Origin of the sequence: Pseudooceanicola aestuariicola, from assembly GCF_045763785.1 — a bacterium.
Classification (GTDB): domain Bacteria; phylum Pseudomonadota; class Alphaproteobacteria; order Rhodobacterales; family Rhodobacteraceae; genus Pseudooceanicola.
The window spans coordinates 1,081,501-1,138,110 of sequence record NZ_JBJGSF010000001.1; the positions used below are offsets into that span (position 1 = coordinate 1,081,501).

Below are 56,610 nucleotides of genomic sequence, written 5' to 3' on the forward strand. Positions count from 1 at the left end.
CACATCCTCAAGCGGTTGCGCCCGGCTTGATTGCGGAGCGGACGCAAGCAGGCTTGCGACGCAGAGGATCCCGAGTAGTTTTGTGAAGACGTTCAGCATTCTTTTCCTGTCAGCGCAGCGGGAATGACATGAGGATTTTTTCGCCGTCCCTCACGACCTCAAGCCGGGCGTGTCCCGAAGCGGCAATTTCGTCGTAGTACTTTTGATCTTGGGCGGGATCGCCGACTGTTTGCCCATTTACCCGGGTCACAACGTCGCCCGTTTTCAGTCCAGCCAGCGTGACCCCAATGTTGGGATTCTCCTTGATGGTATAGCCATTCGATCCCGGCTCCAAACCAATCGTCGCTAATACGTTGTTCGGGTTTTCAATGATGCGTTGCCGCCACAACGCAATGTATTCCTGTGTCGATTCCGGCGGTGGTCCTTCGCGCAGGTCCAGTGATCCACGACCGGGAACAACGGAAGATGCGAACCGATCCGCGGCAGACCCGGTTTGCTTGGCTTCGGGCACCTCCGCGGTTGCAACGTTCTGCGGGTCATCTGTCATCAGACCTTCGAACCCGTAGTATTGAACCTCAGCATTTATCTCGACCCCGACCTTGTCCGACGTGATCTCGACCAGAACCGCATCCGCTGTCAGCTCGTCCCCGATCCGGTGGAACCCTGCTGCCCCCGACAGTACGATCAAAGCGCGGGAGTCTTGCGGCTTGGGCGCGACCAGCACGCCGCTGAGTGTGAGATCCAAGCGACTGGCGCTTGGGCTTGTCTGGGTCGCTGTGGCAGTCTGCACCGGCAAGCCAAAAGGCGCGAAGGCAAGGATAGGAGCCATGTCTACGCCAGTTTCATCCCGGGCGGCGGTTGCGTCACGACGCAGCCCTTCGACGGGTATCGTGATCTGACCGGCCAGATGGCGCGCCAGCGTGACCGCGGGCGGGATCAAAGTCGCGGTTAATCCGGCCAGCATCAGCAGGACCATAGCCCAAATCAGGCGGCGTTTCATTGCGTCCCCTCCGTTGTCGCGGGTAGGTAGCCGACCAGCCGGACGGTCGTATCCTCCGGGTCGCCACCGGCGCGCGCGACCAGCACGGTGACCTGATCCAGCCCGCTGTTCGGTACGGATTGGCGAAGTTCCGACACTTGCCAATCCTGCCCCAACTGGCGCTGCCACTCTGGCTGCATTCCGATGTTGAGCGTTGCGGCCGCCAGACCATTCTCGGCCACCCAACGCGCCCCGATCCGGTCGACCAGCTTGCCGGTTTGCGCTGCATGCCGTTCCGAGGCTGTCAGCAAGGTCACCCCCGCAACAGCCAGCACGGCCATGGCGACCAGCGTCTCGATCAGGGTGAAACCTGCTTCGGGGTTTTGATGTCTGGCTGTCATTGCGTCACCACCCAAGCCGTCGCACCATCAAAGCGCAAGCTGATTTCCTCGTCAGCCGCCCGCAAGCGGAGTGTTGCGACTGCTTCGCCTGTGCCATCTTCGGCCTGCGTGTCGGGTGGCGAAAGGTCGGCCTTGATCACCATGCGTCCGTCGCGGGCTGCCATGCGATCCGCGTTGAGGCTGGATTGCCCCATGTGGTGATGTGTTCCCAGAAGAGGGTTGCGATGCGTTGTCCATTCCGTCCCCGTCCACTCAAGGAACCGATAACCGCCGTCGCCCCAGTCCAAGGCCGCCGGACGTCCTGACATCAGGCTTTGCTCGGCCGCGACGTCCAGACGGGAGGCCAGCAACTCTGCCTCGTTCGTCAGAGTGGTCGTCCGCGTCGTTGAGGGCAGCGCAAGGGCCGTCACACCGGTCATCACCCCGAGGATCGCCAGAACCACAAGAATTTCGACCAGTGTCACGCCTGCTTCGCCTTGGCGACGAATTGGACGGGGGTAAGGGGCGGTAACTGCCGTCATGCCAGATCAGTTCTGGGCGTTTCGGCGGTCTGCAGCCATGATGTCGGCATCCACTCCGTCGCCACCGGGCCGACCATTGGCGCCAAGGCTGACCAGATCAAACGCACCCGTTTGCCCGGGCGAGCGATAGACATAGTCATTCCCCCAAGGATCCTGCGGGACTGTATCCAGGTACCCGTCAGAGGCCCAATTCGTCGGCACGGGGGCAGAACTGGGCTGTTCGACCAACGCCGATAGGCCCTGCGACGTCGTGGGATAGGTTCGATTGTCCAGCTTGTATAGTTCAAGCGCGCTTGTGATCGTGCGCAGGTCTGTTCCCGCGACCGTGACCCGTGCTTCGTCAGGGCGGCCGATCACGTTCGGTACGATCATGGCGGCAACCACGGCGATAATGACCAGCACGACCATCATCTCGATCAGCGTGACACCTGCCTCGGGATCGCGTTTGCTGCGAACCCGCAGCGCAACGCGCTGTCGATTGGTGAACTTCGGCATGAAACTAATTTCCTTCAGACTACGTTACTTCCTGTTGCACTGAGAAGCACACGGTCTGATTGGAACAACTTACAGCAAATCCAGTCAGAAAAGAAGAGAAAAATCGTGGAAATCTTTAGGGTTAGACGGAAATCTTCACCTGCTTTGGCGGGTGGCTTTCCTGTGCCTGAAGATACTCCGGGGTCTGCGTCTGACGAATTGAATGATGTCGCGACACAGGGACGTCGAACTATTTTTTCTGACATTATTCAAAAGACTTTGCCGTCCCGATTGGCCGGGGCCGTGACTGTCCTGCCGGCAGAAACGCTGAACCTTGTAGCGGTGCCGCTGCCCCTGCGCTCTGATCGACAGCGGCGCGAAGCCTTGCCCTTCGCGGTCGAGGAACACCTGGCCGCGCCGTTGGACCAGACCCACGTGGCGTTCATCCGGCCTTTGCCCGATCAGCGGGCGCTTGCCGTCGCGATTTCCCGCGCCGGTATGGAAGACGCGCTGACATCGCATCCCGGCCAAAGACTAATCCCCGAGGTCTTCGCGCTTCCGGTGCCGGAAGACGACGCCACTTGGTCCACCTTGCGCGACGGCGATCGTGTGCTTGTCCGAGCATCTGATGGAACAGGGTTCGTGGCCAGCGCAGCAATGCTGCCAATGTTATGGGGGCAGGCGGGTCGTCCGGCGGTCCAAAACCATGGCGCAGCATTGCCCGCGGGGATAGAATGCTCCGATCACCCGCCCATCGACCCGGACCCGGCTGAGCTCTCCACCGATTTACGGCAGGGCGCGTACCGTCCTCGTCAAAACCTTGGCCGTCCGCTGGCTGCTCTTTGTGCCGGGGTGGTGCTGATCGGCACGCTTCATATTGCGCTGGCCTATGGGGACCTTCGGGCGATGCGTGGTCTGGTCCTCGAACAGCGTGCGGCGACCACGTCGCTTTTGGCCGATCGTATTCCGCAGGCGACGATTTTCGACGATCCTCAGGTGCTGTACCGTCAACTGACCCGCGCGTCCGCTGGCCCCGTAGACGCCGGACCGCTGCGTTTGTTGGAACGCGCCTCCGTCGCTCTGGTCTCGGCCGATGATCCGGTGGATGTGCAGCGGCTGGTTTGGTCCTCTGACCCTGCGACGCTGACCCTTCAGGTGCAGGCACGCGGGCTGGACCAGCTTCAGCAGGCCGAGGAAGCCCTGCGGCAGGCAGGACTGACCGTATCCACCGGCACGGCAACCGCCGGGGACGGCGCAGCTACGGCCGACATGACACTCAGCGAGGGCGGGGTATGAGCGCGTTGTCATCCCTGAACGCGCGGGAACGCGTCATGATGATCGGTGGCGGTCTATTCCTGATCGCGTTGCTGGGCTGGCAGTTCGCCTGGCGCCTGATCTTGGTGGAACAGGCCGAGCTGAAGCAGGATATGGCGCGCTACCTGATGCTAGCGCAGGTGGCGGACGAAGTCGGCTCGGTCTCGCAAACCACGGGATCCGTGCCGTCCATTCCTTTGGCACAGCGTGTGACCCGTAGCGCGGATGCGGCGGGCGTGACGCTGGCCCGTCTTGATCCAGACGGCACGCGCCTGCGCGTGACGGTGGAACGCGCACCCTTTGCTGATCTGATACTGTGGGTCGAAGCGCTGCAAGCCCGCGAAGGCGCCCGGCCTGTTGCGCTGCAGATCGAGAGACTGACCGAACCGGGAATCGTGACCGCCCGACTGACACTGGAGGCGATGCAATGACACTGACCGACCCGGAGCTGCCCATTGAAGAACCGGAAGCAGTGCCTCATCCCGACCAGACCGGCCTGCCGCGCCTGGGCTACGGCTTTGCCAAATCGCGTGGTGTCCTGCTCGATCGCGGGCCGACCGGAGCGCCGCAGTGCCTGCATCTGGCGGATGCCCCTGTCATGGCCCTGATGGAGGCACAGCGCCTTGCCGGGGTCCTGCTGGATTTCCAGACCATCGACCGGACCACGTTCGAAACCAGACTGGCCACCATCTATCGCGACAGCGCCAGCGAAGCCGCGCAGATGGCGGCGGATGACGATCCCGATTTGTCCGCGCTGGCGGAAACCGCCGCATCGGTCGACGACCTGCTGGACCAGAAAGACGACGCGCCAGTGGTCCGCCTGATCAATGCGCTATTGCTGGAAGCCGTCAAAGAAGGCGCCTCGGACGTCCATATCGAGGTCGAGGAGCGCCGCTTCGTCGTCCGTTTCCGTATTGATGGCCGCCTGCGCGACGTGATCGAACCCCGGCGCGAACTGGCCCCGCTGCTGGCCAGCCGCCTGAAGGTGATGGGCAAGCTCGACATCGCCGAAAAACGCCTGCCGCAGGACGGGCGGGTGTCGCTGCGCGTCGGCGGGTACGAACTGGACGTCCGGATTTCGACCCTGCCGTCGCAGTTTGGCGAACGGGTGGTGCTGCGTCTTCTGGACCGGGGCCAGACGCTGCTGGGCATCGATAACCTGGGTATGTCGGACCGTGACCGCGCAACCTTTGAACACGTGATCGCCGCGCCCGAGGGTCTGGTACTGGTCACCGGCCCGACCGGGTCAGGCAAGACGACCTCGCTTTATGCGGCGCTCAACAACCTCAACGACCGCCAACGCAACATCCTGACGGTCGAGGACCCGATCGAATATTCGATGGACGGCATCGGCCAGACGCAGGTCAACGCCAAGACCGGCCTGACCTTTGCCCGCGGGCTGCGCGCACTTCTGCGGCAGGACCCGGATGTCATCATGGTCGGCGAAATCCGTGACGGCGAAACTGCCCGGATCGCGGTGGAATCCGCCATGACCGGGCACCTCGTCATGTCGACGCTGCACACCAACACGGCCATCGGCGCAGTGTCGCGCCTGATCGACATGGGGGTCGAGAGGTTCCTGCTCGCCCCGATGGTGCGCGGGCTGATCGCGCAGCGCCTTGTCCGCAAGCTGTGCCCCGACTGTCGCGAACCTCATGCCCTGACCGACGCAGAAGCCGGGCTGCTTTCGGGCGCGCTGCCTGCGGGAACCGAGGTCTGGCGCGCCGTGGGCTGTGACGAATGCGGGCAGAAGGGCTATCGCGGCCGCTTGCCGATCTACGAAATCATCGCCGTGGATCGCACGATTGAGAGGATGATCCACGACGGTGCCTCGGAATCCGAACTGACCGCCGCCGCGCGCCGTCAGGCCCCGGGCATCCTGGGGGACGGCATCGAAAAGATGCGCAACGGCCTGACCACGGTCGAAGAGGTCATCCGCGCCGTGCGCGACGAGGGCCGGACGATGGAGGAGCGGTAGGGATGTCAGCGTTCTTCTACCGTGCAGTCGATCCGGGCGGGCGCCGCACCAAGGGCGTGATCGAGGCCTCGTCCGAGGCCGCCGCCCGCACGATCCTGCGCGACCGCAAGCTGCTGCCATTGTCCGTACAGTCGACCCGCCGCAAACCCGGGGCAGAGGGCAGCCTGCTGTCGCGCGACATATCGCTTGGCCCGGCACGAATGGGGCTAAAGCGGCTGACGCTGGTGACGCGGCAGCTGGCCACGCTGATCGCCGCGCAGGTCCGGGTGGAAGAGGCGCTGAGGATTCTGGCCAGCCAGGCGCAAGGATCGCGCGATGCCTCGCTTCTGCTTAACCTGCGCTCCGCCGTGCTGGACGGGCGCAGCTTTGGCGCCGCGCTGGACGAATATCCCGCGACTTTCGGCAGTTATTACCGCGCCTCAGTTCGGGCGGGTGAAACCTCGGGCAAGCTGGCCGAGGTGATGGAGCATCTTGCGCTGCATATCGAGGATCAGCAGAAAAACCGGCAAAGCCTGCAACTTGCCCTGATCTATCCTGCACTTCTGGCCGTCGTGTCGCTGTGCGTCATCATCGCGCTGCTGACCTTCGTCGTGCCGGATATCGTGCGTGTCTTCACTTCGCGCGGGGCGGAATTACCGATGCTGACGCGTGTGCTGATCACGGTGTCGGACGCGGTGTCCCGGTACGGCCTGGCGGTGCTGGCGCTTCTGACCGTCGGGATCGTCACCGGCCTGGCCGCCCTGCGAAGGCCCAAGGTGCGGCACGCGTGGGACCGGTTCCTGAGCCGCGCCCGCCCGACCCGCGGGTTCGTGCTGAAGCTGAACGCGGCACGGTTCACCGGGACCCTCGCCACGCTGGTTCAAAGCGGCGTTCCGCTGGCCGATGCGCTGAAAGCCGCCGCCGATACGGTGCCCAACCTCTTCGTTCGCACCCAAGTGTCCGAGATCACGCGCCGTGTCAGTGACGGCGTCGCCCTGTCCCGCGCGGCCGAGGAATCGCGGATCTTTCCGCCCATGCTGATCGCGATGATCGCCAGCGGAGAGGCGGGCGGAACGCTTGGTTTCAGCCTTGAACGCAGTGCACAGGAACAATCGGCGGACCTGAAGGCCAAGGTCGCCACCGTTGTCGCATTGGTTGAACCGGGGGTCCTGCTTGTGATGGGGGGCATCGTGATGCTGCTGGTCCTGGCAATCCTGATGCCGATCGTTGGCCTGAACAATCTGGCGGGATGATGGGGCTCACCATGACTTGCACCAATAACCTCTGGGGAAGCACCGTTCCGCCTGCTAGGGTCGGACTAGCGCCCGCCCCCCGTGCCCCAAGACCACCAAAGGTAGACCCATGAGTAGCTCTTCGTTGTTCCAGAAACCGACCCTGCTGCGCCCAAGTCGCCGTAATCTGCTGCGGGCGATGGCTGCGACGTCTGTAGCCACTGCGACGACCGGCTGCGGGGCATTAGAAGGCATGTCGGATGCGGTTAGCCGGTCCCCGTCAGGTCCGGCGCGTTCGGCGCTGCTGTTGCCCCTGTCGGGATCGGCAGCGGATTTGGGTCAATTGCTCAAGGCCTCGGCGACGCTTGGCGGGGGGCCGGGGATCGGCATCGACATCTACGACAGCGGCAGCGAACCGCAGTCCGCCGCCGCCGCCGCGCAAACCGCACTGGACGCCGGGGCGCAGGTTTTGGTGGGGCCTGTCTTTTCTGCGCAGGCCGAAGCGGTCGCCAAGGTCGCGCCCCGGTCGGTGCCGGTTGTCACCCTGTCCAACAACGTGGCCCTGGCGGGATCGGGCGTCTTCGTCTTCGGCATTACTGCCGTGCATTCGGCGCGGGCGGTACTAAGCCTCGCGGCGCAGCGCGGATTGCGCGACTTGGCCATCGTGGTGCCGCCGGGCGATTTCGGCTCTCAGGCCATCGCCGCCACTACGGGCGCCGCCCAGGCGCTCGGCATTCAAGTGCGAACACCGCTGGTGCGCAGCTCGGCTTCGGGACTTGTGGACGCGCTGAAGTCCGGCGGCGGGCTGCCGGATGCGGTTTACCTTCCGGCGGCGGATGGCACGCTAAGGCCCTTTGTCGGTGCGCTAAGCGGGCAGGGGATGCAGCTGCTTGGGTCCACGCAATGGTCGGCGCTGGACCTCGACAGCGATCGGGCTTTCCGCGATGCATGGTTTGCAGCGCCCGATCCGCTGCGGTTTGCCCCGTTCAAGGACGCCTTCGCCAAAGAGGCCGGCACCCAAGGCGGCATCATCACCGGACTGGCCTATGACGGCACTGAATTGCTGCGCGTTCTCGGGCAGCGCGGGCAACAATCGCGCCGGGGGCTGTTGGATAAAGACGGCTTCAATGGCGTGCTTGGGCCCTATCGGTTCTTGGATAACGGTCAATGTGAACGCGGTCTGGCGGTTCTGCAGGTCGGCGCGGGCGACTTCAGCCTGATCGGGTCCACATCGGTATGACACAGGCTGTCCGGTCGCGCGAAAGCGGGCTGACGCTGGTGGAAGTGTTGGTCGCCTTGGCGATCTTCGCCATCATTGGTGTCGCCGGGATGAGCATTCTGAACACGACAGTCAGGGTCAAACACAGCACCGAGGGGCGGCTCGAGCGTTTGGCCCGGATCGACCGCGCCTTTCTGGTAGTGGGGCGGGACCTGCTGCAGATGGCCCCAGGCGGCGTTATTCTGAACGACAGCGAATTCCGATTTCTGCGCGCAGGTGCCGATGCGCCGTCGCCTGTGTCTTACGCGCTGACAGACGGGACCCTGCTGCGTCAGCTCGACGCCGGAGGCCGGACCGTCGATCAACGATTGCTGGACGACGTCGACACCCTTGGATGGCGGTTGATGACCTCTGCGCGTCAATGGCAAGACAGCTGGCCAAGGGCAGACGGTGGCGCAAGCGTGCCGGTCGCGGCAGAGCTGACACTGACGTTGCGACTGGACGGAGTTGATGAAGTCTCTGACTTAAAACGTCTTTTCGCTCTTCCCGGGGGCGCGGTTCGATGAATGCCCCCAGACGAGATCCGGAAGGCGGCGTTGTTCTGATCAACGTCTTGGTCATGATCGCCCTGGCGTCCACTGTCGTCTACCTGATGCTATCCGAGCAGGAAACATCCCTGTCGCGCGTGGCCCGTATGTCCGACGCGGTGCAGGCGCAGAACCTGGCCCTTGGGGCCGAGGCATCGGTTCTGGATGCGCTGCGCGCCGATCTGGATACCGCGCCAGACACTGATCATTTTGGCGAACCATGGACCCGCGTCATCCAAGAAGAAGTAACGCTGGGCACGGGACGGTTTTCCGTTGATGTGACTGATCTTCAGGCCAAATACGACATTCACCTGCTGGCCGGGCCGGGGGTCGGTCAGGTCGAACTGATGTCACGACTTCTACAATCCGTGGATCAGCCGCCCGAGCTTGCACCGAGGATGGCGGCCATTGTCCGGCGAGTGTCTGAACTGCAATCGATCAACGACCTTAGGTTCTATGGCATCCCCGATCCCACGATCAAAGCGATTGCTCCCTACGTGGCGGCCCTTCCTCCGTCGGGACAGTTGCCGCGGACGGTGAACCTGAACACCGCGCCGCCGCTCTTGCTTGAGGCGTTGTTCAAAAATCAGTCCTATGCGCTGCGGCTGGAGTCGATCCGCCAGCAGACCGGAGAGATCACCCGCGCAAACCTTGATGGCATCGGCGCCATTCGCCCTGAGAATACCAATTGGACCTCGGGCCTCTACGACGTGGCCATCATGGCAGAGGTGGGCGATGCGCGGGTTCGGCTGGTGTCAAGATTGGTTCGTCAAAACGATCTGGGCGGTAAGTCGGTCAGCGTTCTGACCCGCCGGTTTATGTCCGACGCACCACCACAGGATTAGGCCCAGAGTGTAAAGATTGGCATCCCACGACGACCAAATGAAAACGGCCCCCGAATTTCGGGGGCCGTTTCCGTGTTCATGTGTTCCGTTTAAGGATTGAACGGTGTCGCCGTCGGCGTCAGCGTCAACGGCAGGCTTTGAACATTCTGCACAGGCGCGCTGTTTGGCGCTTGATTGAACGCGTTGACGAAAGCTTGACCAAGGGAGTTGATCCCGCTGACCGGCGTACTTCCGTCACAGGCCGCCAGCACTAAGACCGTTCCGGCCATGGCGAGTAGCAGCTTGCGTCCCTTAATGTCGAAACGCGGTGCGTCAAAGGTCATCGTGGTCTGCATGGATTAGCTCCCATCTGCGCCGGGAAGCGGCGTGTTCAGGTAGGGGAACGTTGCCATGACATCCGTTGCGGAAATCGGTGCACCGTCGGTGAAGGGTTGGTCACCCACCGGGGCGTCTTCGGGATCGCAATAGCCAAGGTTGATGAAGTCGGACGGCGTGTCTTCTTCCGCGCCCTCGACACCAAGTTCAGCTCCAAGCGGCACAGGGTGGCACAGGGCCCCCATTGCGACGCGCAGCGCGATGTCCACCGTGTCATCACCCGGACGGCGACCATTCGGGAATCCGGCAAGGTCTTCTGCAACAACACCCAGATTGTTCTGCGACCCCTGCGGCGTCGCCGGAACGGCCGTATTCAGGCGCATCATTTCGGACCCGGTCACGGTAGCTTGCTGGTTCAGGCCGGGAAAGCCGGTCAAAAACGCGGCAACCAGATCAGTACGCGGCAGGTTCGAGGGTGCGATATTTTCCGACGCTCCAAGGGCATCGCGGAACAGAATGTCCAGCAACGCCGGCAGGGTCGGATTAGTCACATACACGGCAAGTGCACTGTCCTGCGTCGGCTCGGCCGCGTTGAACAGGTCCTTGTCGGGCAGGCCGATGACGACTTCATTGACCAGCGGGGCCGACAGACGCGATTGCTGAACCCATGCACCACCGTACTTGGACGTGGCTTCATAGGTCGGCGACGGATCTTCGATTTCGGCCTGCGGCAGGCTTGCCGTGGTCCATGCCCCGATAACGCCGTTGCCTTCACCGGTCACACAGCTTGTTGGCACTTCGATCGCCAAGGAGGTCACGTTGAATTTGCCGACCAGATCGTCGTTTTCACGCGACTGCGTGATCCCACCTTCAAGCGGGACCAAGTTCACGCTGTCAAACACTTCGCCCAGGTTGACGGCAAAGGCTTCGGCGCGCTGACCCACAAAGACGCGACCCGGCATGTCACAACCGGGTAGGGTGACATCATAGATGTAGTCGTTTGCATAATCTTCGTAGTTCGGGATCGTCTTGGTCCCGATGTTATCGATGGGCTTGGTGAAGGTAGTTGATCCATCCGTCGCCGTGATCAGCTGACCGGGCTGGCCAGAGCGACGATCACCCGTCTTTAAAGTGACCGAGTAGGTCTCTTTTTCGTTGATGAACAACGTGTTGGTTCCATCGCCCGCAGCTTTCAGCGGGATAGCTACGCTTTCATCACCAATATCCAGCGCCACCCCGGCATTGCCTTCGCCGCCAAGTGTGTTGGTGAAATCGAACTGGAAGGAAATGTCTTCGACGGCGTCACCATCGTTGTCGATATGGATTTCGTACAGTGCGTCAGAATCCATGGTGAAGTAGTTCGGACCGCCGTAGGGGGCCTGCAGAGGCTGGTAATTCGCGATGAAGGTTACATAGCCTGCGCGACCAGTCTCATAGCTGGAAAACATGTAAAAGTCGGTAGCGTCGACCTTGGGCTGCTTTGTGATGCCCGGCGCCTCTCGGTGCGACGATGCCATCGCAGTCGTGGCACCTAGCGCCAAGGCACTGACCATCAGGCCCGTAGTTGCGTTTCTTAGTAGAGTCGGCATGAAATGCTCCCTGTTTCATGTACAGCGATTTTGGTCGCTGTCAGTGGCGCAACCGACTGGGGCAGTAAGGCCCAAGTTTCGCGCGCCAACACCGGAGTCACGGAAAGAAGAACATTAAGTTTCAACTTCGGCACAAATTCGCGTGTCAATTTGGTGAAAATGAAGACAGGTTATCCAAATGACCCATGTCGAAATTCTGGCAACCGTGCCGCTTGCTTTGGCGTTGATCCATTTGGCCCGGATCGACATCAAACAGAGAATTTTGCCTGATATCATCACGCTACCTCTGGTTGTGGCCGGGCTGGGGTTAAGCCTATTGGACGGTCCCGAGGCCGTGATCACCTGTGCGATCGGCGCAGCAGCCGGTTTCGCCATTTTTTTCGTGATCGGTGAAGTTTTTTTCCGGCTCCGTGGGTACGAGGGGCTTGGATTAGGCGATGCCAAACTATTTTCCGCGGCCGGAGCATGGCTTGGCTGGGCGGCCCTACCGACCGTCCTTCTGATCGCAAGCCTAGGAGCCCTAGGCTACATAGCTGCAACCGGATGGAAGTCAGGACGAGCCATCGCGTTCGGACCATGGTTGTGCTTCGGGTTTTTCGTGAGCTGGTGCCTCAAGCTGATCTAAGGCGGTCATGGTTCGGCGAGGGCGGTCATGCGATCATGTGGCACGAGTCCGATAACGCGGGCATGCAGGCGCTGACCCGTTCGACATGGGAATTCGGGGGGGCGTTAGGTCCGTCTGCAATGGGTTTTGCAGGCCGGCTTATGTGATGCCTTCGGATGCCCGCAAATTTAAGGAATGGCAGAAAGTAATAAGTTTCCGTTGGCGCGAGGAAAACCGGGCGGGCGTGGCGAAGAAGGTGGTGCAAAATGTCCACGACGAAACAAAGCAACACAGGCCGACTCCGGCAGGGCATTCCTGCCCCTCGCGTCGCACGCGTTGACCGACGGGAGCTTGGTTACCGGCCAAAACCCGATATCCGTGGAAACAACGGAACAGGCGGTGGCCGAGGTGCGCGTCCGGTAGGTCCACGGACCGTATTTCTTGAGACGTTCCAGTAGGCGCTGCAGCGTATAACGGAGGAACCGCCGATGCTGACCGATGCAGTTCGGCCAAGATCCCGTTGTTTCGTTGCTCCAACCATCCGAACCAACCCCACGTGCACGACGTTCAGATCACGCGGGAATCTCCGAACTATCGGATTGGGTAGGGGGCTGGCATTTTGCTTTGTCTATGCCTGACGGCATATCTCACGAGCAGTGGGGTGGTAAACCCGCATCCGGTCAAAGGGGATCATCCGTAGGCGGCGCATCCTTTGAGTGCGGCTGCATCGTCGAGTATCAGTTTGACGCCCGCCATGGCCGGAAGCCGAAGCTCGGTCGGAGCGGAGTAGACCATCGAGAACGGCTCGGCGGCGCGGCTTGACAGCACCGCGCGTGCGACGCTTCCGGCAAAATGGATGCCCGCGTCGGGCATGAATGCCATACGGAGATCGCGGGCGAGGTGGCCGACCAGCCCGGCGTAGAAATCGGAAAAGTCTGCCGAGGCAGAGGTCTTGCGCGAAAGCGCCTCTTCCGGCGGCACGCCGGGGCGGTCGGCGAGAATGCCGAACAATGCCGATACCCCCGCGCCAGAAAAGCAATCCTCGATTGTCGCGAACTGCCCGGCCGCCGGGCCGATCTGGTCGCGCAGGGCGCGACCGACTGAACCGGGGAGCGAGACGTGACCGAACTCTGCCTTCATGCACAGCGCATTTCCCCCGCCCCGCAGCAGGACAGAACACACGTTGAAACCGGTGCCGATCCCTGCGACCAGAGCTTGCCCGTCGCGCGGGGCGCTCTCTGACCCTGGCGTGACAGTCGCCAGCCCGGACCCGGACAGCGAAGGCAAGGCGTAACCGAGGGCCGCGAGATCGTTGAGCAGAACGACCTTCGCCCCGGCAAACCTTTCGGACAGCTGCGCCTGATCGAGCGACCAGTCGTGGTTCGTCAGCCGCGCCATCCCGTCCCCGACCGGCCCCGCCACGGCGACGACCATGCTGTCGAGCCTGTCCACCCCGACCTGCGCCAGGTAGTCTGCAGCGAGCTGGGCAAAGCCAGGGTGATCGGCGTTCCGAAAGCTTTGCGATGTGCCAGCCAGAACAAGGCCGTCACGGGCCAGGGCGAGCCGCGCATTGGTTCCGCCAATATCCGCAACCAGTCTCATTCCGCCTTCGACCTTTCTTTGCAATAACGAAGGCCCGAACCGCGCGGTACGGGCCTTCGCCTGTTTAGCGTGATTTTCGCCGGATCAGAACGGACTGTCCGGGAAGTAGAACTGTTCGGCGTTCTCTGGCGTGATGCGCTGGCTGCCGATGATGAAACGGCCCGAAACCGGTGTCGGCGACACAACGCCAAGCGCCGTCAGTTCGATCGCGGTGGCGATCTGTGCAGGCGGATAGGTCACGTTGACCGGCAGCATCGGATCGCCGTCCATCATGCGCTGGATGATCTCTTTCATCCCGGCACCGCCAACGACCCACATGTCACCCGTGCGCCCGGCCTGATCAATCGCTTCAAGCGCGCCGACGGCCATGTCGTCATCGGCCGCCCAGACGGCGTCGATGTCGTCGTATTTGGACAGGAAGTCCTGCATGACGTTGAAGGCATCGTCGCGGTTCCAGTTGCCGTGCTGCATGTCCAGCACGTTGATGCCCGAGCCGTCGATGGCCGCGGTGAAGGCATCCACGCGCTCGTTATCCAGCGTGGTGGGAATGCCGCGCAGCACGACGATATTGTCGCCTTCGCCGAGGTTTTCGGCAAAATATTCGCCCGCGACACGGCCAAAGCCGGTGTTATCGCCCGCGACATACAGGTCTTCGATCCCGTCGACGGACAGGCCACGGTCAACCACCGTCACCCAGACCCCCGCTTCTTTCACGGCTTGCACCGGAGCGGTCAGCGGTTCGGATTCAAAGGGCAGCACGACCAGCGCGCTGATGTTGCGCGTGGCGACCATGTCTTCGATGTCGTTCACCATTTTGCCTGCATCACCGGCGGTTGCCAGCACGAAGTCAAGCTCAGGATAGGTTGCTTCCAGCCGCTCGATCGCTGCCCGTGCGTGGTAGTTCAGCCCCCCCATGAAGCCGTGTGTGGCCGAAGGGATGGCAACACCGATCACCTTGGTGTCCTGTGCAAGGGCGGGGCCCGCCCCGACAAGCGCAAGACCAAGGGCCGCGCCTTTGAAAATATCTCTGCGTTTCATTATAATCTCCTCCCAATTATGCCGCTCAATCGGCGGACTTTCCTTCCCGCTGCAACACAACAGCCAGGATGACGATGACGCCTTGGATCGCGCCGTTAAGATACGGGCTGACGATCGAGGCGAGATTCAGAATGTTGTCGATGAGGCTTAGGATCAGGACACCGACCACGGTGCCCCAGACCCGGCCAAAGCCGCCCTTGAGGACGGTGCCGCCAATGATGACGGCGGCAATGGCTTCCAGTTCCCACAAGACACCGGTCGAGCCAGAGGCAGAGCCCAAGCGCGGGACGTACATGATCGTGGCCAGACCGACCAGCGCGCCAAGCAGCACGTAGGTCGCCATGCGCACCCGGTCGACTTTGACGGCGGAATACTTGGCCACCTGTTCGTTCGCGCCAAGCGCCGCACAATGCCGCCCGAAGGGGGTCTTGCGCATCGCCAGTTCGCCCAGGATGGCGACGAGGGCAAACACGATGATCGGCCAGGCGATCCCAAGGATGCCGTCGTAATAGACGGGTCGGTAAAAACTGCGCGCCTCGTAGTTCAGCGACAGCGTACCGCCATCTGCCAGCCATGTGGTCAGCGAGCGATAGATGCCCATGGACCCAAGCGTGACGATGAACGCCTCGATCCCGATCTTCGATATGAGGAACCCGTTGACCAACCCGGCGGCGATCCCTGCCAGCAGGGCCACGATCATCCCCGCGATGATCAGTGGCACCCCGATGCCAAGCGTCGGGATCATCGCGTTCATCGCCATGATCATCACACCCGCCACAAAGGCCGCCATGGACCCTACGGACAGGTCGATCCCGCCTGCCGTGATGACGAAGGTCATGCCCACGGCAATGATGCCAATAAAGGCCGAGCGTGCCAAAACGTTGGTCACATTGCCCGCGCTCAGAAAGTTGCTGTTCAGCGACGCGCCCAAGATGATCAGCGCGACCAGCGCCAGCACGGGGCCAAGCGCATGAAGGGAAATGCGGCGCTTGGCCGGGGTCGCGGATGTCTGTGCAGAAGTGTCGGTCATGCGGATACTCCGTTCAGTTCGCCGACGCCCATGGCGCGCCGCAAAATGGCGTCTTCGGTGATGTCGTCGCCGGTCAACTCGCCCGCGATATGGCCCCGGCCCATCACGACCACGCGGTTGGCCAGCCCGATCACTTCGGGCAGTTCCGACGAGACGACGATCACGCTTTTGCCGTCCGCGGCGAGCGCGGCGATGAAATCGTAGATCTGCTGCTTCGTGCCGATGTCGATGCCGCGGGTCGGCTCATCAATGATGACGATCTGCGGTTCCGCCAGCATGGTTTTGGCCAGCAGAAGCTTTTGCTGGTTCCCACCCGACAGGCTGCCCGCCATCATCGCCCGATCCTTCACCCGGATGTCGAAATCCGAAATCGCTTGGCTAAGCGCGGCATCCTCGCCCCGCTTGTCGATGTGTAGTTTGCCGAACCGATCCAGCGCCAGCAGGGTCAGGTTCACTGTCAATGACTTGCCCAGCAACAGACCCTTTTCCTTGCGGTCCTCGGTCAGGTACACAAGCCCCGCCTCGCGCGCGTCGAGTACGGACCCGGGCTTGATCGGCTTGCCATTGACGCGGACTGTGCCCGTGGCTGGCCGCAGGCCGACGATGCCTTCCATCAACTCGGTCCGACCCGCGCCGACAAGGCCCGCAAAGCCCAGCACTTCCCCACGTCGCAGCGTGAACGATGCGTCGCTGACCTTGCCCGGCACGCTGAGCCCTTGGACGTCCAGCACGATGTCATCGCCCCCCCGTGCCTTGGCAGGGAAAAGGTCCGACAACTCGCGCCCGACCATCGTTTCGGCCATGGCGTGTTCGGTGAAACCTTGGGCCACGCGGGTGGTGATATGGGCCCCGTCGCGCAAGACGGTGACGCGGTCGGCGATGCGCCCGATCTCGTCTAGCTTGTGCGACGTGTAGAGGATCGCGGTGCCCTGCGCCTTGAGCCTCTCGATCTGGCCCAAAAGCACGTCTGTTTCGCGGCCCGTCAGCACGGCGGTCGGTTCGTCCATGATCAACACGCGGGCGTTACGGCCAAGGGCGCGGGCGATTTCGACCATCTGACGGTTCGGGACCGACAAATCGCGGATGCGCGTTCGCGGATCCACGTGACAGTCCAGCCGCGCCAGCAGGTCACGCGCTTCGGCCCGCATCGCCTTTTGGTCCATGAACAGACCGCGCCGGCGTTCGCGTCCCAGAAACAGGTTCTCTTCCACGGTCAGCTGCATGGCGAGGTTGAATTCCTGATGGATCATCAGGATCCCCGCCGCCTCTGCCTCGCGCTGGTCGGCAAAGCGGGTGGGTGCCTCGTCGAGAAGCAATTCGCCCGCGGTCGGGGACAGGTAGCCGCCAAGGATCTTCATCGTCGTCGACTTGCCGGCGCCATTCTCGCCGATAAGCGCGTGCACCTCGCCCGGGACAAGCGAGAAATCGATGCCGTGCAGCACCTGGATCGGGCCGAATGAGCGTGTGACACCCCGCGCTTCGAGGATCGGCGTCATAGCGTCACCCATGCAGCATTGCGTTTGGACGAACGGACGCAGGCATCCACAAAGGTCACGCCTTCGACCCCGTCATTAACTGAGGGAAAGGTCACGTCTTCGGGCAGCGGCGCGCCGGTGCGGGCGGCGGTGATGGCCTGCGCGGCCTCACCGTAGATATTGGCAAAGGCTTCAAGGAACCCTTCTGGGTGACCCGGCGGGATCCGTGTCAGCCGTCGGGAGCCCCGGGTCGTTGCGGCAGAGGCGCGGGTTACGATCTCTGTCGCGCCGCCGACGGGCGTCACGAACAGGCGGTTCGGGTCTTCCTGCCGCCATTCGATCCCGGCCTTGGTCCCGTATACCCGGAGCGAGAGGTTGTTTTCCTCGCCCGCCGCGACCTGGCTGCACCACAGTATACCTCGCGCGCCACCGTCAAAGCGCACCATGATGTTGGCGTTGTCGTCCAGCGCACGGCCGGGAACAAAGCTTTGCAGATCGGCCGCCAGCGCCTGAGGCGTCAGACCGGTAACAAAGCGCATCAGGTTCCACGCATGGGTGCCGATGTCGCCCGTCGCGCCGCCCGCGCCCGCGCGTTCGGGGTCCAGGCGCCAATCGGCTTGTTTGTTGTCCGGGGCAGGGGCCTCGGCCAACCAGTCCTGCGCGTATTCCACCTTCACGACCCGGATCTCGCCCAGATCGCCGCGCGCGATCCTTGCCTGCGCCTCGCGGATCAGGGGATAGCCGGTGTAATTGTGCGTGAGGATGAAGAGGGCGTCGGACTTCCCCACCGTCGTCTTCATCTTTTTCGCGTCTACAAGCGTGCCCGTGAGTGGTTTGTCGCAGATCACGTGGATGCCGCGTTTCAGGAATTCGCGTGCCACCGGAAAGTGCAGGTGGTTCGGAACCACGATCGACACCGCCTCGATCCCGTCTTTCAGCCGCGCCTCGCGCTTGGCCATCTCGACGTAGTCGGAATAGCTCCGGTCCATCGGCAGGCCCAGTTTCGCGGCCGAGGCGCGGGCCTTTTCTTCGGTCGACGACAACGCACCTGCCACAAGCCGGAATTGCCCGTCGAGCCGCGCCGCCACGCGATGCACGGCGCCGATCATGGCGCCCTGGCCTCCGCCGACCATGCCAAGCCGGATCGGCCCCGTTCTGTCGGCAAAACGGGTCATGTCAGCCCCAGCATCTTGCGGTTCGCGGCACCATCCGCGCCGCCGTCGGCAAAATCGTCGAACGCATGGGGCGTCACGCGGATGATGTGATCCCTGACGAAACGCGCACCTTCTCGGGCGCCGTCTTCGGGGTGTTTGAGCGCACATTCCCATTCAACGACGGCCCAGCCGTCGAAATCCATCGCGGCGAGCTTGGCGAAGATCGCCTTGAAATCCACCTGACCATCGCCAAGCGACCGGAACCGTCCCGCACGCTCGACCCAGGATTGGTAACCGCCATAGACACCCTGCCGTCCCGTCGGATTGAACTCTGCATCCTTGACGTGGAAGGCGCCGATCCGCTCGGCATAGATGTCGAGGTGATCGATGTAGTCCAGGCACTGCAGGACATAGTGGCTTGGATCATACAGCATCATCGCGCGGGGATGATTTCCGACCCGTTCAAGGAACATCTCAAAGCTGACGCCGTCGTGCAGGTCTTCGCCGGGATGAATCTCGTAGCACAGGTCTACACCGTGCTCCTCTGCCGCGTCGAGCAGGGGCCGCCAGCGCGCCGCCAGTTCGTCAAACGCGGTTTCGATCAGCCCGGCGGGACGTTGCGGCCAGGGGTAGACGTAGGGCCATGCCAACGCGCCCGAGAATGTGGGCAGTGCGGTCAGTCCAAGGTTCGCAGAGGCTTGGATCGCCTTGCGCACCTGTCCGACCGCCCATTCCTGCCGCGCGGCTGGATTGCCTCGGACCGCCTCGGCGGCAAAGCCATCGAACGCCGCGTCATAGGCTGGATGGACCGCGACAAGCTGGCCCTGCAGATGGCACGACAACTCGGTCACTGTGATGCCGTTGGCCTGCGCTTGGCCGACCCAGTCTTCGCAATAGCCCTTGCTTTCGGCGGCCTTGTCGAGGTCGATCAAACGGGCATCCCAGCTTGGAACCTGAACGCCCTCGTAGCCGCAATCCGCAGCCCAAGCGGTGATCCCTGTCCAGCTGTCGAACGGGGCCTCGTCGCCCGCGAACTGCGCCAGAAACAGCGCAGGTCCTTTGATCGTCTTCACAGTAGCCTCCCGTTGCGTGGATTCTCCCGATCCGCGCATGTAATCGTTTGCATAGTAGGATTGCAAAACGTGTAATCGATTACAAGAAAAATCTGAAAACGTTTACAGTCGCGTATTTTGAGGTCACATTGGCCACTATGTAAGGAGAGTAAATGGATCGGAAAGTCGCGACCATTCAGGATGTTGCACGCGTGGCGGGGGTTTCCACCGCGACCGTCAGCAGGGCCTTGTCGAAACCATCCGTCGTGGCCAAGACCACGCGGGACGCTGTGTTGAATGCGGTCGCCGAAACCGGTTACCGGGTCAATGCAACGGCGTCGAATCTGCGCCGTCAACGCACCGGCACGGTCATCGTTTTGCTGCCGAACCTTGCCAATCCGTTCTTTTCACAAATCCTGGCGGGGCTGGCTTCTGTCCTGACGCCTGCGCAGTTCGGTCTGCTGATCGCAGACACGCAGTCCGGCCCCGATCCCGAAGAACGGCTGCGTCATTACCTGACATCCGGTCAGGCAGACGGTCTTATCCTTCTCGACGGATCGTTGTCTCCCGATGCGATCGCCATTCCCGGCCGTCCTCCTGTCGTGCTGGCGTGCGAATGGATGGGGCAGGACCTGCCGTCCGTCCGCGTCGAGAACGAAAAGGGTGCGGCATTGGCGGTCGGCCATCTTGCGCAGCTGGGTCATCGCAGGATCGGCCACGCCACCGGTCCGCGCGGCAATGTCCTGACGGAAACGCGACTGGAGGGGTTCTGCTCGGCCCTTGGCAATCTGGGCCTGCCGTTGCGCGAGGACTGGATCTTTGAGGGGGACTTCAGCATGGATTCCGGCGCTGCTGTCGGGCGGGCCTGGCTTGCCATGCCGGAGCGGCCGACCGCCCTGTTCCTGTCGTCAGACGAAATGGCCGTGGGCTTCATCGGAGAGGTCCAGCGCGCCGGTGTCCGTGTCCCCGAGGATGTTTCGATCGTTGGGTTCGACAATATCGAAATCGCCCAGCATCTCAGTCCGGGCCTGACGACAATCCGGCAGCCGCGAACCCAGATCGGCGTTCGTGCGGCGGAACTGCTACTGGCCATGATCGAGACAGGTGCGTTGGTGGGGCCGTCCGAATTGATCGAGGTCGAATTCATCCATCGGGGCAGTGCCACGCGACCGCCGCAAGAGGTGTGAACACAACAAGCGCCGCTCGACCGGTCGCAACGAAGCTGCCAGATCAGAGTGGGTTCGGCGGAACCCCGCATCGGGAGCGTTTAGCCCGTTCAGATAAGAAAGGGCGTCTGCTACATCCTCGCCACCAAGGCGTTGAGATGAGGCAGAAACCCGGAACCAAGCGAAGTCACGGCGAGCAGGGCGTAAAGACTAAAACCACTGACGCAGAGGCATGCATCTGTAGTCTCACAGCCTTATTGTGCTGAGCCAAAACCCACGCCAGCCCCACGTGCACGACGTTCAGATCACGCGGGAATGCCCGAACTATCGGATTAGGTAAGGGGCCACATCTTAAGAGCTTTTGGCCTGCGTGAGTGTGGTGGTGCAGCACTGATCCCCGCGTCCGTGGGTAAGACAACCTCAGACGCTCTGTCTCAAACCTTGGAAGCGGCCCGTCGGCGGCGCATGGCCTTGAAGATAGGCCAGGCGATAAGAAGTACCGTCGCGATTGCGAGCGTGGCGGAGATTGGGCGCGTCACGAGATCAGTGACATCGCCGCGGCTGATCAGAAGTGCCCTGCGGATACTTTGTTCCGCCATGGGGCCAAGGATCATGCCAAGAATAATGGGCGCCAGCGGGACATTCAGCTTCTCGAGGAAATAGCCCACAAGGCCCGCGGCCAGCATGACCCATAGATCGACCGGGCGGCCATTGATCACGTAGACCCCCACGCACATCAGGATCAGGATCAAAGGCACAAGCATGACACCGGGCAGACGTTGAAACTGTGCGAAGACACGGGTGGCCAGCGCGCCGCCAAGAGTGAAGATCAGCAGCGAGGTCAACAGCATCTCCATCATGAAGCCGCCTACAAGGACCGGGTTCTGATGGAACAGCTGCGGGCCCGGTTGAAGCCCGTGGATGGTCAGCGCGCTAAGCACTAGGGCCGCGACGACATTTCCGGGAATGCCAAGAGACAGCGCCGGGATCATTGAGGCAGCATTGTCGGCATTGTTGCCGCATTCCGCCGCCGCCACGCCCTGCGGGTTGCCCTTACCGAAACTGCTTGGATCGTCCGAGGCGTTCTTGACCGCGTTATAGCTGAGGAACGCCGCGATATTGCCGCCGGCTCCGGGCAGGATGCCGACGCCGATGCCAATACCCGACGCGCGAAGCCATGTGGGCAACAGCCCGCGCAGCTCGCCGCGTTTGAGGGGGGTATTGGTCAGCTTGAGTTGCGCCGCAGACAGCCCGCTGAGGTCGGCCTTTTCAGCCAGTTGCAGGACCGGGGGCAGGGCGTACAGCCCGACCAGAACCACGATCAGATCAAGGCCACCCAGAAGCCATGTCTGGTCAAAGGTAAACCTCGCTTGGCCAGAGAGATTGTCGATCCCCATGGTGCCGATCAGCAAACCCAGCACGGCGGCCATGATGCCCTTGACGGGATCTGACCCGACCATCACACCGACCGATGCCATACCGAAAATGGCGATCCAGAAATACTCGGCCGGGCCAAAGAACAGGGTCACCCGAGCCAGCAGGGGGCCGACGGTCATCAAGGCAAAGGCGCTCGCAATGCCGCCCATTGCCGATGACCAGCATGCAATTTTCAACGCCTTCGCGGCTTCACCCTTTTCGGCCATCGGAAAGCCGTCAAAGGTGGTCGCGATCGAAGCTGGCGTGCCGGGAATGCGCAGCAGGATCGCCGGGATCGCGCCGCCGTACATCGATCCGTTGTAGATGCCCGCGACCATGCCAAGCGCCACCAAAGGATCCATCGAATAGGTCATCGGCAGCAGCAGCGCGATGGCCATCACCGGGTTGAGACCGGGCAGGGCGCCAATGAAGACCCCAAGGATCGTGGCGCCGATCATTGCCGTCAACGGCGCCAAGGTCAGGACATGGGAGAGAGCGTTGGTATAGAACTCCATCTCAGCCTCCGGAACCGAAGAACGACACGAGCGCCTCTCTGGGGAGCGGCTTTTCCAGCAGCACCGAGAAGACAAGGAAGATCAGGGCCATGAAGGTGACCGCCACGGCCAGCGCATAGCCCAGCTTCCGAAAACCAAGCGCTAGCGGAAGGGCCAGCACCAGAAGAAACGAGGCCGTGTAAAAGCCCAGGGGTACGATCAGCGCCACGTAGAGGATAGCGATCACCGCGGCACTGATCATCTTGTCGGGCGCGTCGATCAGCTCGCGCGCCTCGCTCTGGCCGGAGCGGAACGCGCGCAGCGTCACCGCCCCGCCAAGAAGCGCCAGGATCAGGCCAAGCACCATTGGGTAATTCCCGCTGGCCCCGGCATAGTCTTTCGCCATCCAGGCCGCAGCGATGCCGAGACCGGCAAAGAGCAGTCCGAGAACGATATCCTGACGCTTCTCCATTGATCAGAGCCCGAGGTTCTTCGAGACTTCGGCCAGCGCGTCGTATTCCGCCTGCAGCCGCGCACCAAGAGCTTCACCTTTGACGACGTTGGGGGTTTCGCCCTTGGTTGCCAGGAACTCGACATAAGACGGATCGTTGACCGCCTCTTCGATCACGGCGGCCAGTTGGTCGACGATTGCCTGGTCCAGACCTTTGGGGCCGAGAATGGCGCGCCAAAGCAATGTTTCTTTATCCGCCAGTCCAAGCGCCTCAAGCCCGGATGCACCGGCAAGGGCGGGCACATCCGCAGCCGACGTCACGAGCGGGCACTTGGCTTCGCCGCTTTCCACATAGGGAAGAACGGTCGAGATCGAACCGCCGTAGATGTCCACGTGTCCGCCGAGGAAGTTCTGCAGCGTCTCACCCGCACCGCCGAAAGGAATGGCCACGGCGTCGATGCCCTTGGCTTGGAAAATCCGTTCTGCGGCCAGCTGCATGGTGCCGCCGATGCCGTCATTGCCGTAGGTGTATTTGCCGGGGTTAGCTTCGAGTTCGGCCAGGAACTCGGCGCCAGTGGTGGCCGGGAAATCGGTCGTCACGCAAAGCGTGTAAGCGGTTTCCGAGGTGGATGCGATCGGCGTGAAGCTGTCGAGCCCGTAAGCCACGTTCTGAACCTGCGGAACAGTGGTCAGCGGGCTGTTCCATGTGGCAAAAAGCGAATAGCCGTCGGGTTTCGCCTGCATGAATTGCGACGCGCCAACAGACCCGCCGCCACCGCCGACGTTCAGGATCGCAATGGAGGTTCCGAGCTTTTCTTCCAGCAGGATTGCCAATTTGCGGGCGCTGGTGTCGGTGCCGCCACCGGCTCCGGCGGGGATTGTCAGTTCGATGGTGCGCTCGGGGTATTCTGCGAACGCAGGGGCTGCAAAGGCTGCCACAGCGGCAAAGCCAAGCGGAATTGTTTTGATCTTCATGGTTCCTCTCCCTTTTGAATTGAGGTCGTCATTTGATTTCGCTGCGATACCGAAAGCCGTGGGCACTGCCGCTGGCGATCCTCCATTCGACAGGTTTGTCTTCGATGTCGAAGGCCGTCCGGCGGATCACCGCCAGCGGATCGCCGGTCTTGATGCGCAATTGTTGCGCCACCGCGTCAGAAGCATTCCCGAAAGAGACTTCGTCCGTCGCGCGTTTCACCAGCACGCCGAAATGCTCAAAATAGGTCGGATAAAGAAGCGGGCCGAAGGCGGTATCCGGCAGTGCCTCAAACCCTTCGAACCGGGCGCAGGGGATATATATTTCTTCGAACAGGACCGGCTGGTCCTGCAGGCTGCGCAGGCGCACGATCTTGATGGTCTTCGCCGTGCCAAGCGCCTTGGAGGCCTCGGCAGGGGCGTCGGCACGGCTGCGCAGGATCATCTTGCTTTGCGGGATCGACAGCGGACCGCCATCGCCGTCACGCATCGCGAAAAAACGAAAGAGGCTCGCATTGAACGAGGGAGCGTGGAGATAGGTCCCGGATCCCTGACGCCGTTCGAGAAGCCCTTCATCTACCAGCCCGTCAACCGCCTTGCGGACCGTGCCGACGGAGACATCGAATTCTCGGGCCAGTCGCGCCTCTGAGGGGATGGGTTTGTCAGGAGTCCAGACGCCGGACGCAATGCGGGCCGTCAGCGTGTCACGCAGCCGAGCATATGCTGGCAGTCGGTCGTCGCTTGCCGCGAATCCATTGCTCATCGTCGTCCTCCCTGCATAGTTTCTAATCCGTGTTGACCCATATAGTCAACTAGTCATATATATGAATTGAGGGGGAGGGCGTCATGATCCAATTCGACTGCCACGCGCATGTCTACGAAACCGTCGCTGCAATCGATGGCGCAAGATATGTTCCCGCCCGGAACGCCCCATTGGCGGCATGGCTAGCCCATCAGGAAAGCTGCGGCCTGAAGGGTGGTGCGATCGTTCAGGTCAGTTTCCTTGGTTGCGACAACTCTGAAATGTGTGCGGCGCTCGCCAAATTGGACCGCTCGCGCTTTGCCGGTGTCGGCGTTGTTCCTTTGGACGTCGACGACGCGCAATTGGACCATCTGGTCGGGGCTGGAATGCGCGGCGTTCGATGGAACCTCGTCCGTGGCGCGGCGATCCCCGAGATCGAAGCAGACCTGACGCAACGCTTTCTGTCCAAACTTAGGGACCGTGATCTGCATCTGGAGCTTCATTTGGAAGGGCCGCGTCTGGCCCCGATCCTACCGGTGCTCGCCGAGCAGGGGGTAAACTTGGTGATCGACCATTTCGGATTGCCCTCAGACCCTGACCCAAAAAGCGATCCGTTCATCCGATCGGTCAGCGCTCTGGCCGACCCGAGCGCCCTTTATGTCAAGTTCGCCGCCCATTACCGCACACCCTTTGACATCACCCCGCATGCCAATGACCTTATCTCTTTGCTGTCCGAGGATCGCATCGTGTGGGGAAGTGACTGGCCGCATACCCAACACGAGCAATCAACCAGCTACTCCGAAGTCTGGGCCCGGTGCGAAGGTTGGAGCAATCTGTCCGACGCCGCTGCGGTACGGAGTTTGTACGCCATCGGGCTAAGCGAATAACACGTTTATCAGTCTTGTCGTCTGTGCGCAGGGCGTGACCGGTTTTCCTGACCTGCATTGCTGCCGCTCTCCGGCATTGGGGCGAGGTACAGGCTTTATGAGCGGCCCAAGGCGAAACGATATTCAATCGCTTAGGGCGCGACTAAGTTTATTTGCTGATGCGGGCCGATGCATTGCGGAGCCCAAGCCATAATTTTCTGGCCGGAACCCCAAACCAACCCCACGTGCACGATGTGCAAATCACGCGGGAATCTCCGAACCATCGGATTGGGTAAGGCGCCCGTAGGGCTCTGCAAGCACATAGCCAGCCGCAATCGCCCCAAGCTCAACGGCTGACGTTCGCGGCCAGGGCGCCAAGGGAAATTGCGGCCTCGATGCTGTCGATTACCGGCAGCCCGTGCCTGGCCGATAGGTCACTGGCCCGTCCGGCCAGCCCGCCGGATCCCAGAATGACCACCCCGGCACCGTCGAAGTTGCGGGCGTCAGCAATCGTGTCGTCCAGACGGCGTTCGATCTCATCACCGCCAGCGGCCGCGGATGCGACGCCGATGCCTGCCGCGCGGACGTTGCAGGTGCGGCTGGCGCCAAGCGCGTCGACCACCGTGCGGATGCCCGGTACCATGCTTTCGACCGTGGTGACGATGGAAATTCGCGGTGCGAACAGGCGTGCGACGGAAAGGGATGCCTCGACCGCGCAGACCACCGGGGCGCCAAGAAAACTGCGCCCGCTGTGAACGGCGATGTCGTCGAAACAGGCCATGACATAGGCGTCATAGCCCCGATTGCGCGCCAGCAGGTCGATGGCCAGCGGTTCGGCCTGACGACGGTCGGCAAGGGTCTGGATCGAATGCGGGCTGTGTTCCGGGTTCACGACATGCGCTGTCGTTCCAGCTGGCAACACTTGGTCCGCAATCCGAGCGATCAGGCGGGTGACATCCGCGTTGCCGTTCGGGTTGACCACCAGCAGACGCCGTCCGGTACCCTGAGAGGCGGACTTGATAGGCTTGGCTTGCGTGTTCATCCTATCGCCCCGCAGCCAGGTCCGGCAGGAAGAGCGCGATCTCCGGAACGGCGACCAAAAGACCGGCAAAGACGATCATGATAATGACGAATGGCGTTGCGCCACTGATCACATCGTTGAAATCGCCGCCCCCTTTGCGCACGCCCTGCACCACGAACAGGTTCATGCCGACGGGTGGGGTGATCAGGCCGATTTCGCACATGACGACAACGAAGACGCCGAACCACACCGGATCGACCCCCAGCACGGTGACCATAGGTACGGCGATCGGCACCGTCAGCACCAGCATCGACATCGCATCCATGAACATGCCGAGGATCACGTAGAACACCACCAGCAGCAACAGCAGGGACGTCTGGCTTAGGCCTAGTCCGGTGATCCAGCGGGTCACGGCTTGCGTGCCCCCGGTCATCGACAGCGTCACGTTCAGCAGCAGGGCGCAGACGATGACAAGGATCACCATGCCGGATGTGCGGGCAGATTGGATAAAGCAGTTCTCTAGCAGCTCCCAGTTCAGGCGCCCGCCGCGCCAGACGAACCAGAAGGCTGCCATGACACCAAGCGCCGCGCTTTCCGTGGGCGTCGCCAGCCCGCCGTAGATCGACCCCATGACGATGGCAAAGATCACCGCAGGCGGAACAAGATGGCGCAGCAGGCGGCGTTTTTCGGCGGCGGGCACCTCTGGCACGTCGACGTTACGTCCTGCGTTTGGATAGCGGATGGCCACATAGGCCGAAAACAATATGGTCAGCAGGATACCGGGAAGCACGCCGGCAATGAACAACTGCCCGACCGACACGTTGGCCAAGGAGCCATAGACCAGCAGGTTGACGGACGGCGGGATCAGGATCCCAAGCGTCCCGCCTGCGGCCAGCGTGCCAAGGGCTGGGCGCACAGGGTAGTCGCGTTCGCCAAGGGCGGGCAGGGCGATGGTGCCGACGGTTGCCGCCGTGGCCACGGATGATCCTGACGTAGCCGAAAACAGCGCGCAGGTCCCAATGTTGGTGTGGAGCAACCCACCGGGTAGACGCCCCAGCCAGACGGCAAGCGCGTCGAACATCCGGTCGGCGATCCCGCCGCGCAGCAGCAGCTCGCCCAACAGCATAAATAGGGGGATGGCGGTCATGACCGGGTTGTTCAACGTGCCCCAGACGACGCCCCCCATCGTTTCCACCAAAGGCATCCCGTAGGCGAGGTATCCGCCGATCCCCCCAACGGCGAGGATCGACACGGCGACCGGCATCGACAGGAACATCAGGAACAGCATGATGGCAAAGCCGATGAAGATGACAGAGATACTCATGCCCGTGTCTCCATGTCAGAAAGTTCTGCCTGCAGCTCGTCCTCGACCGTTTCGGGGCCGAATTCGCGCACCAAGCCGTCCGTGTCGCGCCGTAGGGCCAGAAGACCCGCCCGCAACGCCAGCAGCACGCAGGCCATCGTGAAGACCGCCATGCCCAGCAACCACAGACCCTGAGGCCAGATCAGCGGGGTCATCCATGGCGTTTGCGCCACGGATTTGAACAATTGGGTTTCTTGCACCGTCCGGATCGTGAAGACGAACAGGAAAATCGCCAGCGCCGCCAATGTCAGCGTCGCCAGCAGGTTCAGCACTGCCTGCGCAACGCGCGGCATCCGCATATGAAGAAGGTTGATCCGAATGTGGCTTCGTTCGACGGCGGTGACGGCGAAACACAACGGTGCCCCGATCGCGATGGCATAGCCTGACAATTCGTCCACACCGGCCAGCGAATGGTTCAGCAGTTTCCGCATCACCGTTTCGACCGCGATGACGATGCAAAGCACCGTCATCATCAGGCCGAAGACGATCGCGCATAGTCGCGAATAGGTCTTCATCGGATCACTCCTTCATCGGGATTGGCATCGGGGTTCGCTGGATCAAAGACCCAGCTTGGCGCCCACGGTTGCCATCCAGTCGGCCTCGCAGCTTTCGTTGACCGCGTTGCACTGCTTCGTCCATGCGGGCAGGGACGACCCGACCAGCGCGTCGGAAACGGCTTTCAGGTCCGCTTCGGACACTTCGACGGCGGTCAGGCTGTATGGCGTGCCGTGTTCGCAAGGTTCCTGACCGGTGTTGCAGTTCATCGCGTCGGCATAAAGCTCCTCGGAATAGGCCCAGACGTCGCTGACCAGACTGTCGATGGCGCCGGACACTTTGCCCTGCTGCTCTTCGGTCAGCTTGTTCCAGCTATCCAGGTTCATCGCGTAGCCGTTCATGGCCAGTTGCAGCGCGATGGGCAGAACTGTCGTCGTCACTTCGGGCCATCCAGCAGAGTTGGCCGAGGACGGGCCAGTGATGGCACAATCGACCACACCACGCGCCAGCGATTGCTGAACTTCACCAAAGGGCAGGGGAACGCCGGTCGCGCCGAACTGGGCGACAAAGGCGGCGGCGGATTGATCGCCGACACGGACCTTCAAGCCTTCAAGATCAGCAAGGCCGGTGATTTCCGGTTTGCAAAAGACAACCTGCGGACCTGCGGGCCAGACGCCCAGCAGTTTGGCGTTGAACCGTTCTTGAACCGCGGCATCGACGACGGGCAGGAAAGCATCCGTATGCGCCTTGCCGCTGGCGTAGTCGGGGTTCAGGCCAACAAGATCGAGGCCCAGCATCGTCGGTTCGTCCCGGCTGACCTGCGGGCCACGGACCGAAACGATGTCAAAAAGGCCGGTGCGCAGAACGCGCATGCCATCGGTATCGGGGATACCCGCGACGTCCACGGGCAGGTATTCAACCGAAACATCCATGTCGGCCTTGGCGGCGAAGTCTTCGAAGAACGGTTGCTCTTTTTGCTGCTGGATCAGGCCAGAGCCGACAGGCTGCCCAAGAACACGGAGAGAGACGTCCTGAGCGGTGGCGATCGACGCGGCGCAGACAAGAGCGGTGGTGGCGAACAGGCGGTGCATGAAATTGTCCTTTCAGGTTGAGAGTGGGTCTGGCGATATTCTGACATCATGTGAAAACAGATTTTCATATTCAGGCAAGAATTTTCGCTAGTGAAACACCATTTTCTTGGAGAGATGCCGAGTGTGCACAATATGTAATCAGATTTTCACAGTGTTTGGTGTGAAAATTGGGCGTGTTCGGGTCAAAGTTCGCCGAGAGCCTCGTTGAAGCTTTCGATGGCGCGCAGCTTCTTACGACCTGATTCTGAGGCCAGTTCGATCGTACGGTTGGCGACGATATTGATCAAAGCCATGACCCCGACGTGACTGAAGAGGGGGCCAGAAGACTGCGTAGCGCACCGGAAGTGGCGGGCCACGTTCCGGTTTTCCGTGACACCCTCATCGGTGATGTAGAATACGGTCGCGCCAGTGTTAATAAAGCTCTCTAGGATGGCATCCAGATCCGCCACGCGGCGCCGCAAGCCGAACACGATCACGACGTCCGACGGCAGCGTGCGCGCGATATGTTCCCCCATGGTTTGACCGCCGCCGGGCACCGCCACGCTATCATCAACCGCCTGTAATATCTGCCATTGCAGATAGTTAGCCAGAGGATTGGCCGCCCGAAACCCCACGCACCAGACGCGCCGCGCTGCAAGAATGGCCTGCGCGACAGCGTCGATATCATCATTGGTCAGATGCTCCATCGTGTCGCGGATGTTGCGGATGTCGACGTTTAGAAAGCTGTCAGGATCGCTGTCGCTGGGATCGTCCGACTGCTGCAGGTAAAGGCGCGAGCCGCTAAGGCTTTCCGCCCGGGCGTCCCGGCGGGCGTCTTCATAAGACGCATAGCCCAGACGGCGCACAAAGCGCGTCACTGTCGCGTTCGACACCTGCGCCAATTCGGCCAGTTCAGAGGCGGAATAGCTGGCCAGTTCCCCGGGAAAGTCGCAGACGAGCTCTCCTAGCCGACGTTCAGCAGGATGCAGGTCAGGGAGTTTTTGTCTGACGCGGGCAAGAAAGGATCGGTCTGGCATGGCGGCTCCGATGAAAACATATTTTCACTGATAGAGCCTGCAGCCGATTTCACCAAGCCATGTTTTTCCGATCTTGTCGCTTTTGTGCGTTTCACCGTGAGCGCGGTCTGCCCGAGCGGCTCTGTCGGCTGGACGATGTGCTGAACGCCCAACCTGAAGTGCTGCAAATACGGCTTGAGACTTATCTAATTGCGAAGACATCCCCACAAGCGCGACACAGATATCGCGGGTTAACTTCCGAACGTTTGGACTGGGCAACCAACGTTCCCCAAAAAACGCCCCGACGCCAACTACACCGGCAATGTCGGTATACAGTCCGCAGCTTGGTCAATGATCCATTGTCCGACTTTTGCCGCGGCAGGAGAGGCTTGGTGATCCTGCGGCGTCATCAGGAACCATTTGCGGTTAATTGGAAAACCCTCGACGGACAGGGGGGTGAGCCTGCCATCCATTGTCTCTTGCGCGACCGTATGGGCCGAGATGATGGCGATGCCCAGCCCGCTCATGACCGCCTGTTTGATGGTCTCGTTCGAGTCCATCACCATGCGGCGCGGCGACGATTGGCCGGTGAACCGTTCCAGATAGCGTTCGGCCAGAAGGCGTGTGCCCGACCCGATTTCGCGCAGGATGAACCGTTCTTTCGCTAGATCGGCCGCTGAGACAGAGGGCGCATCGGCCAGCGGATGTCCGGGGGCGGCGATGATCACATGGGGATGGTCTGCCAGCGGAACCGCATCCGTCGCGGGCTGACGCGGCGGGCGGCCCATGATGCACAGATCCAGATCGCCTTGGCTGAGCGCGGCAATCGTATCCGTCCGGTTCGAAATCCGAAGCGATAGGTCGATGCCGGGGAACTCCTGATCCAGCATCGCCACGATTCGAGGCGCGAAATACTTCGCGGTGCTGACCGCGCCCAAAACCACGACACCCTCTTGTCCTTCGCGAAGCGCGACAATCCCGCGCAGGGCACGCTCCAGCGTCGCGCGGACCTGTGCCTCGGCCTGGAGCAGGTACTCACCTTCGGGGGTCAGCTTGGTTTGTCCACGTTCCGTGCGATCCAGCAATTGAGAACCGATCAAGTTTTCCAATGTCTTCAATTGGCTATGAACCGCAGGTGCAGTTAATCCCATCTGCTGGGCCGCGCCCGAAATCGTGCCTTCGGTCACGACGGCCTGTAGGGCGCGCAACTGTTTTAGGGTTATCTGATCTACAGATTTTAAGATTTTTCTTACTCGACGATAAATATTTTCAAATTTTCTTACGGTCCGGCCTGCGCCTAAGTCAACCCAAGTTCAAGCGAGGGGAGGCGCGGTGGACATGACGATCATCAAAACCACTGGGGCAGACATTCCTGCTGATGTCGCACCCGTCATCGCCGCGATGGCCCGTGTCGCCCGCGATCTGTCCGATACCATTTCACAGGGCGCTTTGGCCGGTGCACTGGGCGAAGACGTTGGCGGCAATGCAGACGGCGACCGTCAGAAGGCGCTGGATGTCATGGCGGATGACGCCTTTGCTGGCGCTTTGGCCGGCACCGGGGTGCGCTGGTACGCGTCCGAAGAACAGGACTCGGCGATTGAGATCGATGCTAAAGGTGATCTGGCTCTCGCTATTGATCCGCTGGACGGGTCGTCGAATATCGACGTCAATATTTCCATCGGCACGATCTTTGGCATTCAGGCTGCCGCCGCAACTGCGGATGAAACCTTCCTGCGCTCTGGTCGTCATCTGAAGGCCGCGGGGTATTTCATTTACGGCCCGCAGACGGCGTTGATGGTGACCTTTGGCAACGGCGTGCGTCACTTCATTCTGGACCGCGCAAAGGGTTTCTTTGTCGAAACCGCACAGGCCCCGCAGGTTGCGCCGGTGTCGAACGAATACGCGATCAACGCGTCGAACTATCGCCACTGGCCCGCGCCTGTTCGCGCCTATGTCGACGACTGCCTTGCCGGGGTCGATGGACCGCGCGGCAAGAACTTCAACACTCGCTGGGTCGCGTCCTTGGTGGCGGAAACGCACCGGATCATCATGCGCGGCGGGATTTTTCTGTATCCGGCCGACGACAGGCCCGGGTACCAAAATGGCCGTCTGCGGCTGGTCTACGAATGTGCGCCGATCGCGATGCTGGTCGAACAGGCGGGCGGCAAGGCGACCACCGGAACAGAGCCGGTGCTGGATCAGGTGCCATCCATGCTGCACGCCCGCGTGCCCTTTATCTTCGGGTCGGCAGACAAGATCGACCGGATCATCTCTTACCACGATCTGCCCGCGATGGAGGTCTCGGCCCTCTTTGGCAATCGCGGCCTGTTTCGCGCGTAAGGAGGTTCAGACATGTCCAAGAAACATCCCATCATATCGATTACCGGGTCATCGGGCGCTGGCACGACCACCGTGAAATCGACCTTCGATCAGATCTTTCGGCGCGAAGGGATCGAAACGGTGTCAATCGAAGGTGACGCCTTTCACCGCTATGACCGCGCCGACATGAAGGCCGAGCTAGAGCGCCGCTATGCCGAGGGCGACGCGACCTTCAGCCATTTCTCGTACGAGGCGAACGAGCTGGAAAAGCTGCAGGAGGTGTTCCGCAGCTACAGTGAAACCGGCACAGGAGAGACCCGCCACTACGTCCACGACGATGACGAGGCCGAACGTTATGGCGCGGCCCCCGGTACCTTCACCGACTGGAAGCCCTTGGCCGAAGGGTCGGAACTGCTGTTCTACGAAGGGCTGCACGGGGCGGTGGTCAATGACGATGTGAACCTTGCGGCCTTGGCCGATCTCAAGGTCGGCGTGGTCCCGGTGATCAATCTGGAATGGACGCAGAAGATCCACCGCGACAAGTCCAAGCGCGGCTACACGACCGAGGCGGTGACCGACACGATCCTGCGCCGGATGCACGCCTATGTGCACTGCATCTGCCCGCAGTTTTCCGAAACCGACATCAATTTCCAGCGTGTGCCGGTCGTCGATACGTCGAACCCGTTCTGCGCCCGCTGGATCCCCACGCCCGACGAAAGCCTTGTGGTGATCCGGTTCAAGAACCCGCGCGGCATCGATTTTCCCTACCTGATGTCGATGATCCACGACAGCTGGATGACCCGGGCCAACAGCCTCGTCATTCCGGGCGGCAAGATGGACCTCGCCATGCAGCTGATCTTCACCCCGATGATCCTGCGCCTCGTCAATGAATCCCGCCGCGCCTGAGGAGCAATGTGATGAACGTCCAAAACAAGATCACCGCTGATGAACGCCTGATGGCCAACGCGATCCGCGCCCTGACGATGGACGCGGTACAGGCCGCGAATTCGGGCCACCCCGGCGCGCCGATGGGGTTGGCGGATGTGGCGACGGTTCTCTTCAACCGCTTCATGACGGTGGACCCAGCCGATCACCAATGGCACGACCGCGACCGTTTCGTGATGAGCGCGGGGCACGGGTCGATGCTGGTCTACGCGATCAATCACCTGCTGGGCTATGACGACATGGACATGGACCAGATCCGCGCGTTCCGTCAGCTGGGCGCCCGCACGGCTGGGCACCCGGAATACGGCCATGCCAAGGGGATCGAGACGACGACCGGACCGCTGGGGCAGGGGATTTCGACCGCCGTTGGCATGGCGCTGGCCGAACGGATGGACAACGCCCGCTTTGGCGATGATCTGGTCGATCACTGGACGTACGTGCTGGCGGGTGACGGTTGCCTAATGGAGGGCATCAGCCACGAGGCGATTGATTTCGCAGGGCATATGGGGCTGGGCCGTCTGATCGTCTTCTGGGATGACAACGGCATCACGATTGATGGCGACACGGACGTCTCGACCTCCACCGACCAGCAGGCGCGCTTTGCCGCTGCGGGTTGGCATGTGCAGGCGGTGGATGGCCATGACGCAGACGCGATCGCCAAGGCGATTGAGGCCGCCCGCGCGGATAACCGCCCATCCATGATCGCCTGCCGCACGGTGATCGGGCAGGGCGCCCCGAACAAAGCAGGCAGCCACGATGTCCACGGCGCGCCCCTTGGTGCGGAGGAGGTCGCCGCAACGCGAGAGGCGCTTGGCTGGCATCATCCGCCCTTCGAGGTGCCGGAGGAAGTTCGCGCCGCATGGCAGTCTATCGCCCGTCGGGGGGCTGCCTCCCGTGCGGCTTGGGCTGCCCGCAAATCCGCTTCGTCCCGAGCGGCCGATTTCGACATCTCCCACGGCCCCGTTGACTCCGCCGTCCTGCGCGACGCGATGAACGGCTATCGTCAGGACCATTCCGCCAAGGCCACCAAGGTTGCCACCCGTAAGGCGTCCGAAATGGCGTTGGAAGTGGTCAACGCGACCCTGCCGAATTCCATCGGCGGCTCGGCCGACCTGACCGGATCGAACCTGACCCGCACGTCGCAGATGCGTGCTGTTGTGCGAGACGATTACTCCGGCGACTACATCCACTACGGCATCCGTGAACATGGCATGGCCGCTGCGATGAACGGCATCGCCTTGCACGGCGGCTTCCGCCCCTATGGCGGCACCTTTCTGGCCTTTGCCGATTTTTGCCGCCCCGCGATCCGCCTGTCGGCGCTTATGGGCGTGCCTGTGACCTACGTCATGACGCACGATTCCATCGGGCTGGGCGAAGACGGCCCGACCCACCAGCCGGTCGAAATCATCGCCAGCCTGCGCGCCATCCCCAACCTGTGCGTCATCCGCCCGGCAGATGTGATCGAGACCGCTGAGGCCTGGGAGATTGCCGCGACACAGACCGACACGCCGACGCTGCTGTGCCTGTCGCGGCAGGGTCTGCCCTGCGTACGCACTGACCACACGAGGGAAAACCGCACCCTGCGCGGCGCGTACATCCTGCGCGACACCCACGGCCCACGCGATGTCACGTTGATCGCCACCGGGTCGGAGGTCGAAATCGCGTTGAACGCCGCCGACATGCTGGCCGCCGATGGGATCAAGGCTGCTGTGGTGTCGGCTCCGTCCTTCGACCTCTTTGCCCAGCAACCGCAGGCCTATCAGGCCCAAGTGCGCGGCACGGCGCCCCGCGTCGGGATCGAAGCAGCGATCCGGCAGGGCTGGGACCTGTTCTTGGACCGCGACGACGCCTTCATCGGGATGAGCACATTCGGCGCATCCGCCCCGGCCCCCGACCTTTACCGCCATTTCGGCATCACCGCAGAGAAGGCCGCCGAGGCCGCTCGCTCTCTTGTCAAAGGACAGGCTCAATGACGATCCGTATCGGCATCAACGGCTTTGGCCGTATCGGACGATGCACCTTCGCCCATATCCACGAAAGCGGCCGCCAGGACCTAGAGGTCGTGCGTATCAACGCCACTGGCCCGATTGAAACCACCGCGCACCTGCTGCGCTATGACAGTGTGCATGGCCGCGCCGCCAATGACATCCGCGTCGACGGCAACACCATCGACGCCGGGCGCGGCCCGATCGAGGTCATGTCGACCTATAACCCAGACGAGCTGAACTGGGACGGCTGCGACGTCGTTCTGGAATGCACTGGCAAGTTCAACGATGGCGACAAGGGCCGGGTTCACGTCGACCGCGGCGCGGGCAAGGTGCTGTTTTCGGCCCCGGCTAAGAACGTCCACCGCACAGTCGTGTTCGGGGTGAATAACGATGCCCTGACCCGCGACGACATCATGGTGTCGAACGGCTCCTGCACGACCAATTGCCTTGCCCCCATGGCCAAGGCTTTGAACGATGCGGTGGGCATCGACAGCGGCATCATGACCACGGTGCATTCCTACACCGGCGACCAGCCGACGCTGGACCGCCGTCATGCCGACCTCTACCGCGCCCGTGCTGCGGCGATGAGCATGATCCCCACCTCGACCGGGGCCGCCAAGGCGATCGGAGAGGTCCTGCCAGAGCTGAAGGGCAAACTCGACGGGTCTGCCATCCGGGTGCCGACGCCGAATGTATCGGCCGTGGACCTGACCTTTCAGGCGGGCAAATCCGTCACGGTGGACGACATCAACGCCATCATGGCCGAGGCCGCCAATGGCCGCATGAAAGGCGTCGTCAGCTTTGAGACCGAGCCGAAAGTCTCCATCGATTACAACCACGACAGCCATTCGTGCAACTTTGCCGCCGATCAGACCAAGGTCATGGGCGACCGGCTTGTGCGCGTCATGGCGTGGTATGACAATGAATGGGGCTTTTCCTGCCGCATGGCCGACAACGCCGCCGCGATGGGGGCGCTGATCTGATGGACCTGCCCAGCATCATGGATATAAACGTGCGCGGCAAACGCCTGCTGGTCCGCGCTGATCTGAACGTGCCGGTCGAGGCCGGAGAGGTCACCGACGCCACCCGCATCACTCGCTTTGCCAAAGGTATGCGGCCCTTGTTGGACCGCGGCGCGCGGCTGGTGATCCTGACCCATTTCGGTCGCCCCGAAGAAGGGGCAGGGGATGACAGCTTTTCGGTCTCGCAATTGCGTCCCGCCCTGTCGCTGGCCCTTGGCCGCGCGGTTCAGTTTGCGCATCCCTGCACGGGGCCAGAGGTCGTCGCCGCCGCCAAGGCGCTGGAGGACGGAGAGGTCCTGCTATGCGAAAACCTGCGCTATCACGAGGGCGAGACGATCAACGACATGGGCTTTGCCGCCGAATTGGCAAAGCTGGGCGACATCTACGTCAATGACGCCTTCTCGGTCTCGCACCGGGCGCATGCCTCGACCGATGCGGTGACGAACTTCCTGCCCTCGGTCGCCGGACCGCTGGTGATGGAAGAGGTCGGCGCACTGACCTCGGCATTAGAAGTTCCGGCGCGGCCGTCCGTGGCGATTGTTGGCGGATCGAAGGTATCGACCAAGATTTCGGTTCTGGAAAACCTTGCCGCGCGATTGGATCACCTGATTATCGGCGGCGGCATGGCCAACACCTTTTTGTTCGCCGATGGCGCCCCGATGGGCCAATCCCTGCACGAGGCCGACCAGATCGACACGATCGCCCGGATCCGCGCCGTGGCCGGGCAGTCCGGCTGTCAGATCCATCTACCCACAGATGTTGTCGTGGCACGGGACTTCGCCGCCCATGCGCCCACGGCCACAGTCGCCGCAACGGCCTGCCTGGCAGACGCTATGATCCTCGATGCGGGTCCGCGGTCTGTGTCGGCGTTCCGCGAGGTGCTGGAAAACTGCCGGACGATCCTGTGGAACGGCCCGCTTGGCGCGTTCGAGATTGAACCCTTTGACCGCGCCACCGTTGCGCTGGCCAACACTGCAGCCCGCTGCACCGCAAATGGCGCGACCAGCGTTGCGGGCGGCGGCGACACGGTGGCTGCGCTGAACCGCGCGGGCGTCACCCAAGACTTCAGCTATGTCTCCACCGCCGGTGGGGCATTTCTGGAATGGCTGGAGGGCAAACAGCTCCCCGGTATCGCGGCGCTGATGCGCGCCGACAAGGCAGCCTGAAAGGGACCCCCATGGCACTCATCACACTGAGACAACTTCTGGATCACGCGGCCGAGAATGGCTATGGCGTGCCCGCTTTCAACATCAACAACATGGAACAAGGCCTTGCGATCATGCAGGCCGCGAAGGCCACCGCATCGCCTGTGATCCTACAGGCGTCCCGCGGTGCGCGGTCCTACGCGGGCGACATCATGCTGCGCCACATGGTTCAGGCGCTGGCCGAGATGTACCCCGACAACCACATCGTGCTGCATCAGGATCACGGCAACAACGACGCCACCTGTCTTTCGGCGATCCGCCATGGCTTCACCTCGGTGATGATGGACGGCTCGCTAGAGGAGGACATGAAAACCCCCGCCAGCTACGACTACAATGTCGAGATCACAGCGCGGGTGACCAAGGCCGCGCACGCGGTCGGTGCCTCGGTCGAGGGTGAGTTGGGCGTGCTCGGGTCGCTGGAAACGGGCGAGGCCGCGGCCGAAGACGGGTCTGGCGCGGAAGGCAAGCTAAGCCACGATCAATTGCTGACCGACCCGGATCAGGCCGTGGATTTCGTGATGCGCACCAAGTGTGACGCGCTGGCGATTGCCTGCGGCACGTCGCACGGGGCCTACAAATTTAGCCGCAAACCCGACGGTGACATCCTGTCGATGGAGACGATCCGCCGGATCAACGAAAAGCTGCCCGGCATCCATCTGGTGATGCACGGATCCAGTTCCGTCCCGCAGGAATTGCAGGACCTGATCAACGCCCATGGCGGTCACATGCCCCAGACCTACGGCGTCCCGGTCGAGGAAATCGAGCGCGGCATCAAAATGGGCGTGCGCAAGGTCAATATCGACACCGACTGCCGCATGGCCATGGCCGGACAGTTCCGCAAAGTCGCGCAGGAAAAGCCCGAAGAATTCGATCCGCGCAAATTCCTGATCCCCGCAATGAAAGAGCTTGAGACGCTCTGCCGTGACCGTTTCGAACGCTTTGGAACCGCCGGACAGGCGGACAAGATCCGCCCCATTTCGCTGGACGACATGGCAAGTCGTTACGCCACCGGATCACTGGACCCGGAAACAGCACGACGCGCGGCGGCCTGACGGCCCCGCGTCCCCAATGACCGCGCCGAACAGAGGAGACCGGCCATGAACGATATGAGCAACCCCAAAGAAATCAAAGGCAAGGAACGCTACAAGGCTGGCGTTCTGAAATACGCCCAGATGGGTTACTGGGACGGGGATTATGAGCCCAAGGACACTGACGTCCTCGCCCTGTTCCGCATCACCCCGCAGGACGGTGTGGACCCGATCGAAGCGGCTGCTGCCGTTGCGGGGGAATCCTCCACCGCCACATGGACCGTGGTTTGGACCGACCGTCTGACCGCCGCCGATCAGTACCGCGCCAAGGCCTACCGGGTCGAAGAAGTGCCGAACACCCCCGGCCAGTACTTCTGCTACGTCGCCTATGACCTGATCCTGTTCGAAGAAGGCTCCATCGCGAACCTGACCGCGTCGATCATCGGTAACGTGTTTTCGTTCAAACCGCTTAAGGCCGCGCGTCTGGAAGACATGCGCTTTCCCGTGGCCTATTGCAAAACCTTCGCTGGCCCGCCGACCGGGCTGGTGGTCGAACGCGAACGTCTGGACAAGTTTGGTCGCCCGCTGTTGGGCGCGACCACCAAGCCCAAACTGGGCCTGTCGGGCAAGAACTATGGCCGTGTGGTCTATGAGGGCCTGAAGGGCGGTCTGGACTTCATGAAGGACGACGAGAACATCAACTCGCAACCCTTCATGCATTGGCGCGACCGGTTCCTCTATTGCATGGAGGCCGTCAACAAAGCGACCGCCGAGACTGGTGAGATCAAGGGCCATTACCTCAACATCACCGCGGGCACGATGGAAGAGATGTACGCGCGGGCGGAGTTCGCCAAGCAATTGGGATCGGTCATCGTGATGGTGGATCTGATCATCGGTTGGACGGCCATCCAGTCGATCAGCAAATGGTGCCGCGACAACGACATGATCCTGCACATGCACCGCGCAGGCCACGGCACCTACACCCGCCAAAAGAACCACGGCATCAGCTTCCGCGTGATCGCCAAGTGGCTGCGTCTGGCCGGTGTCGACCATCTTCATTGCGGCACGGCCGTGGGCAAGCTGGAAGGCGATCCGTTGACGGTTCAGGGCTTCTACAACGTGTGCCGCGAGACGCATAACGAGATCGACCTGCCGCGCGGCATCTTCTTTGAACAGGACTGGGCGGATATCAAAAAGGTCATGCCCGTTGCCTCGGGCGGCATCCATGCCGGTCAGATGCACCAGCTGATCGACCTGTTCGGCGACGACGTCGTTCTGCAGTTCGGCGGCGGGACCATTGGTCACCCCATGGGCATTCAGGCGGGCGCCACGGCGAACCGCGTGGCGCTGGAGGCGATGGTGCTGGCGCGCAACGAAGGTCGCGACATCAAGAACGAAGGCCCGGAAATCCTGCGTGCCGCCGCAAAGTGGTGCAAGCCGCTGGAAGCTGCCTTGGATACCTGGGGCAACATCACCTTCAACTACACCTCGACCGACACCTCGGACTTTGTGCCGACGGCGACCCCGGCGATGTAATGGACCGCCTGTCCCGACAGGGGCGGGCCACCAGACAACAGGAGCAAGACATGCGTATCACTCAAGGTTGCTTTTCCTTCCTTCCCGATCTGACGGACGATCAGATCACCGCACAGATCGAATACATGCTGAGCAAGGACTGGGCCGTCGGGATCGAATACACCCGCGACCCGCATCCGCGGAACACCTATTGGGAAATGTTCGGCCACCCGATGTTCGACCTGAAGGACGCCAAGGGCGTGATGATGGAGTTGGACGAATGCCGCAAGGCACATGGCGATGGCTATATCCGGATGCTGGGGTTCGACAATTCGCGCGGGTTCGAGACGGTGATGATGTCCTTCATCGTCAACCGCCCGACGGATGAGCCGAAGCTGCATATGCAGCGCACCGACGTGAATGGCCGGTCGCAGGTCTACGCCTGGGACGCGCGGTAACCAATGGCAGGACCGGGGGCGGTGCCCCCGGACCCCCCGAGTATTTCCGGAAAGATGAAGAGGAGGCGCAGCGATGGACGGCGGCGACAATCCGGTTCCCCAGACGGTGGACCTGGCAGCGGATTTCGAGGCTTCGGGCGTGGCCGAGGTTCTGCGTGATCTGGATGCAGAACTGACCGGGCTGAAGCCGGTCAAGCAACGCATACGCGAAACCGCCGCGCTACTGCTGGTCGACAAGGCGCGGCGCAGTCTGGGGCTGGCGACCGAAACGCCGACGCTGCATATGAGCTTTACCGGAAATCCCGGCACCGGCAAAACCACCGTTGCGCTGAAGATGGCCAGCCTGCTGCACCGTCTGGGCTATGTCCGCAAGGGGCATCTGGTGACGGTGACGCGCGATGATCTGGTGGGGCAATACATCGGCCACACCGCGCCCAAGACCAAGGACGTGCTGAAGAAAGCCATGGGCGGGGTGCTGTTCATCGACGAGGCCTATTACCTGTATAAGCCCGACAACGAACGCGATTACGGGCAGGAGGCGATCGAGATCCTCCTGCAGGTGATGGAAAACAACCGCGACGATCTGGTCGTCATCATGGCGGGTTATGCGGATCGCATGGACAAGTTCTTTTCCGCTAACCCCGGGTTTCGGTCGCGGATTGCCCATCATATCGAGTTTCCCGATTACAGCGATGAAGAGTTGCTGCAGATTTCCACGTCTATGCTTAGCGCTCAGAACTATATGTTCGACGACGGGGCGCGGCAGGCCATGTCCGACTATATCGCCGCCCGTCGTATGCAGCCACATTTCGCCAACGCACGTTCGATCCGCAACGCGCTGGATCGTGCGCGGTTGCGGCAGGCCAACCGTCTATTTGCAGAAGCGAAGGGGCCACTGACGGCGGACGATCTTTCAACCATCACCGAAGCAGACCTTCGGGCCTCGCGCGTTTTTGCGGGCGGGTTAGATGTGGATCGCCAGCAAGCTGCGGAATGATGTTGGCGCTATGGAGACAGACATGACATTCGACCGTACCCTGAAGATCGCGCCGTCGATCCTGTCAGCCGATTTCGCCGACTTTGGCCGCGAAATTCAGGCCATCGAAGCGCAAGGTGCCGATTGGGTGCATGTCGACGTGATGGACGGTCACTTCGTGCCGAACCTGACCTTTGGTCCGCCAGCCGTGAAGGCCTTTCGACAGCACGTCAAAACGGTGATGGACGTGCATCTGATGATCGCGCCGGTGGATCCATATATCGACGCCTATGCCGATGCCGGGGCGGACATCCTGACCGCGCATCTTGAAGCCGGGCCACATATCCACCGCACGCTGCAGGCCATTCGCGCCGCCGGGATGAAGGCAGGGGTCGCGCTGAACCCCGGGACACCGGCAAGCGCGGTGGAACATTTGTTGGAGCTGGCGGACCTTGTCTGCGTTATGACCGTGAACCCCGGCTTTGGCGGGCAGAAATTCATCGACATGACCGCCAAGGTCCATGCGTTGCGGGCGATGATCGGCGACAGGCCGGTGCACATCGAAATCGACGGGGGTGTCGATCCGACAACCGCACCCGCACTGATCGAGGCCGGGGCCGACGTGCTGGTCGCAGGCTCGGCGGTCTTCAGGGGTGGATCCGTGGACCAGCCAGAGGTTTACGGCGCCAACATGCGGGCCATCCGGGAAGCCGTGGCCAAGATGGGGGCCGCAGCCTGATGGCCAATATCGTGTTCGATCTGGACGGGACGCTGATCGACAGCGCGCCCGATATTCATGGGATCGCCAATCGCCTATTAGAGCAGGAAGGCGCGCCGCCGATCAGCCTTGAACAGGCGCGCGATTTCATTGGCAATGGCGCCAGCGTTTTCGTCGAACGGATGCGCCAAGCGCGTGGGCTGTCCGATGACATGCACGATCGGCTGTTGGCCGATTTTATCGCCAGCTATGATACGGCGGTAAACCTGACCGTTCTGTATCCCGGTGTGGTGGATGCGCTGGCGATCCTGAAAGCAAAGGGGGCGCGGCTGGGCGTTTGTACGAACAAACCCCTGCGCGCGACGCGGGCCGTGTTGGCGCATTTTGGGTTGGACGTCACCTTTGATGCTGTTTTGGGCGGCGATAGCCTGCCGACGCACAAGCCCGATCCTGCGCCTTTGCTGGCGACCTTCGATGCCCTTGGCCCCGGGCCGCGCGTCTATGTCGGCGACAGCGACGTTGACGCGGAAACCGCGCGCCGGGCCGGTATCCCGTTTCTTCTGTTCACCGAAGGCTATCGCAAATCACCGGTCGCAGAGCTGCCGCATTCGGCAACGTTTTCCAGCTTTGATCAGCTTGTGCCCCTGATCCAATCGGTGTTGGAGCCTGCCTCGTGACCCTTCAAGCCCTGATATTCGACGTGGACGGGACACTGGCCGAGACGGAAGACCTGCACCGCCATGCCTTCAACCAGACCTTTGCTGCCGCAGGGCTGGATTGGCACTGGACGCAAGATGACTACCGTGACCTGCTGAAAGTCACCGGCGGGAAAGAGCGGATGCGCTTTCATAGGGATCAGCGCAGGGAAGCTGGGCCGGACGACGCGACGATTGCCACCCTTCATCGTGACAAGACAGACCGTTACGGACAGGCAATCGCGGCGGGCGATATCGTCCTGCGACCGGGCGTGCGGTCTTTGGTTGCGCAAGCGCGGGAGGAGGGGCTTGCCCTTGCGATCGCCACCACGACAAGCCGCGCCAACGTCGACGCCCTGATCCGGGCCTGCTGGCGCGCGCCCGCGGATGAGGTCTTTGACGTCATCGCCGCGGGCGACGAAGTGGACGCCAAGAAACCAGCCCCGGACGTCTATGAACTGGCTTTGACGCGCCTCGGGGTGCCGCCGAACGCGGCATTGGCCTTCGAAGATACTCGTAACGGAGTACTGTCTGCGACCGCGGCAGGCCTCAGGGTGGTTGTGACACCATCGGTATATTCTGCAGGCGAAGACTTTGCAGACGCGAGCGTGGTTTTGCGAGACCTGAGTAAGTTCAAACTTCAGGACTGGATCGGTTGACGTAGCCCGGGCAGGGGACTGGTTCGGACCGTGCCCTTTCCATGTTTTGCTTGGTCGTTTCGCAAAGGCGGCAGAGCGGTCAGGCTTGGCCTCGGTCCTCAGTACCCCCTGACATGTCGTCATCGTGGCTATGGCCGTGGACATCTGATGCCATTGCCGAGTGCTATATCATCCGCTGACGCGCCAGAATAATTGCTGTCGGATTGCCTCCTCCACCCCCGAAATATCATCGGCCAATCGAACCAATATTTTATTGGTTGGGGTTGGTGAGACTCACCTGTACTCGGCGGGCCTCCGGAAGCTTTGCAGTAAATGCACTGCAGAAAATCTGGGAAATTCGCTCTCAGATGGCCCCATGTGCTTAAAATTCAGCATGTGCTTTAGACTTTTTACTGAAATGGTGCCGCGCAACCCAACGACGCCTTGACGGGATGCGCCAACCAAATCCTAATTGGTTCAAACAAGTCGCATTAAGGCCCGAACCAATGAATGATGACGTCAGCAGCCGTAAGCATACCGACAATACCAGCGCAGCCGTCGCCAAGATCCGGCGCATCATCGACAGCGGAGAGCTGGGGCAGGACGGGCGCCTGCCGACGGAACGAGAGTTGGTCGACCGCTTGGGACTGGGGCGGCACAGCATTCGCCGGGCGCTCGAGGCGTTGGAGGTTGAAGGGCTGATCTGGCGGCAGCAGGGCAAGGGAACATTCGCTGGGCCGCGCCCGCGCATCGTGTCGGGGCTGGCGGCCGAAATTTCCGGTGGCATCGACGCGCTTGCCGTGATGGAGGCGCGTCTGGGGATCGAACCTCAGTTGGCCGCGCTCTGTGCGCGGCGGGCGACGGGGGAGGATGTCGATCGGATGCGCGATCTGGCAAGCCGGATCGAAGGCGCCTCCGAAGGGGATGAATCCGAGGTCTGGGATGGGGCGTTGCACCGTCTGATCGCCCGGATTGCCGATAACCCGCTTTTGTCCGTTGCCTTTTCGCTGGTGGACGAGGTGCGCGGTGTTGAGGCGTGGCACACGCTGCGCACCAGCGCCCGGACCGCCGGGACCAGAGAGCTGTACGCCGGTCAGCACGCCGCGATCATCGATGCTATCGACAAGCGCGATGCCGAAGCCGCGCGCCAGGCCATGGCGGATCACCTGCAAAGCCTGTCGGACAATCTGCGCGCGTCGCTGGAGGACCGGCATTGAACCGCGCGGTCTTAAATCTCAGGCCCATCCTAGGGGTGGCATCATGAGCGGGTTCACCACACGGCCCGAAATTCTGGGCACCTTCGGCACTGCGACCTCGACGCATTGGATCGCCTCTGCGGTGGGAATGAAGCTGCTGGAAGACGGCGGCACAGCCGTCGATGCGGCCGCGGCGATGTGGCTGGTGCATTGTGTTGTCGAACCTCACCTCTGCGGCCCGCTTGGCGACATGACCGCGATGCTCCGCGTGGCGGGTGAAGACGCGCCTCATGTTGTGTGCGGGCAGGGCGTCGCGCCCGCTGCGGCGACTATCGATCACTACCGCGATCAGGGGCTTGATCTGATCCCCGGCTCTGGCCTGCTGTCCACGGTGGTTCCGGGCACCTTCGGCGCGTGGATTTTGATGCTGCGCGATCATGGGCGCCTGTCGATCCGCGATATCTTTGCACCGGCGATTCATTATGCGCGTCACGGGCATCCGGTGCTGGAACGGGTCAGCGTCACCATCGACGGGCTGTCGGATTTCTTTCGGGACGAATGGCCCACATCGGCCGAAACATGGTTGCCCGGGGGCTGCGCGCCTGCCGCCGAAAGCCTGTTCCGCAATCCTGCATTGGCGGATGCGCTGGACCGGATCGTGACAGAAGCAGAGGCCGCAGGTCCGCGCGAACAACAGGTCGAAGCGGCCCGCCGCGCGATCTACGAAGGCTTCGTGGCCGAGGCGATCGATACATGGGTGCGCAAGGCCTGCGTCATGGATGCCAGCGGTCAACGCAACTCAGGCGTTTTGACCGGGGCGGATATGGCCGCATGGTCCGCCACCTATGAACCGCCTTTGGCGACCGACTACCACGGCTGGACTGTCTGGAAGGCGGACACATGGGCCCAGTCGCCGGTTCTGCTGCAATCTCTGAATGTCCTTGCCGGTGCGGACATCGGGCAGATGGATTTGAACGGTGCGGATTTCGTCCATACCGTGACCGAAACCATGAAGCTGTGTTTCGCGGACCGCGAAGCCTATTACGGCGACCCCGCCGACACGCAGATCCCGGTGTTGCAGCTTTTGTCAGCCGATTACGCGGCGGCGCGGCGTGGCCAGATCGGCCCTGACGCGTCGCATGATCAAAGGCCCGGACATATCGTAGGTTATGAGGCTTGGCGCGACGCAGCCCTTGCACGATCCGGCATGAAGATCGCTGATGCGGGCGTTGGCGCGGGCGAACCGACGATGGCGCATCTGACCGAAAAGCGCGGCGACACGGTGCATATCGACGTGATCGACCAATGGGGAAACGTCTTGTCGGCCACGCCGTCAGGGGGCTGGCTGCAATCTTCGCCCGTTGTCCCGGGGCTGGGGATGCCGCTGAACAGCAGGGCGCAGATGTTCTGGCTGGACGAAGGGCTGCCCACGTCGCTGGCACCGGGGCGTCGCCCCCGGACGACGCTGTCGCCATCGATTGCGGGACGCGACGGGCATCTGTTGTCCTTCGGGACCCCGGGCGGCGATCAGCAGGATCAATGGCAGCTGATCTTCTTCCTGCGGCATGTGCATGGGGTGACGAACCTGCAGGCCGCGATCGATGCGCCGCTGTTCCACACCGGCCATTTTCAGGCGTCCTTCTACCCGCACCCGACCCAGCCCGGCCACCTGATGCTAGAGCCCTCCTTCGGCGCGGACGTCATTGCCGATCTGCGCGCCCGCGGCCACGACGCCGACGTGGCCGAGCCATGGAGCGTCGGCCGACTGACCGCCGCAAGCCGTGCGCCGGACGGGCTGTTACGGGCCGCCGCGACACCCCGATTGATGCAAGCCTACGCGATTGGCCGCTGATCCAGCGCCGCACGAGTAAAGGAAAGACAAGACAATGACCGCAGAAAACAATGCAGAGATCACCGTAGCCGACATCGAAGCGGCCGAACGTCTGCTGGGTCTGGCCTACACCGCGAAAGAGCGTGAGCAGATGATCGGCAACCTTGATGGTCAGCGTGATTTGGCCGTCGCGCGCCGGTCCGTCGTGATGGAAAACACGGTCCCTGCCGCGTCCCGCTTTGATCCGCGTCTGCCGGGCTTTGCCATGCCCCACGGCATGGACTTGCTGAAACCGTCCAAGGTGACGGCGTCCCTGCCAAGCGAGGCAGAGGATATCGCCTTTGCCCCGTTGACGCATCTGTCGCACTGGGTGCGGACCGGCCAGATCTCCAGCCGCGACCTGACCCAGCTGTATCTGGACCGGATCGAAGAACTGAACCCAAAGCTGGAATGCTTCGCCACGGTGACCAAGGATCTTGCCCTGGCCGAGGCGACGGCGATGGACACGCTGCTGGCCGCAGGCGTTTGGCTGGGGCCGCTGCACGGTATACCCTATGGTCTGAAGGATTTGTTCGACACCCAGGACATCACCACCGGCTGGGGTGCCGAACCCTTTCAGGATCGCAAGCCCGATGGGGACGCTGCCGTGACACTGAAGCTGCGCCAAGCTGGTGCGGTTCTGATCGGCAAAACCACCGTGGGTGCGCTGGCATACAACGACATCTGGTATGGCGGATGGACGCGCAACCCGTGGAACCGCAACGAAGGCTCGTCCGGGTCGTCGGCGGGATCGGCCTCGGCCACCGCTGCGGGGCTGTGCGGGTTTTCGATCGGCACCGAAACGCTTGGCTCCATCACCTCGCCATCACAACGCTGCGGCACGACCGGGCTGCGGCCGACGTTCGGGCGCGTCAGCCGGGCAGGGGGTATGGCGCTGTGTTGGTCGCTGGACAAGGTCGGGCCGATCTGTCGGACGGTCGAAGATACCGCGCTGGTTCTGGCGGCCATCAATGGCGGTGACCGCAACGATCTGTCGTCCATCGACGCGCCGTTCCATTTCGATGCCAGCAACTCGATCGAAGGCATGACCGTCGGCTATCTGCCCGAAGCCTTCGGCGAAGGCGCGACCGAAGTGGACCAAGCCGCCCTGAACGCGATGAAAGAACTGGGGGTCGAGGTCAAAGAAGTTACGCTTGCCGATCTGCCCTACGGATCGCTGATGACCACGCTTTATGCCGAGGCCGCGGCGGCCTTCGAAGGGCTGGCGCTGACCGACGCCGACGACTTGCTGACATGGCAGGACGAAGGCGCATGGCCCAACACCATGCGCAAGGCGCGCTTCATTTCAGCGGTCGATCACGTTCAGGCGGACCGGCTTCGCTACATGGTGATGCAGGCGCTGGACGAGATGATGGGCGGCATCGACGCGCTGATCGGACCCTTCATGACCGGCCCGATGCTGGTTGCGTCGAACTTTACCGGACATCCCTGCCTGCATCTGCGCGCCGGGTTCATGGACATCGCCACACGGTCGCCCGCGTCGCTTGGCACCGGCAAGCTGACCACCGGCGACGCGACCGGCGAACAGACCTTTACCGTTCCTCAGGGCATTTCGCTGTGGGGCCACCTTTTCGACGAAGGGCCGTTGCTGAACCTTGGCATGGCGCTTGAGGCCAAGCTGGGCGTCGCGGACCGGCGTCCGACCTTCCCGATCTGACACCAAATACCAATGACCCGGGTCAACCGGGCACCTCTAGCCAACGGAACAACAAGACCCGGGCGAACCGGGCTCTTTCCTCCTCACCTCCAACTGATATCCGACAAGGAGTCGCATCATGAAACGCAGAACTTTCCTTGGTACTTCCACAGCCCTGTTTGGCACGACAATATTCTCTGGCGCGCTGCCCTTTGCTGCCAACGCGCAAAGCACGCCCAAAACCGGCGGCACCCTGATCTGGGGCCATTCTGAAACGACGCAGAACCTTGATATGCACCAGACCGGGACCGCCTCGACCGGGCGCGTGCTGCAGAACGTGCACAATTCGATCGTCACGGTTGATAAAGACCTCAAGGTCATCCCGATGCTGGCCGAAAGCTTTGAGCAAAGCGAAGATGGCTTGACCTATACTTTCAATCTGCGTTCGGGCGTGAAATTCCACGACGGGTCCGACATGACCTCGGCGGACGTGAAATACAGCTTTGAACGCGCCAAGGACCCGGCCACCGGCGCGGTCAACTTCGAAGTTTTCAACGCGGTCGAAAGCATTGAGACCCCCGATGATCTGACCGTGATCGTCAAACTGGGATCGGTCAACGCGCCGTTCCTGTCGCGTCTGGCCGAAAACGGCGCGGGCGTCATCATGCCCGAAGGGTCCGGCGACACGCAGGGCGAAACCCCGATCGGCTGCGGCCCGTTCAAGTTCGTCCGCCGCGAATTCGGCAACGAGGTCGAGCTGGAGCGTTTCGACGACTACTGGGACGGCCCTGCCTACCTCGACAAGGTCATCGCGCGTGAAATCCCCGAACCGACCGTGCGTCTGACCGGTCTTCGGACGGGCGAATTGCACATGATCAACGACATCCCTGCCGACCGGATGGAAGAGATCGAAAGCAACGCGGACCTGCAGGTCGTGAAATGGTTCCCGCTGAACTGGGACTTCGTGAACCTGAACCACACGTTCGAGCCGTTCCAGAACCCCGACGTTCGCAAGGCCTTTGACCTGATCATCGACAAAGAAGCGCTGATGATGGGCGCGCTGTGGGGGCAGGGGCAGACGACCGCTTCGCCCAGCTATCCGACCTCGGCCAGCTACAACCACGACCTGACGCAACGTGCACAGGACATCGCCGCCGCCAAAGAGCTGTTGGCCGGTGCAGGATATCCCGAAGGCTCGCTCGACATCGTGTTCAAGGCGACGACCAACTATCCCTATCACATTGAATCGGCTCAGATCCTTGTCGAGTGGTTCCGCGAAGCCGGGGTCAACATGACGATCGAACAGCTGACATGGGCCGACTGGTTGTCGCAGTGCTGGGTCGACAAGGACTACCAGATGACGATGATGAACTTCTTCACGCTGTGGGAGCCGGACTTCCTCTACTACAGCCTGTGGAATTCGACCGGTGCCTTCAACTACCGCAACATCTCGGACCCCGAGATCGACGCCCTGACGGAAGAGGCCCGGATCACGGTCGATCCCGAAGCCCGCGCCGATATCTACAAAAAGGTCCAAGAGCGCGTGTTCGAGCAGACCCACGACATCATCCTGTGGTTCCGCAACGGATCGATCGGCGCGCAGCCGGCGGTTGGCGGGCTGGATACGGTCGTTCATCCGAACGGGTCGAACCTCGACTTCCACAAGGTCTGGCTTGACGCCTGATCCTGAAAAGTCCGGGCGGGATCACCCGCCCGGACACACTGCCATCCGGGGGTCTTTATGGGCTATCTGATAAACCGGCTTTTGTCGGTCGCGCTGACGCTTTTCCTGATTTCGGTGATCACCTTCGCCGTGACAAACATCCTGCCCGGGGACGTGGCCATGATGATCATGGGCACCCAGTCGAACCCCGAGGCATTGGCCGGGCTGCGCGAAAGCCTTGGCCTGAACGATCCCCTGCCGATCCAGTATCTGCGGTGGATCGGCGGAATGCTGACCGGGGACTGGGGCACATCGCTGGTGTTCAAAGAAGCGATCGGACCGCTGATTGCACAAAAGGTCGTCGCAAGCGGCGTGATCGTCGTCATGTCGATGACCATCGCGCTGGCCTGCGCCATCCCTCTGGGGGTCTGGGCGGCCGTCCATCGCGACCGCTGGCAGGATAGCTCTGCCTCGACCGCCGCGCTGGTGGGCGTATCGCTGCCGGACTTTTTCTGGGGGATCATGTTGATCCTGCTGTTTGCCCGCTACCTTGGCTGGCTGCCCTCCAGCGGCTTTATTCACCCCGCCGATGATCTGATGGGGGCTGTGCGCCACGCCTTCCTGCCGTCGCTGGCGCTGGGCCTTGGGCTGATGGCGCACCTGACCCGCATGACCCGCGCCACCATGACCGGCATCATGGGGCAGGAATTCATCCGCGTCGCCCGCGCCAAAGGTCTGCCCGAACGCACCGTTGTCTGGCGCTATGGTCTGGCCAATGCCATCGGTCCGGTGATGACGGTCGCAGGGCTTCAGGTCGGATACCTTTTTGGGTCGATCATCGTGATCGAAAGCCTCTTTAACTTCACCGGTATGGGCTGGTTGACCTATCAGGCGCTGCTGAACCGTGACATGCCGCTGATCCAGGCCTCGGTCTTCGTGATCGCCGCCGTGGTGATGCTGGCGAACCTCCTTGTCGATCTTCTTTATGTACTTATCGACCCGCGCATAAGGCTGGCATGATGAAAGCGCTTCTGAAACCCAAGGGTCTGATCGGCGGTGGCATCGTGCTGACCATCATTGCCATCGCGATCTTCGCCCCGATCTTCATTCCCGACAAATGGGCCACCGCCATGGACATGCGCGCCCGCCTGTCTGGCCCGACTCTGTCGCATATCATGGGCACGGATCAGCTTGGCCGGGATTTGTTCTACCGCGTCATGCTGGGCACCCAGACGTCCATCCTGATCGCCGGATCAGCGGTTGTAATGAGCATCGTGATCGGCCTGCCTTTGGGCGTGATCTCTGGCTATTACGGCGGGTTGACTGACAACGTGCTGATGCGGCTGGTCGATACGCTCTTGTCGTTCCCCGCGCTGCTTCTGGCGCTGACGATTTCTGCGGTGCTGGGCCCGAACCTGACCAACACCGTTATCGCCATCGGCATCGCCTTTACACCCTTTCTGGCCCGGATCATCCGGGGCGAGGCGCTGCGCGTCGCCCAGATGCCCTATGTCGAAGCGGCGCGCGCCGCAGGGACGACCGATTTGAAGATGATCGTCTTCCACGTGCTGCCCAACATCATGCCCGCGATCATCGTGCAGGGGACGATTTCGCTGGCTTTTGCCATTCTGGCCGAAGCAGGGCTGTCCTTCCTTGGTCTTGGCACCCAGCCGCCTGACGCAAGCTGGGGTCTGATGATCCAGGCCAGCCGCAACTATCTGGACGTCGCCCCTTGGACGGCACTGGTGCCCGGGGCGGCGGTGGCGATCACTGTGCTGGGGCTGAACATGTTCGGCGACGTGCTGCGCGACGTATTGGACCCGAGGACCGCATCATGAACCAGCCCATCGTTTCCATCGACCACCTGCGGGTCACCTTCGGCAAAGGCGAAGACACAGTCGCCGCAGTCAAGGACGTCAGCTTTTCGATCAAACCCGGCGAAACCGTCTGCGTCGTGGGCGAGTCTGGATCCGGCAAATCCGTTACATCCCTGTCGCTGATGCGGCTGGTGGAATTCGGCGGCGGATCGATCGTCGACGGGCGGCTTAGCCTGATGCGGGAAAGCGGGCCCTTGGACCTAGCCGCCGCCGACCCCGAAACCATGCGCGAGGTGCGCGGCAACGACATCGGCATGATCTTTCAAGAGCCGATGACCTCGCTCAATCCGGTGTTCACCATCGAACGGCAGATGACCGATGGCTTGCGGATGCACCGCGGCCTGACCGGGGCTGCGGCGCGGGACAAGGCGCTGCAACTGTTGAAAGACGTGCGTATCCCTGAACCTGAACGCCGCCTGCGCCAGTACCCGCATGAACTGTCGGGCGGGATGCGCCAGCGTGTGGTCATCGCCATCGCCATGGCATGCGAGCCGCGCCTGCTGATCGCGGACGAACCCACAACTGCGCTGGATGTGACCATTCAGGCCGAGATCTTGGCGCTGATTAACCGGCTTAAGCGGGAAAAGGGCATGGCGGTGATGTTCATCACCCACGACATGGCCGTCGTCGCCCAGATCGCCGACCGGGTCGTCGTGATGTTTCGCGGCGACGTGGTCGAAGAAGGCCCGGTCGAGGAAATCTTTGCCAACCCCAAGGCCGACTATACCAAGTCGCTGCTGGCCGCCGTGCCCCGGTTGGGGGAAATGCGCGGCAAGGCGGCGCCGGAACCCCTTCGGCTGGTCGGCGATACGACTGACCCGGTCCCACTGACCCCGAAAGACACGCCAGAGCCGCTGCTGGAGGTGAAGAACCTCAAGACCTATTTCCCGGTCAAAGGCGGGGCGTTCCGGCGGCATATCTCGAACGTGCACGCGGTCGAGGACGTGTCGTTCACCGTGAATAAGGGCGAAACCCTGTCGCTGGTGGGCGAATCCGGATGTGGCAAGTCCAGCACCGGGCGGTCGATCCTGCGGCTGACCGAACCGACCTCGGGCTCTGTCATGCTTGACCGGCAGGATGTGCTGTCGCGCAATGATCGTGACCTTCGCAAGCTGCGCCGCGATATGCAGATGATCTTTCAGGATCCCTTTGCATCGCTGAACCCCTACATGCGGCTGTCGGCGCAGGTGGCCGAGCCGATCAAGAACTTCGGCCTCGCCTCGGGCACCGAACTGACCGATAGGGTCGCCGCGTTGTTCGACCGGGTGGAACTGCCCCGCAGCTATATGAAACGCTTCCCGCACGAACTGTCCGGGGGGCAACGACAGCGGATCGCCATCGCCCGCGCCCTGTCGGTCAGCCCCAAGCTGATCGTCGCGGACGAGGCGGTGTCGGCGCTCGATGTTTCGGTGCAGGCGCAGGTGCTGAACCTGATGATGGAGCTTCAGGCAGACCTTGGGCTGTCATTCCTGTTTATCAGTCACGACATGGCCGTTGTTGAACGGGTCAGCCACCACGTCGCGGTGATGTATTTGGGCCGGATTGTCGAGATCGGGCCGCGTGCCGCGATCTTTGAGAACCCGCAGCACAGCTATACCAAATCGCTCATGTCGGCGGTTCCCATCGCCGATCCCAGCACCCGCAAACTGGAAGGTGATCTGAACTTCAAACCGATCCCGTCACCGATCCATCCCCTTAGCTATACGCCCGCGCCGTCGGTCTACGACACCGTCGCACCCGGGCATCTCGTACTTAGACAGGACCAGGACTAACCTATGCCAATCCGTAATCGCCTTTCCGAAATGCACGCCGACATCACCGAATGGCGTCGCGATTTCCACATGCACCCCGAGGTTCTGTATGAAACCGAACGCACTGCCGCCGTCGTCGCGGACAAACTGCGCGCCTTTGGCTGTGACGAGGTCGTCACCGGCATTGGCCGCACAGGTGTCGTCGGTCTGATCCGGGGTAAGACGGATACATCCGGCAAGGTCGTCGGTCTGCGTGCGGACATGGACGCGCTGCCGATTTATGAGGCGACGGGGAAGGACTATGCCTCGACCACGCCGGGCAAGATGCACGCCTGCGGCCACGACGGGCATACCGCCATGCTGCTGGGCGCCGCGCAATATCTGGCCGAGACGCGGAATTTCGACGGCACTGTCGCGGTCGTCTTCCAGCCCGCCGAAGAAGGCGGGGCAGGGGCGCTCGCCATGGTCGAAGACGGTCTGATCGACCGCTTCGGCATTTCCGAGATATACGGGATGCACAACCTACCCGACCTGCCCGCAGGCGAATTTGAAATCCGGGCGGGAGCGTTTTATGCCGCCATCGACCTGTTCGAAGTGACCCTGACAGGCAAGGGCGGTCACGCGGCCATGCCGTCGACCTGCATTGACACGACCGTCGCCGGATCGGCCGTGGTGATGAACTTGCAGCACATCGTGTCGCGCAACACCAGCCCGCACCAACCCGCGGTTCTGTCGATCACATCGTTCCGCACGGAATCCGACGCCTTCAACGTCATCCCCGAAACCGTCACCCTGCGCGGAACGATCCGCACCTTCGACGCCGCCGTGCGCGAAAACATCAAGTCGCGCATCGCCGAGGTCGCGTCGATGACCATGCAGACCTACGGCGGCACGGCCGAAGTCACATGGACCGAAAACGGCTATCCCGTGATGTCGAACCACGAGGTCGAAACGGACCACGCTGCCAAGGCCGCCACGCGCGTGGCCGGCGCCTGCTCCACGGATGCGGCGGCGACCACGGGGGGCGAAGATTTCGCCTTTATGCTAGAGGCCTGCCCGGGCGCCTACATCCACATCGGCAACGGGCCAAGCGCTGGGCTGCACCACCCAAGCTATGATTTCAACGACGAGATCATCCCGGCCGGCACGTCCTTCTGGGTGGAACTGGCCGAAGAAAGGCTACGCGCATGACAACCGTCCACGCCGGGGCCGACACCTGTCACTGGGGGTTTTTCGACGCAACGCTGCCGCCCGTGGCGACGATCGATAGCGGTGACGAGGTCACGATCCACACCGTGTCGGGCGGCCCCGACGTCCTGCCCGGCGATGGCTTTCATGTCCCGCCTGAACTGCACGACGTGCATGCCAAAGGCCAGACCATGCGCGGTCACATCCTGACGGGACCGGTCGCGGTGTCCGGCGCAAAGCCGGGCGATGTGCTTCAGGTGGATATCCTTGATGTGCGGCTGCGGCAGGATTGGGGCTACAACTTCATCCGTCCGTTGGCGGGCACTCTGCCCAATGATTTCGACGCCTATCACCTGACCAACATCCCACTGGATGCGGACCGGGGCGTCGCGACCCTACCATGGGGGCTGGAACTGCCGTTGAACCCTTTCTTCGGGGTGATGGGCGTCGCGCCGCCGCCGCACTGGGGGCGCGTATCAACGATTGAGCCGCGCGTCTTTGGTGGCAACATCGACAACAAGGAACTGGTTGCGGGCACGACGCTTTATCTGCCGGTTCAGACCGACGGCGCGCTGTTTTCCTGCGGGGACGGCCATGGTGCGCAGGGTGACGGTGAGGTCTGTATCACCGCCGTTGAAACCGCGCTGACGGGCCGGTTCCGCCTGACGATTAGGCCTGATCTTGGGCTGAGCTATCCGCAGGCGGAAACGCCCTCGCATGTGATCACCATGGGCATGGACCCGGACCTTGACCGATGCACCGAAATGGCGCTGCGGGATATGATCACGCTGGTGTCGTCGCGCGCAGGGATCACCCGCGAAGAGGCTTATATGCTGTGCAGCCTCGCCGGAGATTTGCGGATCACCCAAACGGTCAATGGCTGCAAAGGGGTTCATATGATGATGGCGAAATCGCTGCTGGCGTAAGACGCCCAACCGTCGCTTAGCCGTTGCGCGCCCAGGCCCCGCCTTCGGATTGCTCCAGCGCCGATTTCCAATGCTCTGACCGGGTCACCGGCTTCGATGCCATGCGAAGCGCGGCTTGCGCGACGGTGTCCAGATAGGCCTGTCGCGCGTCGTCATCGACCCGCGGCGCGGCGTAGGCCACGCACAGGTCTTCGACCTCGAACCCCATGTATTCCAGCGCCAGACGGCGCACCGGCATCAGCAGCGGATCGATCGGGCCATAAACCCCTTCGTCGGAAAACCTCTCGGGCGTGCCGCCGGTGGTGACGCTGATCATGGCGCGGCGGCCACGGAACAATCCGGTGTCGAACCGGGCGCCATCGACATAGGCAAAGCCATAGCTCAGCACTCTGTCGATCCAGCCTTTCAGCAGGGCAGGCGGGCCGCCCCACCAGATCGGGAATTGCAGGATGATATTGTCGGCCGCCGCCACCAGCGCCTGTTGCCGCGCGATGTCATCCGCGTAGGACTGGGTC

The 56,610-nt window shown here is 62.1% G+C and carries 55 protein-coding genes (2 of these 55 cut by a window edge); 31 read left to right on the forward strand and 24 right to left on the reverse strand.

From position 1 onward, the window contains the following. The 5 genes in view from gspD to gspG are tightly spaced (at most 10 nt apart) and all read right to left on the reverse strand, a layout consistent with a single transcriptional unit that may run on beyond the window. Positions 1 to 99 carry the 5' portion of a type II secretion system secretin GspD gene (gspD, locus tag ACI3GR_RS04900; RefSeq protein WP_407492948.1) on the reverse strand. 1,833 nt of this gene lie to the left of the window's left edge, so only the first 99 of its 1,932 coding nucleotides appear in the window; the start codon lies at positions 97 to 99; the stop codon falls past the left edge of the window. Between the two features lie 10 nt (positions 100 to 109). Further along, positions 110 to 1,000 carry a type II secretion system protein N gene (locus ACI3GR_RS04905; RefSeq protein WP_407492950.1) on the reverse strand — a complete coding sequence of 297 codons (891 nt, stop codon included), beginning with the start codon at positions 998 to 1,000 and terminating at the stop codon, positions 110 to 112. Beyond that, complete coding sequence (gspI, locus tag ACI3GR_RS04910) at positions 997 to 1,380, reverse strand: type II secretion system minor pseudopilin GspI (protein ID WP_407492952.1); 384 nt, start codon at positions 1,378 to 1,380, stop codon at positions 997 to 999. Before gspI ends, ACI3GR_RS04905 begins: the two co-directional genes overlap by 4 nt. Further along, positions 1,377 to 1,901 (reverse strand): prepilin-type N-terminal cleavage/methylation domain-containing protein, encoded by a 525-nt coding sequence (locus ACI3GR_RS04915; protein WP_407492953.1) that lies wholly within the window; start codon positions 1,899 to 1,901, stop codon positions 1,377 to 1,379. Before ACI3GR_RS04915 ends, gspI begins: the two co-directional genes overlap by 4 nt. Positions 1,902 to 1,907: 6 nt before the next feature. Beyond that, positions 1,908 to 2,396 carry a type II secretion system major pseudopilin GspG gene (gspG, locus tag ACI3GR_RS04920; RefSeq protein ID WP_407492954.1) on the reverse strand — a complete coding sequence of 163 codons (489 nt, stop codon included), beginning with the start codon at positions 2,394 to 2,396 and terminating at the stop codon, positions 1,908 to 1,910. Between the two features lie 162 nt (positions 2,397 to 2,558). On the opposite strand from gspG, the gene gspL reads away from it, so the two are divergent. From gspL to ACI3GR_RS04955, 7 genes are all read left to right on the forward strand, one after another. Further along, on the forward strand, positions 2,559 to 3,671 hold the full coding sequence (gene gspL, locus ACI3GR_RS04925; protein ID WP_407492955.1) for a type II secretion system protein GspL: 1,113 nt from the start codon (positions 2,559 to 2,561) through the stop codon (positions 3,669 to 3,671). Then, positions 3,668 to 4,120 (forward strand): type II secretion system protein M, encoded by a 453-nt coding sequence (locus ACI3GR_RS04930; protein ID WP_407492956.1) that lies wholly within the window; start codon positions 3,668 to 3,670, stop codon positions 4,118 to 4,120. The genes gspL and ACI3GR_RS04930 overlap by 4 nt, the downstream gene beginning before the upstream one ends. Then, complete coding sequence (locus ACI3GR_RS04935; RefSeq protein ID WP_407492957.1) at positions 4,117 to 5,667, forward strand: GspE/PulE family protein; 1,551 nt, start codon at positions 4,117 to 4,119, stop codon at positions 5,665 to 5,667. The genes ACI3GR_RS04930 and ACI3GR_RS04935 overlap by 4 nt, the downstream gene beginning before the upstream one ends. 2 nt (positions 5,668 to 5,669) lie before the next feature. Then, positions 5,670 to 6,899 (forward strand): type II secretion system F family protein, encoded by a 1,230-nt coding sequence (locus tag ACI3GR_RS04940; RefSeq protein ID WP_407492959.1) that lies wholly within the window; start codon positions 5,670 to 5,672, stop codon positions 6,897 to 6,899. 109 nt (positions 6,900 to 7,008) lie between these two features. Then, positions 7,009 to 8,118, forward strand: coding sequence for a penicillin-binding protein activator (locus ACI3GR_RS04945; RefSeq protein ID WP_407492961.1), 1,110 nt, complete (start codon positions 7,009 to 7,011; stop codon positions 8,116 to 8,118). Continuing rightward, positions 8,115 to 8,663 carry a type II secretion system protein GspJ gene (locus tag ACI3GR_RS04950; RefSeq protein WP_407492963.1) on the forward strand — a complete coding sequence of 183 codons (549 nt, stop codon included), beginning with the start codon at positions 8,115 to 8,117 and terminating at the stop codon, positions 8,661 to 8,663. Before ACI3GR_RS04945 ends, ACI3GR_RS04950 begins: the two co-directional genes overlap by 4 nt. Continuing rightward, entirely contained in the window at positions 8,660 to 9,529 is an 870-nt protein-coding gene (locus tag ACI3GR_RS04955; protein WP_407492965.1) for a type II secretion system minor pseudopilin, read from the forward strand. Before ACI3GR_RS04950 ends, ACI3GR_RS04955 begins: the two co-directional genes overlap by 4 nt. Before the next feature lie 89 nt (positions 9,530 to 9,618). Here the strand turns inward: ACI3GR_RS04955 and ACI3GR_RS04960 are convergent, their stop codons facing one another. Together ACI3GR_RS04960 and ACI3GR_RS04965 are read right to left on the reverse strand one after the other, a co-directional pair. Beyond that, positions 9,619 to 9,864, reverse strand: coding sequence for a hypothetical protein (locus tag ACI3GR_RS04960; protein ID WP_407492966.1), 246 nt, complete (start codon positions 9,862 to 9,864; stop codon positions 9,619 to 9,621). 3 nt (positions 9,865 to 9,867) lie between these two features. Continuing rightward, a complete protein-coding gene (locus ACI3GR_RS04965; protein ID WP_407492968.1) occupies positions 9,868 to 11,433 on the reverse strand; it encodes a DUF4331 domain-containing protein in 1,566 nt (521 codons plus the stop codon). A gap of 178 nt (positions 11,434 to 11,611) precedes the next feature. Between ACI3GR_RS04965 and ACI3GR_RS04970 the strand changes: the two genes are divergently transcribed. Beyond that, positions 11,612 to 12,058: a prepilin peptidase gene (locus ACI3GR_RS04970; RefSeq protein WP_407492970.1), complete on the forward strand. Its 447-nt coding sequence runs from the start codon at positions 11,612 to 11,614 to the stop codon at positions 12,056 to 12,058. 669 nt (positions 12,059 to 12,727) lie between these two features. Here ACI3GR_RS04970 and ACI3GR_RS04975 read toward each other — a convergent pair. The 6 genes from ACI3GR_RS04975 to ACI3GR_RS05000 form a co-directional block, all read right to left on the reverse strand. Further along, positions 12,728 to 13,639: a glucokinase gene (locus ACI3GR_RS04975; protein WP_407492972.1), complete on the reverse strand. Its 912-nt coding sequence runs from the start codon at positions 13,637 to 13,639 to the stop codon at positions 12,728 to 12,730. Between the two features lie 84 nt (positions 13,640 to 13,723). Further along, a complete protein-coding gene (locus tag ACI3GR_RS04980; RefSeq protein ID WP_407492974.1) occupies positions 13,724 to 14,677 on the reverse strand; it encodes an ABC transporter substrate-binding protein in 954 nt (317 codons plus the stop codon). Positions 14,678 to 14,702: 25 nt separating this feature from the next. Continuing rightward, positions 14,703 to 15,707, reverse strand: coding sequence for an ABC transporter permease (locus ACI3GR_RS04985; RefSeq protein WP_407492976.1), 1,005 nt, complete (start codon positions 15,705 to 15,707; stop codon positions 14,703 to 14,705). Further along, the gene (locus tag ACI3GR_RS04990; RefSeq protein WP_407492978.1) at positions 15,704 to 17,203 is read right to left on the reverse strand and encodes a sugar ABC transporter ATP-binding protein; all 1,500 of its coding nucleotides are present in this window, start codon (positions 17,201 to 17,203) and stop codon (positions 15,704 to 15,706) included. Before ACI3GR_RS04990 ends, ACI3GR_RS04985 begins: the two co-directional genes overlap by 4 nt. Continuing rightward, the gene (locus tag ACI3GR_RS04995) at positions 17,200 to 18,357 is read right to left on the reverse strand and encodes a Gfo/Idh/MocA family protein (protein WP_407492979.1); all 1,158 of its coding nucleotides are present in this window, start codon (positions 18,355 to 18,357) and stop codon (positions 17,200 to 17,202) included. The genes ACI3GR_RS04990 and ACI3GR_RS04995 overlap by 4 nt, the downstream gene beginning before the upstream one ends. After that, entirely contained in the window at positions 18,354 to 19,409 is a 1,056-nt protein-coding gene (locus ACI3GR_RS05000; RefSeq protein ID WP_407492980.1) for a sugar phosphate isomerase/epimerase family protein, read from the reverse strand. The genes ACI3GR_RS04995 and ACI3GR_RS05000 overlap by 4 nt, the downstream gene beginning before the upstream one ends. Positions 19,410 to 19,561: 152 nt before the next feature. Between ACI3GR_RS05000 and ACI3GR_RS05005 the strand changes: the two genes are divergently transcribed. Next, a complete protein-coding gene (locus ACI3GR_RS05005; RefSeq protein WP_407492981.1) occupies positions 19,562 to 20,575 on the forward strand; it encodes a LacI family DNA-binding transcriptional regulator in 1,014 nt (337 codons plus the stop codon). Positions 20,576 to 20,988: 413 nt separating this feature from the next. On the opposite strand, the gene ACI3GR_RS05010 is transcribed toward ACI3GR_RS05005, so the two are convergent. The 4 genes from ACI3GR_RS05010 to ACI3GR_RS05025 are packed head-to-tail and all read right to left on the reverse strand — an operon-like array spanning position 20,989 to position 24,650. After that, the gene (locus tag ACI3GR_RS05010; RefSeq protein ID WP_407492982.1) at positions 20,989 to 22,485 is read right to left on the reverse strand and encodes a tripartite tricarboxylate transporter permease; all 1,497 of its coding nucleotides are present in this window, start codon (positions 22,483 to 22,485) and stop codon (positions 20,989 to 20,991) included. 1 nt (position 22,486) lies between these two features. After that, positions 22,487 to 22,936, reverse strand: a complete 450-nt coding sequence (locus ACI3GR_RS05015; protein WP_407492983.1) for a tripartite tricarboxylate transporter TctB family protein — start codon at positions 22,934 to 22,936, stop codon at positions 22,487 to 22,489. Between the two features lie 3 nt (positions 22,937 to 22,939). Further along, positions 22,940 to 23,890: a tripartite tricarboxylate transporter substrate binding protein gene (locus ACI3GR_RS05020; RefSeq protein WP_407492984.1), complete on the reverse strand. Its 951-nt coding sequence runs from the start codon at positions 23,888 to 23,890 to the stop codon at positions 22,940 to 22,942. 28 nt (positions 23,891 to 23,918) lie between these two features. Next, a complete protein-coding gene (locus ACI3GR_RS05025) occupies positions 23,919 to 24,650 on the reverse strand; it encodes a GntR family transcriptional regulator (protein ID WP_407492985.1) in 732 nt (243 codons plus the stop codon). 83 nt (positions 24,651 to 24,733) lie between these two features. Between ACI3GR_RS05025 and ACI3GR_RS05030 the strand changes: the two genes are divergently transcribed. Then, positions 24,734 to 25,516, forward strand: a complete 783-nt coding sequence (locus ACI3GR_RS05030) for an amidohydrolase family protein (protein ID WP_407492986.1) — start codon at positions 24,734 to 24,736, stop codon at positions 25,514 to 25,516. A gap of 325 nt (positions 25,517 to 25,841) precedes the next feature. Here the strand turns inward: ACI3GR_RS05030 and ACI3GR_RS05035 are convergent, their stop codons facing one another. The 6 genes from ACI3GR_RS05035 to ACI3GR_RS05060 all read right to left on the reverse strand — a co-directional run bounded on the left by ACI3GR_RS05035 (position 25,842) and on the right by ACI3GR_RS05060 (position 31,668). Further along, positions 25,842 to 26,537, reverse strand: coding sequence for an aspartate/glutamate racemase family protein (locus ACI3GR_RS05035; protein ID WP_407492987.1), 696 nt, complete (start codon positions 26,535 to 26,537; stop codon positions 25,842 to 25,844). A 1-nt stretch (position 26,538) separates the two neighbouring features. Further along, positions 26,539 to 27,840: a TRAP transporter large permease gene (locus ACI3GR_RS05040; protein WP_407492988.1), complete on the reverse strand. Its 1,302-nt coding sequence runs from the start codon at positions 27,838 to 27,840 to the stop codon at positions 26,539 to 26,541. Then, a complete protein-coding gene (locus ACI3GR_RS05045; RefSeq protein WP_407492989.1) occupies positions 27,837 to 28,394 on the reverse strand; it encodes a TRAP transporter small permease subunit in 558 nt (185 codons plus the stop codon). Before ACI3GR_RS05045 ends, ACI3GR_RS05040 begins: the two co-directional genes overlap by 4 nt. A 42-nt stretch (positions 28,395 to 28,436) precedes the next feature. Beyond that, positions 28,437 to 29,465, reverse strand: coding sequence for a TRAP transporter substrate-binding protein (locus tag ACI3GR_RS05050; RefSeq protein WP_407492990.1), 1,029 nt, complete (start codon positions 29,463 to 29,465; stop codon positions 28,437 to 28,439). A 182-nt stretch (positions 29,466 to 29,647) separates the two neighbouring features. Then, a complete protein-coding gene (locus tag ACI3GR_RS05055; RefSeq protein WP_407492991.1) occupies positions 29,648 to 30,481 on the reverse strand; it encodes a MurR/RpiR family transcriptional regulator in 834 nt (277 codons plus the stop codon). Between the two features lie 290 nt (positions 30,482 to 30,771). Next, complete coding sequence (locus ACI3GR_RS05060) at positions 30,772 to 31,668, reverse strand: LysR family transcriptional regulator (protein ID WP_407492992.1); 897 nt, start codon at positions 31,666 to 31,668, stop codon at positions 30,772 to 30,774. 130 nt (positions 31,669 to 31,798) lie between these two features. On the opposite strand from ACI3GR_RS05060, the gene ACI3GR_RS05065 reads away from it, so the two are divergent. From ACI3GR_RS05065 to ACI3GR_RS05165, 21 genes are all read left to right on the forward strand, one after another. After that, positions 31,799 to 32,800 carry a class 1 fructose-bisphosphatase gene (locus ACI3GR_RS05065; RefSeq protein WP_407492993.1) on the forward strand — a complete coding sequence of 334 codons (1,002 nt, stop codon included), beginning with the start codon at positions 31,799 to 31,801 and terminating at the stop codon, positions 32,798 to 32,800. A gap of 12 nt (positions 32,801 to 32,812) precedes the next feature. After that, entirely contained in the window at positions 32,813 to 33,685 is an 873-nt protein-coding gene (locus ACI3GR_RS05070) for a phosphoribulokinase (RefSeq protein WP_407492994.1), read from the forward strand. An 11-nt stretch (positions 33,686 to 33,696) separates the two neighbouring features. Next, on the forward strand, positions 33,697 to 35,697 hold the full coding sequence (gene tkt / locus ACI3GR_RS05075) for a transketolase (protein WP_407492995.1): 2,001 nt from the start codon (positions 33,697 to 33,699) through the stop codon (positions 35,695 to 35,697). Beyond that, positions 35,694 to 36,695, forward strand: coding sequence for a type I glyceraldehyde-3-phosphate dehydrogenase (gene gap / locus ACI3GR_RS05080; protein WP_407492996.1), 1,002 nt, complete (start codon positions 35,694 to 35,696; stop codon positions 36,693 to 36,695). Before tkt ends, gap begins: the two co-directional genes overlap by 4 nt. Beyond that, the gene (locus tag ACI3GR_RS05085; RefSeq protein ID WP_407493601.1) at positions 36,695 to 37,900 is read left to right on the forward strand and encodes a phosphoglycerate kinase; all 1,206 of its coding nucleotides are present in this window, start codon (positions 36,695 to 36,697) and stop codon (positions 37,898 to 37,900) included. The genes gap and ACI3GR_RS05085 overlap by 1 nt, the downstream gene beginning before the upstream one ends. A gap of 11 nt (positions 37,901 to 37,911) precedes the next feature. Beyond that, positions 37,912 to 38,991: a class II fructose-bisphosphate aldolase gene (gene fba, locus ACI3GR_RS05090; RefSeq protein WP_407492997.1), complete on the forward strand. Its 1,080-nt coding sequence runs from the start codon at positions 37,912 to 37,914 to the stop codon at positions 38,989 to 38,991. 54 nt (positions 38,992 to 39,045) lie between these two features. Continuing rightward, complete coding sequence (locus tag ACI3GR_RS05095; protein ID WP_407493602.1) at positions 39,046 to 40,503, forward strand: form I ribulose bisphosphate carboxylase large subunit; 1,458 nt, start codon at positions 39,046 to 39,048, stop codon at positions 40,501 to 40,503. A gap of 50 nt (positions 40,504 to 40,553) precedes the next feature. Continuing rightward, the gene (locus ACI3GR_RS05100) at positions 40,554 to 40,940 is read left to right on the forward strand and encodes a ribulose bisphosphate carboxylase small subunit (protein ID WP_407492998.1); all 387 of its coding nucleotides are present in this window, start codon (positions 40,554 to 40,556) and stop codon (positions 40,938 to 40,940) included. A 73-nt stretch (positions 40,941 to 41,013) separates the two neighbouring features. Further along, on the forward strand, positions 41,014 to 41,937 hold the full coding sequence (gene cbbX, locus ACI3GR_RS05105; protein WP_407492999.1) for a CbbX protein: 924 nt from the start codon (positions 41,014 to 41,016) through the stop codon (positions 41,935 to 41,937). Positions 41,938 to 41,959: 22 nt separating this feature from the next. Next, on the forward strand, positions 41,960 to 42,655 hold the full coding sequence (rpe, locus tag ACI3GR_RS05110; protein WP_407493000.1) for a ribulose-phosphate 3-epimerase: 696 nt from the start codon (positions 41,960 to 41,962) through the stop codon (positions 42,653 to 42,655). After that, positions 42,655 to 43,311: a phosphoglycolate phosphatase gene (gene gph, locus ACI3GR_RS05115; protein ID WP_407493001.1), complete on the forward strand. Its 657-nt coding sequence runs from the start codon at positions 42,655 to 42,657 to the stop codon at positions 43,309 to 43,311. The genes rpe and gph overlap by 1 nt, the downstream gene beginning before the upstream one ends. Then, positions 43,308 to 43,988, forward strand: coding sequence for an HAD-IA family hydrolase (locus ACI3GR_RS05120; protein WP_407493002.1), 681 nt, complete (start codon positions 43,308 to 43,310; stop codon positions 43,986 to 43,988). The genes gph and ACI3GR_RS05120 overlap by 4 nt, the downstream gene beginning before the upstream one ends. A gap of 485 nt (positions 43,989 to 44,473) precedes the next feature. After that, positions 44,474 to 45,184 carry a FadR/GntR family transcriptional regulator gene (locus tag ACI3GR_RS05125; RefSeq protein ID WP_407493003.1) on the forward strand — a complete coding sequence of 237 codons (711 nt, stop codon included), beginning with the start codon at positions 44,474 to 44,476 and terminating at the stop codon, positions 45,182 to 45,184. Positions 45,185 to 45,227: 43 nt separating this feature from the next. Beyond that, positions 45,228 to 47,015: a gamma-glutamyltransferase family protein gene (locus tag ACI3GR_RS05130; RefSeq protein WP_407493004.1), complete on the forward strand. Its 1,788-nt coding sequence runs from the start codon at positions 45,228 to 45,230 to the stop codon at positions 47,013 to 47,015. A gap of 34 nt (positions 47,016 to 47,049) precedes the next feature. Next, positions 47,050 to 48,711 carry an amidase gene (locus ACI3GR_RS05135; RefSeq protein WP_407493005.1) on the forward strand — a complete coding sequence of 554 codons (1,662 nt, stop codon included), beginning with the start codon at positions 47,050 to 47,052 and terminating at the stop codon, positions 48,709 to 48,711. Positions 48,712 to 48,829: 118 nt separating this feature from the next. Further along, positions 48,830 to 50,374, forward strand: coding sequence for an ABC transporter substrate-binding protein (locus ACI3GR_RS05140; protein ID WP_407493006.1), 1,545 nt, complete (start codon positions 48,830 to 48,832; stop codon positions 50,372 to 50,374). A 57-nt stretch (positions 50,375 to 50,431) separates the two neighbouring features. Further along, positions 50,432 to 51,373 (forward strand): ABC transporter permease, encoded by a 942-nt coding sequence (locus ACI3GR_RS05145; RefSeq protein ID WP_407493007.1) that lies wholly within the window; start codon positions 50,432 to 50,434, stop codon positions 51,371 to 51,373. Continuing rightward, positions 51,370 to 52,191, forward strand: a complete 822-nt coding sequence (locus ACI3GR_RS05150) for an ABC transporter permease (RefSeq protein ID WP_407493008.1) — start codon at positions 51,370 to 51,372, stop codon at positions 52,189 to 52,191. Before ACI3GR_RS05145 ends, ACI3GR_RS05150 begins: the two co-directional genes overlap by 4 nt. Next, positions 52,185 to 54,002 (forward strand): ABC transporter ATP-binding protein, encoded by a 1,818-nt coding sequence (locus tag ACI3GR_RS05155; RefSeq protein ID WP_407493603.1) that lies wholly within the window; start codon positions 52,185 to 52,187, stop codon positions 54,000 to 54,002. The genes ACI3GR_RS05150 and ACI3GR_RS05155 overlap by 7 nt, the downstream gene beginning before the upstream one ends. A gap of 3 nt (positions 54,003 to 54,005) precedes the next feature. Next, on the forward strand, positions 54,006 to 55,172 hold the full coding sequence (locus tag ACI3GR_RS05160; RefSeq protein ID WP_407493009.1) for a M20 aminoacylase family protein: 1,167 nt from the start codon (positions 54,006 to 54,008) through the stop codon (positions 55,170 to 55,172). Then, positions 55,169 to 56,095, forward strand: coding sequence for an acetamidase/formamidase family protein (locus tag ACI3GR_RS05165; protein WP_407493010.1), 927 nt, complete (start codon positions 55,169 to 55,171; stop codon positions 56,093 to 56,095). Before ACI3GR_RS05160 ends, ACI3GR_RS05165 begins: the two co-directional genes overlap by 4 nt. A 16-nt stretch (positions 56,096 to 56,111) precedes the next feature. On the opposite strand, the gene ACI3GR_RS05170 is transcribed toward ACI3GR_RS05165, so the two are convergent. After that, positions 56,112 to 56,610, reverse strand: partial view of an NAD(P)H-dependent oxidoreductase gene (locus ACI3GR_RS05170; protein ID WP_407493011.1) — the 3' portion only. The gene runs 230 nt beyond the window's last position; only the last 499 of its 729 coding nucleotides appear in the window; its start codon lies beyond the right edge, outside the window; its stop codon occupies positions 56,112 to 56,114.

Coding starts and splice junctions, on each gene's coding strand:
- ACI3GR_RS04905 (WP_407492950.1), bottom strand. CDS start 1,000: ATGAAACGCCGCCTGATTTGGGCTATGGTCCTGCTGATGCTGGCCGGA.
- gspI (WP_407492952.1), bottom strand. CDS start 1,380: ATGACAGCCAGACATCAAAACCCCGAAGCAGGTTTCACCCTGATCGAG.
- ACI3GR_RS04915 (WP_407492953.1), bottom strand. CDS start 1,901: ATGACGGCAGTTACCGCCCCTTACCCCCGTCCAATTCGTCGCCAAGGC.
- gspG (WP_407492954.1), bottom strand. CDS start 2,396: ATGCCGAAGTTCACCAATCGACAGCGCGTTGCGCTGCGGGTTCGCAGC.
- ACI3GR_RS04930 (WP_407492956.1), top strand. CDS start 3,668: ATGAGCGCGTTGTCATCCCTGAACGCGCGGGAACGCGTCATGATGATC.
- ACI3GR_RS04935 (WP_407492957.1), top strand. CDS start 4,117: ATGACACTGACCGACCCGGAGCTGCCCATTGAAGAACCGGAAGCAGTG.
- ACI3GR_RS04940 (WP_407492959.1), top strand. CDS start 5,670: ATGTCAGCGTTCTTCTACCGTGCAGTCGATCCGGGCGGGCGCCGCACC.
- ACI3GR_RS04945 (WP_407492961.1), top strand. CDS start 7,009: ATGAGTAGCTCTTCGTTGTTCCAGAAACCGACCCTGCTGCGCCCAAGT.
- ACI3GR_RS04950 (WP_407492963.1), top strand. CDS start 8,115: ATGACACAGGCTGTCCGGTCGCGCGAAAGCGGGCTGACGCTGGTGGAA.
- ACI3GR_RS04955 (WP_407492965.1), top strand. CDS start 8,660: ATGAATGCCCCCAGACGAGATCCGGAAGGCGGCGTTGTTCTGATCAAC.
- ACI3GR_RS04960 (WP_407492966.1), bottom strand. CDS start 9,864: ATGCAGACCACGATGACCTTTGACGCACCGCGTTTCGACATTAAGGGA.
- ACI3GR_RS04965 (WP_407492968.1), bottom strand. CDS start 11,433: ATGCCGACTCTACTAAGAAACGCAACTACGGGCCTGATGGTCAGTGCC.
- ACI3GR_RS04970 (WP_407492970.1), top strand. CDS start 11,612: ATGACCCATGTCGAAATTCTGGCAACCGTGCCGCTTGCTTTGGCGTTG.
- ACI3GR_RS04975 (WP_407492972.1), bottom strand. CDS start 13,639: ATGAGACTGGTTGCGGATATTGGCGGAACCAATGCGCGGCTCGCCCTG.
- ACI3GR_RS04980 (WP_407492974.1), bottom strand. CDS start 14,677: ATGAAACGCAGAGATATTTTCAAAGGCGCGGCCCTTGGTCTTGCGCTT.
- ACI3GR_RS04985 (WP_407492976.1), bottom strand. CDS start 15,707: ATGACCGACACTTCTGCACAGACATCCGCGACCCCGGCCAAGCGCCGC.
- ACI3GR_RS04990 (WP_407492978.1), bottom strand. CDS start 17,203: ATGACGCCGATCCTCGAAGCGCGGGGTGTCACACGCTCATTCGGCCCG.
- ACI3GR_RS04995 (WP_407492979.1), bottom strand. CDS start 18,357: ATGACCCGTTTTGCCGACAGAACGGGGCCGATCCGGCTTGGCATGGTC.
- ACI3GR_RS05005 (WP_407492981.1), top strand. CDS start 19,562: ATGGATCGGAAAGTCGCGACCATTCAGGATGTTGCACGCGTGGCGGGG.
- ACI3GR_RS05010 (WP_407492982.1), bottom strand. CDS start 22,485: ATGGAGTTCTATACCAACGCTCTCTCCCATGTCCTGACCTTGGCGCCG.
- ACI3GR_RS05015 (WP_407492983.1), bottom strand. CDS start 22,936: ATGGAGAAGCGTCAGGATATCGTTCTCGGACTGCTCTTTGCCGGTCTC.
- ACI3GR_RS05020 (WP_407492984.1), bottom strand. CDS start 23,890: ATGAAGATCAAAACAATTCCGCTTGGCTTTGCCGCTGTGGCAGCCTTT.
- ACI3GR_RS05025 (WP_407492985.1), bottom strand. CDS start 24,650: ATGAGCAATGGATTCGCGGCAAGCGACGACCGACTGCCAGCATATGCT.
- ACI3GR_RS05030 (WP_407492986.1), top strand. CDS start 24,734: ATGATCCAATTCGACTGCCACGCGCATGTCTACGAAACCGTCGCTGCA.
- ACI3GR_RS05035 (WP_407492987.1), bottom strand. CDS start 26,537: ATGAACACGCAAGCCAAGCCTATCAAGTCCGCCTCTCAGGGTACCGGA.
- ACI3GR_RS05040 (WP_407492988.1), bottom strand. CDS start 27,840: ATGAGTATCTCTGTCATCTTCATCGGCTTTGCCATCATGCTGTTCCTG.
- ACI3GR_RS05045 (WP_407492989.1), bottom strand. CDS start 28,394: ATGAAGACCTATTCGCGACTATGCGCGATCGTCTTCGGCCTGATGATG.
- ACI3GR_RS05050 (WP_407492990.1), bottom strand. CDS start 29,465: ATGCACCGCCTGTTCGCCACCACCGCTCTTGTCTGCGCCGCGTCGATC.
- ACI3GR_RS05055 (WP_407492991.1), bottom strand. CDS start 30,481: ATGCCAGACCGATCCTTTCTTGCCCGCGTCAGACAAAAACTCCCTGAC.
- ACI3GR_RS05065 (WP_407492993.1), top strand. CDS start 31,799: ATGACGATCATCAAAACCACTGGGGCAGACATTCCTGCTGATGTCGCA.
- ACI3GR_RS05070 (WP_407492994.1), top strand. CDS start 32,813: ATGTCCAAGAAACATCCCATCATATCGATTACCGGGTCATCGGGCGCT.
- tkt (WP_407492995.1), top strand. CDS start 33,697: ATGAACGTCCAAAACAAGATCACCGCTGATGAACGCCTGATGGCCAAC.
- gap (WP_407492996.1), top strand. CDS start 35,694: ATGACGATCCGTATCGGCATCAACGGCTTTGGCCGTATCGGACGATGC.
- ACI3GR_RS05085 (WP_407493601.1), top strand. CDS start 36,695: ATGGACCTGCCCAGCATCATGGATATAAACGTGCGCGGCAAACGCCTG.
- fba (WP_407492997.1), top strand. CDS start 37,912: ATGGCACTCATCACACTGAGACAACTTCTGGATCACGCGGCCGAGAAT.
- ACI3GR_RS05095 (WP_407493602.1), top strand. CDS start 39,046: ATGAGCAACCCCAAAGAAATCAAAGGCAAGGAACGCTACAAGGCTGGC.
- ACI3GR_RS05100 (WP_407492998.1), top strand. CDS start 40,554: ATGCGTATCACTCAAGGTTGCTTTTCCTTCCTTCCCGATCTGACGGAC.
- cbbX (WP_407492999.1), top strand. CDS start 41,014: ATGGACGGCGGCGACAATCCGGTTCCCCAGACGGTGGACCTGGCAGCG.
- rpe (WP_407493000.1), top strand. CDS start 41,960: ATGACATTCGACCGTACCCTGAAGATCGCGCCGTCGATCCTGTCAGCC.
- gph (WP_407493001.1), top strand. CDS start 42,655: ATGGCCAATATCGTGTTCGATCTGGACGGGACGCTGATCGACAGCGCG.
- ACI3GR_RS05125 (WP_407493003.1), top strand. CDS start 44,474: ATGAATGATGACGTCAGCAGCCGTAAGCATACCGACAATACCAGCGCA.
- ACI3GR_RS05130 (WP_407493004.1), top strand. CDS start 45,228: ATGAGCGGGTTCACCACACGGCCCGAAATTCTGGGCACCTTCGGCACT.
- ACI3GR_RS05135 (WP_407493005.1), top strand. CDS start 47,050: ATGACCGCAGAAAACAATGCAGAGATCACCGTAGCCGACATCGAAGCG.
- ACI3GR_RS05140 (WP_407493006.1), top strand. CDS start 48,830: ATGAAACGCAGAACTTTCCTTGGTACTTCCACAGCCCTGTTTGGCACG.
- ACI3GR_RS05145 (WP_407493007.1), top strand. CDS start 50,432: ATGGGCTATCTGATAAACCGGCTTTTGTCGGTCGCGCTGACGCTTTTC.
- ACI3GR_RS05150 (WP_407493008.1), top strand. CDS start 51,370: ATGATGAAAGCGCTTCTGAAACCCAAGGGTCTGATCGGCGGTGGCATC.
- ACI3GR_RS05160 (WP_407493009.1), top strand. CDS start 54,006: ATGCCAATCCGTAATCGCCTTTCCGAAATGCACGCCGACATCACCGAA.
- ACI3GR_RS05165 (WP_407493010.1), top strand. CDS start 55,169: ATGACAACCGTCCACGCCGGGGCCGACACCTGTCACTGGGGGTTTTTC.